Raw genomic sequence first — 42,898 nt, 5'->3', positions numbered from 1 at the left:
GCACACCGTTCCGCATACGAGAGCTGTCGGTACCTGGTTCCCATCGCAACACCTCAACCTGGTGTTGCACTTCGTTTGTGAACTCGGGGCATCCATTCGCGCTACGCTCGCGCTTCTGTCGGGTGCGGTAATGGATCCTGACTTTCGTCAGGATGACGAGGGTTACCGCTGAAGGGTGGGCAAGCCGCTGCTCTCGGCGGTTTTTCGGCAAACAAAAAGGGGCGCCGTATTGCGACGCCCCTTTGTTCGTCCTCCTGACCGAAGTCAGAATCCATCGCCGCAGCGCCCGGAGTCGTGAGCGCCGCGGGTTCGGTTGCCGACTTCCGTCAGCAGGACGAGCGCCTACTCCGCCGCGACGCCGGCGTGCGAGAACATGTCGCTCTCGCTGGCTTCCTCGTTCGCCGCCGGGGTGCCGCGGACCTTCTGGCGCTTGTCGAAGCTGTCCCACACCTCGTTCCAGTTGCCGCGGGTCGCGCCCTTCGAATATTCGGTCGCGCGCTGCTCGAAGAAGTTGGCGTGCTCGACGCCGTTGAGCAGCGGGGTCAGCCACGGCAGCGGGTGCTCGTCGATCATGTAGATCGGCTTCATGCCCAGCTGGCCCAGACGCCAGTCGGCGATGTAGCGGATGTACTTCTTGATCTCCTTGGGCGTCATGCCGTTGACCGGGCCCATCTCGAACGCCAGGTCGATGAACGCATCCTCCAGGCGGATCGTCGTCTGGCACTGGTCGGCGATGTCGTCCTTCACCGCCTTGGTCAGGCAGTCCCGTTCCTTGCAGAAGGCGTGGAACAGCTGGATGATACCTTCGCAGTGCAGGCTCTCGTCGCGCACCGACCACGACACGATCTGCCCCATGCCCTTCATCTTGTTGAAGCGCGGGAAGTTCATCAGCATCGCGAACGACGCGAACAACTGCACGCCTTCGGTGAAGCCGCCGAACATCGCCAGGGTGCGGGCGATGTCCTCGTCGGTGTCGACGCCGAACTGCTGCAGATAGTCGTGCTTGTCCTTCATCTCGGCATAGTCGAGGAAGGCGCCGTATTCGCTCTCGGGCATGCCGATGGTGTCGAGCAGGTGGCTGTAGGCCGCGATGTGGATGGTCTCCATGTTGCTGAACGCCGTCAGCATCATCTTGACCTCGGTCGGCTTGAACACGCGGCCGTACTTCTCGTGGTAGCAATCCTGCACCTCGACGTCGGCCTGGGTGAAGAAGCGGAAGATCTGCGTCAGCAGGTTGCGCTCGTGCTCCGACAGCTTCTGCGCCCAGTCGCGGCAATCCTCGCCCAGCGGCACTTCTTCCGGCAGCCAGTGCACCTGCTGCTGGCGCTTCCAATATTCATAGGCCCAGGGATATTCGAAGGGCTTGTACGTCTTGCGGGCGTCGAGAAGGGACATCGGGAAATCTCCGGAAGTCTTAGAATGCGAAAAAGGCGAGGAGCAGGCCGACGACACCGATCGCGAGGATCATCTTCGCCGTCTTCCGCATCGCCTGCGGATCGGGAACGTTGGTGCGGCCGGCCTTGAGGTCCGCGGCGCGAAGTGCGTCCCCCTTCACCAGCAGCAGCAGCCCGCCGCCAACGGCGACGAGGCTGCCGAGGAGCAGCATCCAGTAGAACAAGGTTACCATTCGCGATGCTCCTTCTGCACGAGCGTTAGATTGCCTTCAGAGGCTTTGAATTGGGGCACAGGAGCATCAGCGCACCGACGAGGCCCAGGATCACAGGCATACGAGTCCGCTCATGCCGCGCTCGCCAGGCGGAAGACGGTGGCGAACAGGGTGAGCACGAAGCCGAGCGCGACGAGCATCACCCCGGCGATCCGGTAGCCATAGACCGCGCCCGCGCTGCCGGCGGTGCGCAGGCGCAGCAGCAGGGTGCCGCCCGTCGCCGCCGCGACGAACGCCACCGCATACATGATCAGCGCCTGCCGGGTCATGCGACCATCCGCGCCGACGTGCGTTCATCGACGGTAACCAACCGAGGAGACCCATCATGGCAGACGTGTCCGCCATCAAGGAACATATGGAAATCATCGGCGCCGACGGCGTCCATATCGGCACCGTCGACAAGGTCGAGGGCGACCGCATCAAGCTGACCAAGAAGGACAGCGGTGCCGAGATCCAGGGTGCCGAAGGCAAGGGTCACACCGGCCACCACCACTTCATCCCCGCCGGCCTCGTTGCCGCGGTCGAGGGCGACAAGGTCCGTCTGTCGGCCAACGCCGACGTCGCGATCACCTTCGAGGAGGAAAAGGGCGGCGAGCCGCTCTGATCCGGACGACGCCGGGCCGGTCCGCAGGCTGCGGGCCGGTGCGGCGGTTCCGAACGTGGCGGTGGCTGCGTGCATTCCATCCCCATCGCGCCGGGACGGCGCCGGCGTTCCCGGAGTATCACTCGGGGAACGCCCACGCCGCTAGGCGGCCGCTACCTTACTGGCAGGCCAGGCACTCGTCGTAGTCGGTGCTCTCGCCGATCTCGAACTTCGGCGCCTCGGGCGTGTTGTCCGCCTCCACGCCGCCGGCGAAGCCCGCGCGCTGGATCGACTTCGACCGCAGATAATAGAGCGACTTGATGCCCAGTTCCCACGCGCGGAAGTGGAGCATCAGCAGGTCCCACTTTTCCACGTCGGCCGGGATGAACAGGTTCAGCGACTGCGCCTGGTCGATGTAGGGCGTGCGGTCGCCGGCGAGTTCGAGCAGCCACCGCTGGTCGATCTCGAAGCTGGTCTTGAAGCACGCCTTCTCGTCCGCCGACAGGAAGTCGAGGTGCTGGACCGAGCCGCCATGCTCCAGGATCGAGTTCCAGACCGCGTCCGAGTCCTTCGACTTTTCGCGCAGCAGTTTCTGGAGGTGCGGGTTCTTGACCGCGGTCGAGCCCGACAGCGTCTTGTGCGTGTACATGTTCGCCGGGATCGGCTCGATGCACGCGGAGGTGCCGCCGCAGATGATCGAGATCGACGCGGTCGGCGCGATCGCCATCTTGCAGGAAAAGCGCTCCATCACGCCCATGTCGGCGGCGTCGGGGCAGGGGCCGCGCTCGACCGCCAGCTGCATCGACGCCTCGTTCACCTGCGCGTTGATGTGCTTGAAGATCTTGAGGTTCCACGACTTGGCCATCGCGCCTTCGAACGGCAGCCCGCGCGCCTGGAGGAAGCTGTGGAAGCCCATCACGCCCAGGCCCACCGAACGCTCGCGCTCGGCCGAATAGCGCGCGCGCGCCATCTCGTCGGGGGCGTTCTTGATATAGTCGGTCAGCACGTTGTCGAGGAAGCGCATCACGTCCTCGATGAAGCGCTTGTCGCCGTTCCACTCGTCCCACGTCTCCAGGTTGAGCGAGGATAGGCAGCACACGGCGGTGCGGTCGTTGCCCAGGTGGTCGCGGCCGGTCGGCAGCGTGATTTCCGAGCACAGGTTCGAGGTCGAGACCTTGAGGCCCAGGTCGCGATGATGCTTGGGCATCGTCGAGTTCACATGGTCGGAAAAGACGATGTAGGGCTCGCCGGTGGCGAGGCGGACCTCGACCAGCTTCTGGAACAGCGCGCGCGCGTCGACCTTGCCGCGCACCGAGCCGTCCTTGGGGCTCTTGAGCTCCCACTCGCTGCCGTCGCGCACCGCTTCCATGAAGGCGTCGGGGATCAGCACGCCGTGGTGCAGGTTGAGCGCCTTGCGGTTGAAGTCGCCCGAAGTCTTCCGGATTTCGAGAAACTCCTCGACCTCGGGGTGTGAGATGTCGAGGTAGCAGGCGGCCGAGCCGCGGCGCAGCGATCCTTGCGAAATCGCGAGCGTTAGCGAGTCCATCACGCGCACGAACGGGATGATGCCGCTGGTCTTGCCGTTGAGGCCGACCGGCTCGCCGATGCCGCGCACCGCGCCCCAATAGGTGCCGATGCCGCCGCCGCGCGACGCCAGCCAGACGTTCTCGTTCCAGGTTTCGACGATGCCTTCCAGGCTGTCGGGGACCGAGTTCAGGTAGCAGGAGATCGGCAGGCCGCGGCCGGTGCCGCCGTTGGACAGCACGGGCGTCGCCGGCATGAACCACAGGCGCGAGATATAGTCGTAGATGCGCTGCGCGTGCCCGGCATCGTCGGCATAGGCGGAGGCGACGCGGACGAACAGGTCCTGGAAGCTCTCGCCGGGCAGCAGATAACGGTCGGTCAGCGTTTCCTTGCCGAACTCCGTCAGCAGCGCGTCGCGCGCGTGGTCGACCTCGACCGGATAGGGCTTGGCGACCGAGCGGCTGTCGCGTGCCGCCGCGGGGGCTTCGAGCGTGGTCGTGGCGTCGCTTGCGCGCGTGTCCTGGCTGTCCCTGAAGTCCATTGCTGCCCTCGTTCCCTGTTCCGTCTGTCCGGGCCGTGGGGCCCGCCGTGGCGTCGTCGAACGCGGCGGCAAGCGGCTTGAATCGCCGCCTGCACCGTCCCAAACGCGGCTTTTCCGCCGCATTTCGCTCAAAACGGGAGCCCCTCGCTGGATACCAGCGATAGCGCCGCTCCCCTGGCGCCACCACAAGACTTGGTGTCGCCGAAACGGAGGAAGCTGGCAAGATGGTTCGTCGCGGTGAAGACGCCGTTCATCCTTTGTTGCGGTTCGCGACGCGTGGATATTCCTAGGCTTCAAGCGAAAACCGCCGCCTCAAAAATTTTTCGCGTCGGTGCTGGCGCCTGCGGACGATGCATCCGGGCATCCTCGGGCACGATCCGGGCGCTGGGACGTTGCGAGGCGATGTTGCGTGAAAATCAGGCGGTCGGGGCGGAGCCACCGGCCCGATCCGTCGCGAATCAGTCCCGTCCCGATTCCGGAGACAGCGGGAGCGACGGGCTGCCGATGCCGCGCCGGCTGACGGCGATCGTCGCCATCTCGTTCGGCACGGCGCTGTTCGTGGTCGACGGTACCATCGCCAACGTCGCGCTGCCGACGATCGCGCGCGATCTGGGCGTGGGCAACGATGCGGTCGTGTCGGTGGTCACGCTTTACCAGCTGGTGCTGGTGATGGGGCTGCTGCCCTTCGCGACGCTGGGCGACCGGATCGGCCATCGGCGGCTCTACCAGATCGGCCAGGTGATCTTCGCGGTCGCATCGGGGGCGGCGCTGCTCGCGAACTCGTTGCCGGTGCTGCTGGCGGTGCGCGCGGCGCAGGCGCTGGGGGCGGGGATGGCGCTCAGCGTCTCCGCGGCGATGCTGCGGGAAATCTATCCCCAGCGCAGCCTGGGCAGCGGCCTGGGCATCAACAGCGTGATCGTCGCGTCGTCCAACGCCCTCGCACCGACGCTCGGCGGGTTCCTGGTGTCGAACCTCGACTGGCGGTGGGTGTTCTGCGCGGCGGTGCCGTGCGCGCTGGTGTCGCTGCTGGTCGGCCGGTCGCTGCCCGAGCCGACGCGGCTGCACGACCGCTTCGACTGGCGCGGCGGGGTGTGGAGCGCGGCGAGTCTGGGGCTGCTGATCGGCGGGCTGGAGGCGGCGGTCCACGACTATACCGTGCCGGGAATCGTCGCTAGCCTGCTGGGCGCCGCGGCGCTGCTGCTGCTGGTTCGGCGCGAGCGGCGGCGCACCCGACCGGTGGTGCCGGTCGACCTGCTCGGCGACCGCGTGCTCGGCCTGTCGGCGCTGGCGGCGGTCGCAGGCTTCGTCGCCTCCGCCGCGCTGATCGTCTCGCTGCCGTTCCGATTCGAGCGCGGCATGGGCTACTCCCCGGACGAGGTCGGGCTGCTGATCATGCCGTTCCCGCTCACCATGCTGGTGGTGGCGCCGCTCGCGGGTTGGCTGTCCGACCGGACGAAGTCGTCGCTGCTGGGCGTCCTCGGGATGGCGCTCGCGACGGCCGGGCTGCTGCTTGTGGCTTTCCTTCCCACGGATGCGGGCTGGATCGCGATCGCCTGGCGGCTGGTGCTGTGCGCCTGCGGGTTCGGGCTGTTCTTCGCGCCCAATTCGCGGCTGATCCTGTGGCGCGCGCCGCGCGATCGCGCCGCGGCGGCCGGCGGCTTGCTGTCGACCTCGCGGCTGCTCGGGCAGACGCTGGGGGCGTCGCTGGTCGGGGTGGTGCTGGCGCTGGGCGCGGGGCTCGGGCCGGCCCCGCTGCTCGCCGCCGCTGCGCTCGCCGTGCTCGCGGGCCTGTGCAGTCTCGTGCGGCTGCGCGCGCACTGACGCTTGCCAGCGGCCGCCGCCCGTCCCACGCTGCGGCGACAGGATGGGGGACGGCGATGCGGGGTTCGGCAGGGACGATGATCGGGGCTGCGCTGTTGGCGCTGGCGGCGCCCGCAACCGCGCAACAGGCGCCGGCGGTCGAGGAGCTGTCGCTGGCGGATGCCGCGGCGGCGCTGAAGGCGGGCGCGAGCAGCGAGGCGCTGACCCGTGCCTATCTCGCCCGGATCGCGGCGATGGACCGCCAGGGGCCGACGCTGCGCAGCGTGATCGCGACCAACCCGGAGGCGCTGGCGCAAGCGCGCGCGCTGGATGCCGAGCGGCGCGCCGGCCAAGTCCGCGGCCCCCTCCACGGCGTGCCGATCCTGATCAAGGACAATGTCGAGACGCGCGAACTGCCGACCACTGCCGGAAGCCTCGCGCTCCGCGACAACCGCACCGGCCGCGACGCGCCGGTGGTGGCGCGGCTGCGGGCGGCGGGCGCGGTGATCCTGGGCAAGACCAACCTGTCGGAATGGGCCAACATCCGGTCGTCGGCGTCGATGAGCGGGTGGAGCGCCGTCGGCGGGCTGGTGCGCAATCCCTATGCGCTCGACCGCACCGCCTGCGGCTCGTCGAGCGGCACCGGCGCGGCGATCGCGGCGAGCTTCGCGGCGGCGGGGGTGGGGACGGAGACCGACGGGTCGGTGGTCTGCCCGTCGGCGATGACCGGGCTGGTCGGGCTGAAGCCGACGATCGGCCTCGTCAGCCGGACGCATATCGTCCCGATCAGCCACAGCCAGGACACCGCCGGCCCGATGGCGCGCAGCGTGCGCGACGCGGCGCTGCTGTTCTCGGCGATGGTCGGCAGCGATCCCGTCGATCCGACCACCCGCGATGCCGACCGCCACCGCGCGGACTATGCCGCGGCGCTCTCCCCCGACGCGTTGCAGGGCGTGCGCGTCGGCGTGATCCGGCCGGAGATGGCGGCGCCGCTTGCCCGGCGCTTCGGCGCGGCGCTGGCGGTGCTGCGCGATGCCGGCGCGACGCTGGTCGACGTCACCCCGCCCAAGGCGGACGGGCCCGGCGAGGCGGAGCTGCTGGTGCTCAAGACCGAGCTCAAGGCCGATCTCGACGCCTATCTCGCCAGCACCCCGCCAACGGTGAAGACCCGTACGCTCGCTCAGGTGATCGCGTTCAACGTCGCCCACGCCGATGACGAGATGCCGTTCTTCGGCCAGGACCTGTTCGAAGCGGCGGTGACGCTGCCCGGGCTCGACGACCCCGCCTATCGGCAGGCGCGCGCGACGTCGCTGCGGCTGGCGGGCGCCGAGGGGATCGACGCGATGCTGGCGGAGGCGAAGGTCGCGCTGCTGGTCGAGCCGAGCTACGGCCTCCCCTGGCTGAGCGACCCGGTGCACGGCGACCATTTCGTGCCGCCCTCTGCGAGCGAGCTGCCCGCGGTCGCCGGCTACCCGCATCTGACGGTGCCGATGGGGCTGGTGCAGGGGCTACCCGCCGGCCTGTCGTTCCTCGGGCCGAAGTACAGCGAAGCGTTGCTGCTCGGCGCCGGCTACGCATTCGAGCAGCGCGGGCGGATGCGGGTGAAGCCCGGCTATGCCGAGACGGTTGCGACGGGCGGGGGACTGGAGGCGGCGCGTTAACGCCAGCGCCGCTCCAGGCTGCGCTGCCACAGCAGCACCAGCGGCACCGCGCCCAGCTCGACGCACAGCCCGATGAGGTGGCCGGTCGAGGGCGCGCCGACGCTCAGCAGCGACCACAGCCGCGCGAGGCCGCCGAGTATCACCATCATCCCCAGCAGGCGGAAGCGGGTGCCCTGGCGCTCGATCGCGGGAATGCAGCTGGCGAAGCCGAACGCCATCCCCAGGAAGATGCCGGACATGTATCGGAAATGGCTGTCGAGGCTGGGTCGCACCGGCATCTTCGCCAGCCATTCGGCGCCGCCCAGGATGCCGGCGGTCGCGGTCGACAGCGGGATCAGGCAGAGCAGCGCCACCACCGCCTGGAGCAGCCGGCGCTCGGCCGCGCGGCTCACGGCAGCGTCGGGTGGATCAGGTCGGAACGCACGCGGATCGCGCGAACCGACATGTGAATCTCGATCAGGAAGCAGATCAGCCCGCCGGTCAGCAGCAGCATCGAGACGATGAAGGCGACGGCGATCACCTGTCCGATCTGCAGGTTCGCAAGTTCCGCCACGAACAGCATCGCGACCACCAGGCAGATCGCGATCGCTGCCATCACGACTAAATAGACCGCGTTGTTGATCGTGCGGATGCGCCCATCGATCAGCCGCAGCTCATGGATGTGGCGCTCGCGCTCGGGGCCGATCGCGCGCAGGTGCAGCGCCTCCAGCTGGCGCGAGCGGTCGACGATTCGCGCCAGCCGCCCCACCATGACGTTGAGGATCGCGCCGAGCCCGGCGAGCAGGAAGACCGGCGCGATCGCGACCTGGATGGTTTCGGCGACGGTGGAGAGAACGGGGGAGAAAGCCACGCGGCCGTTATTCGCGGGCGAGGGAGGTTGCGCAAGCGAATTGGTGGCGGGATAGAACCGACATGCACAGCCCCACCGCCGTCGCCATCCGCCATATCGCGTTCGAGGACCTCGGCAGCTTCGCCGGCCCGCTGGAGGCGGCGGGGTATCGCATCCGCTACGTCGATGCGGCGAGCGAGGGCGTGGCCGCGATCGATCCGCTCGCGCCGGATCTGCTGGTGGTGCTGGGCGGCCCCGTCGGCGTGTACGACGCGGCGCGCTATCCGTTCCTGGCCGACGAGGTGGCGCTGCTGCGGCGACGGCTGGCGGCCGACCTGCCGACGCTGGGCATCTGTCTCGGCGCGCAGCTGATGGCGGCGGCGCTGGACGCGCGGGTCTATGCGTCGGGCGGCAAGGAAATCGGCTGGGCGCCGGTGACGCTTCGCGGGGAGGGCGCCGGTCTGCTCGCCCCCCTCGACGGCGTGCCGGTGCTGCACTGGCACGGCGACACCTTCGAGGTGCCCGCCGGTTGCACGCCGCTGGCGTCGACGGCGCAGACGCCGAACCAGGCGTTCGCGCGGGGCGCGCATATCCTCGCGCTGCAGTTCCACCCGGAGGTGCTGGGCGGCGGGTTCGAGCGCTGGCTGGTCGGCCATGCCGCCGAGCTCGACGCTGCGGGGATCGATCCGCGGGCGCTGCGCGACGATGCCGCGCGCCATGCCGCACCGCTCGAGGCGGCGGCGGGCGCGTGGATGGGGGACTGGCTTCAGCGGATCGCGCGGCGCTGACGCCTCAGATCACGTCCATCTTGCTGTTGTAATGGTGCCAAGCGAAGATCGCTGCGGCACCGCGATGCGGGCGCCAGGCGTCGGCGAGGACGCGGACCAGCTTCTCGTTGGGACGCTCGGCGTGGCCGAGGATGCGGCCGACCTCGATCTGCACCGCCAGGTCGCCCGCCGGCCAGATGTCGGCGCGTCCTTCGGCGAACAGCAGGTAGATCTCTGCCGACCAGCGGCCGATGCCCTTGATCCGGGTAAGCGCGGCGATCGCTTCCTCGTCGTCCTCGGGAAGCGCGGCGAGGTCGAGGCGGCCGCTGCTCACTTCCTCGGCGAGGCTGCGGGCATAGCCGATCTTCTGCCGCGAGAGGCCGGCGGCGCGCAGCGTCTCGTCGCTCGCCGCCGCCAGCAGCGCCGGGTCCTCCACGTCGCCGAGCGCTTCCTCCAGCCGGCGCCACACCGCCGCGGCGGCGTGGACGCTCACCTGCTGGCCGACGATCGTGCGCAGCAGCGTCGCATAGCCCGGCTCGCGGATGCGGGGCGGCGGGTAGCCGACGCGGCCGATCGCGGCGGCGAAGGCGGGCTCGGCGGCGGCGAGCGCATCGAGCGACGTACGCAGCTGCTCGGCGGTCAGGCCCATGCCCGCGCGCCTTGAATTTGCCTGCGGCGGTCGCCAATGCGCTGCCAGCTGTTCTGGAGAAAATGCATGCTCACGCTTACCGTTACCACGCGCGAAGGAGAAGAACGAAGCGTGCCCGCAGAAGTGGGGCTGAGCGTGATGGAGGTGATCCGCGACGCCGGCGTCGACGAACTGCTCGCGCTGTGCGGCGGCTGCTGCAGCTGCGCGACCTGCCACGTCCACGTCGATGCCGAGTTCCTGCCGCTGCTGCCGGCGATGAGCGAGGACGAGGACGAACTGCTCGACAGCACGTCGGACCGCGACCAGCGCTCGCGGCTGTCGTGCCAGATCCCGTTCACCGACGCGCTCGACGGCCTGCGCGTGACGATCGCCGCCGAGGATTGAGGGGGGGCTTTCCATACCCGCCACCCGTCATCCCCGCCACCCCGTCATGCTGACGCAAGTCAGCATCCATTCGCGCTACGCTCGCGACTCCAGCCGGTGCGGCAATGGATCCAGACTTTCGTCAGGATGACGAAGGGGGGACGTCAGGATGACGACGAGGGGTTGCGGTGCAATCCCTTCACGATCCGCCGCGCCAGCCTCGGCCCTTCGTAGACCAGCGCCGAATAGAGCTGGACCAGGCTCGCCCCCGCATCGAGCCGGCGCTGGGCCTCGTCGGGCGAGCCGATCCCGCCGACCGACACCAGCGGCAGCGCGCCGCCGGTGATGGCGCGCGCCTCGGCCAGCTTGGCGCGGGCGAGGTCGGCGAGCGGCGCGCCCGAAAGGCCCCCGGTCTCCCCGGCATTGCCCGAGCGCAGCCCGGCGGGGCGCGAGATGGTGGTGTTGGAGACGACCAGCGCATCGATGCCGCCGTCGATCGCCGCCCGCGCCGCGACTTCCAGCCCGGCGCGGTCGAGATCGGGGGCGACCTTCAGGAACAGCGGCACGCGCTTGCCGCCCGTGTGGCGCGCGGCATCGCAGGCGGCGATCAACTCGCCGAGCGCCGGCTGCGCCTGAAGGTTGCGCAGGCCCGGCGTGTTGGGCGAGCTGATGTTGATCGTCAGATAGTCGGCAAGGGGCGCCGCCTTGGCGACGCCCGCGACATAGTCGGCGATGGCGCTGTCGCCTGCAACCGAGTCCTTGTTGGCGCCGACGTTGATGCCGAGCACGCCGCGCCGCTTGGGCAGCTTGGCAATGCGGTCGAGCGCGGCGTCGAGGCCGCCGTTGTTGAACCCCATGCGGTTGATGACCGCGCGATCCTCGACCAGCCGGAACAACCGCGGCTGCGGATTGCCCGGCTGCGGCCGCGGGGTGAGCGTGCCGACCTCGACCGAGCCGAAGCCGAGCGCGAAGAAGCCGGTGACCGCTTCCGCATCCTTGTCGACCCCGGCGGCGAGCCCGACCGGGTTGGGAAAGCGCACTCCCGCGACCGTCACCGCGTGGCGATCGTCGGGGCCGTCGGCGAACGGCGTCCCGGCCGCGCCCCAGGCGGCGAGCATGCGGATCGTCAGGCGGTGCGCGCGCTCGGCATCGAGGGCGAACAGCAAGGGATGGTAGAAGCGCATCGCGCGGCTATGGCAGCGACGGGGAAGGGGGTCAAAGCAGCGTGATGCAGCGACACGATCACGCCGATCGGAACAATCGTGCCGCGTCCCGCTTCGCAGCTGCAAAAACGGGTTGACCCCGCCGCCCCTCGCCACCATCTGCAAATCAGACCGGAATGATCCGATTGGAGCCATGCGTCTTTCGAGCCTTGCCGATTACGCCGTCGTGATGATGAGCGCGACTGCACGTCACTGCGGTGGCGTGGCGCGGCTCAACGCGACGCGGCTGGCCGAGGAGACGGGGCTGCCGCTGCCGACCGTGCAGAAGCTGGTGAGCCGGCTGTCGGCGGCCGGGCTGATCGAGACCGGGCGCGGGGCGGCGGGCGGCTTCCGGCTGGCGCGGCCGGCGGCGGCGATCTCGCTTGTCGACATCGTCGAGGCGGTGGAGGGGCCGATCGCGCTCACCACCTGCGTCGACGAGGGGCGCGAGTGCAGCGTCGGCAACTGCCGCGTGCGCCCGCACCTGCAGTTGGTCAACGACACGGTCCGCGGGGCGCTCGCAGGAGTGAGCCTCGCAAGTCTGAATGCGGCGCCGGCGGAAGTCTCCGCCCCGCGCCAAGCGAACGAAGCGAAGGTAGAGGCGTAGCATGGCCACCAGGAACGCAGAGGCGCTGGCCGCCGCGAACAAGAAGTACGAGTGGGGCTTCGCCTCCGACGTCGAACAGGAGTTCGCGCCCAAGGGGCTGAGCGAGGAGACCGTTCGCTACATCTCCGCCAAGAAAGGCGAGCCCGAATGGATGCTCGACTGGCGTCTGAAGGCGTTCCGCCTGTGGCAGACGATGGAGGCGCCGGACTGGGCGAAGCTCAACGTCCCGCCGATCGACTATCAGGACGCCTATTATTACGCCGAGCCCAAGGCAAAGGCGACGATCGCCTCGCTGGACGAGCTCGACCCCGAGATCCGCCGCACCTACGAGAAGCTCGGCATCCCGATCGAGGAGCAGAAGGTGCTCGCCGGCGTCGAGGGCGCGCGCAAGGTCGCGGTCGACGCGGTGTTCGACAGCGTCTCGGTCGCCACCACCTTCCGCAAGGAGCTGGAGGCGGCGGGCGTGATCTTCCGCTCGATCTCGGAAGCGATCCGCGAATATCCCGAACTGGTGAAGAAGTGGCTCGGCAAGGTCGTGCCCCAGCGCGACAACTATTTCGCGACGTTGAACTCGGCGGTCTTCTCGGACGGCACCTTCGTCTACATTCCCGAGGGCGTGCGCTGCCCGATGGAGCTGTCGACCTATTTCCGCATCAACGCGGAGAACACCGGCCAGTTCGAACGCACGCTGATCGTCGCCGACAAGGGCGCGTATGTGTCGTACCTGGAGGGCTGCACCGCGCCTATGCGTGACGAGAACCAGCTGCACGCTGCCGTCGTGGAGCTGGTCGCGCTGGACGATGCCGAGATCAAATATTCTACGGTGCAGAACTGGTATCCGGGCGACGAGAACGGCGTCGGCGGCATCTACAATTTCGTCACTAAGCGTGCGCTGTGCCAGGGCAAGAATTCGAAGGTGTCGTGGACGCAGGTCGAGACCGGCTCGGCGATCACTTGGAAATACCCGAGCTGCGTGCTGGCGGGCGAGAACAGCGTCGGCGAATTCTATTCGGTGGCGGTGACCAACAACCGCCAGCAGGCCGACACCGGCACCAAGATGATCCATCTGGGCAAGGGCAGCCGCTCGACGATCGTGTCGAAGGGCATTTCGGCCGGACGCTCGGACAACACCTATCGCGGGCTGGTGCGCGTCGGGCCGACGGCCGAGAACGTGCGCAACTTCACCCAGTGCGACAGCCTGCTGCTGGGCGACCAGTGCGGTGCGCATACGGTGCCGTACATCGAGGTGAAGAACCCCTCCGCGCAGATCGAGCATGAGGCGACCACGTCGAAGATCAGTGAGGACCAGCTGTTCTACGCCATGCAGCGCGGGCTCGACCAGGAAGCGGCGGTGGCGCTGATCGTCAACGGCTTCGCGCGCGAGGTGCTGCAGCAGCTGCCGATGGAGTTCGCGGTCGAGGCGCAGAAGCTGCTGGGCATCAGCCTGGAAGGGAGCGTCGGATGATCGCGCTCCTCGCGCTGCTTCAGGCTGCCGCCATGCCCCAGCTGCCGCCCATGCCGGTGCTGCTGCGTGCGGGGCTGCCCTATTCCGCGTGCTTGCGAAGCGCCCAGCAGGACGCGCCCGACCTGACCCGGGAGCAGGTGCTCGCGCACTGCGCCGACGTGCGCGAGGCGGCAATCGCCAAGATCAATCCCGTGCTCGCCACCAAGCCCGGCTTCGCCTCCGCCGAGCGGCGCACGCAAGTGCTCGACCAGTATTTCGACGGCAAGGCTGCGCTGGAGATGCGCGCCTTGGCCCTTCGTCCCCAGCTCTGACGCCGAGAAGAACATGCTCAAAATCAAAAACCTGCACGCCGAGATCGACGGCAAGCCGATCCTCAAGGGCCTCTCGCTGACCGTCAACGCGGGCGAGGTGCATGCGATCATGGGGCCGAACGGCGCTGGCAAGTCGACGCTCGGCTACGTCCTCGGCGGCCGTCCCGGCTATGAGGTGATCGAGGGTTCGGTGACCTTCGCGGGCGAGGACCTGCTGGAGATGGAGGCGGACGCGCGCGCGGCTGCCGGCCTGTTCCTGGGCTTCCAGTACCCGGTCGAGATTCCCGGCGTCTCCAACGTCCAGTTCCTGCGCGAGGCGCTCAACGCCCAGCGCAAGACGCGCGACGAGAAGCCGCTGTCGGGCGGCGAATTCCTGAAGCTCGCCCGCGCGCAGGCCGATGCGCTGAGCATGGACGCGGAAATGCTCAAGCGTCCGGTCAACGTCGGCTTTTCGGGCGGCGAGAAGAAGCGCAACGAGATGGTGCAGATGGGCATCCTCGATCCCAAGCTCGCGATCCTGGACGAGACCGACAGCGGCCTCGACATCGACGCGCTGCGGATCGTTGGCGACGGTATCAACCGCATTATGCGCGCGCCCGACAAGGCGGTGATCCTGATCACCCACTATCAGCGGCTGCTGGATTACGTGAAGCCGGACGTGGTCCATGTGCTCGCGGACGGGCGGATCGTGCGCACCGGTGGCGCCGAACTCGCGCTCGAGCTGGAGCGTGAGGGCTACGCGCAGGTTGCGGCGTGATGGTTGCTGCCGTCGTGCACCGCCGTACCCCGGCGAAGGCCGGGGTCCAGCATCGGGCCGCTCGCAACTGGGCCCCGGCCTCCGCCGGGGTACGGGAGAACGCCCGTGGCTGACACCCTCGAACTCCCCTCGCCCAAGTCCGAGCGGTGGCGCTGGGCGGACCTGCCGGCGTTGCAGCGCGCGGCCGAGAGCCCGCGCGGGACTGCGCCTGATCTCGACGCCGTGCTGCTGCCGCTTGCCGGTCCGCGGCTGGTGTTCGTCGATGGCGTCTATGATGCGGAGCGCAGCGCGCCAGGGCCGGTGACCGTCGGTCGCCGCGCTTGGACCAGCGAGCATCCGCTCGCCCGCTTCGGCGCGGCCGAGGGATGGGCGCTGGACCTCGGCCGGGAATCGGTGAGCGATCCGATCCAGATCGTGCATCTGGGTTCGGGCGGCGACAATCATCTGCGTGGGTTCATCGCGCTTGCGGCCGATGCCGCGGCGTCGGTGGTCGAGACCTTCGTCGGCACCGGCTGGGCCAATCGCCAGACGCGGATCGAACTCGCGCGCGGTGCCCGGCTGATGCGCTCCGTGCGGCTGATCCAAACCGATGGCTTCGTGTCGATCCGCGACGAGGCCGAGATCGGCGAGGCGGCGAGCTATGCGTCGACCTTCCTGGGCGCCGGCGGCATGGGCAGCCGCATCGACGGCGAACTCGTCGTCAGCGGCACCGATGCGTACGCGGAAATGGGCGGCGCGCTGCTGACCCGCGGCGAGCAGCGGCAGGAGTGCGCGGTCACCGTGCGCCACGCCGCCGAGCGCGGCACCAGCCACCAGACCTGGCGCGCGGTCGCCGCCGACCGTTCGGCCGCGAGCCTCGCCGCGCGCGTCGACGTCGCGCGCGGTGCGCAAAAGACCGACGGTGAGCAGTCGTTGCGCGGCATCCTGCTTCAGCGCACCGCGACGGTGAACCTCAAGCCCGAGCTGGAGATCTTTGCCGACGACGTGAAGTGCGCGCATGGCGCGACGGTTGGCGAACTCGACGACCGCGCGCTCTTCTATCTCCAGAGCCGCGGCGTGCCGCGCCCGCGCGCCAAGGCACTGCTGACCCGCGCATTCGTGGCGGACTCGCTCGACCGCATCGGCCAGGAGGTGGTGCGCGAGGCGTTCGTGGCGGACGCCGATCGCTGGCTGGAAGCCGCCTTGTGAGCGTGCTGGCCGATACCCGCCCGCTCGACGTGGTCGCCGACTTCCCGGCGATCCCGGCGGGCTATGCCTATCTCGACACCGCCGCGACCGCGCAGAAGCCGCGGCCGGTGCTCGACGCGATCGCGCGCGGCTATGGCGAGACCTATGCTACCGTCCACCGCGGCGTCTACCAGCGCTCGGCCGACATGACGCTGGCGTTCGAGGCGGCGCGGCGGCGGGTGGCGGACTTCGTCGGCGCGGGCTCGCCGGACGAGATCGTCTTCACCCGCGGTGCTACCGAGGGGATCAACCTGGTCGCGCAATGCTGGGCGGGAACGCAGCTCAAGGCGGGCGACCGCATCCTGCTGTCGATGCTGGAGCACCACAGCAATATCGTGCCGTGGCAGATGGTCGCCGAGCGCGTGGGCGCGGCGATCGACGTGGTGCCGCTCACCGCAGACGGCCGCATCGACCTCGATGCGATGGAGTGGATGCTGCGGCCGGAGCACAAGCTGGTCGCGCTGGCGCATGTGTCCAACGTGCTGGGGTCGGTGCTCGACGTGCCGCGTGCGGTAAAGCTGGCGCATGGTGTCGGCGCCAAGATTCTGCTCGACGGCTGCCAGGCGGTCGCGCGGCTGCCGGTGGACGTGACGAAGCTCGGCTGCGACTTCTACGTCTTCTCCGGTCACAAGCTCTACGGCCCGACCGGCATCGGCGTGCTGTGGGGCAGGGCGGAACTGCTGGAGGCGATGCCGCCGTACCAGGGCGGCGGTTCGATGATCGACCGGGTGACGTTCGAGCGCACCACCTATGCGCCGCCGCCGGGGCGGTTCGAGGCGGGGACGCCGCACATCGTCGGCGTGCTCGGGCTGCATGCCGCGATCGGTTATGTCGCCGGCATCGGCCTCGACGCGATCCACGCGCATGAGACCGCGCTGGTCGCCGCCGCGCGCGAAGGGCTGGGGCGGATCAACTCGGTGACGCTGTTCGGGCCGGAGGATTCCGCCGGCATCGTCAGCTTCGCGATCGAGGGGGTGCATCCGCACGACATCGGCACCATCTTGGACGAGGAGCGCGTGGCGATCCGCGCCGGCCACCATTGCGCGCAGCCGCTGATGGACCGGCTGGGCGTGCCGGCGACCGCGCGGGCGAGCTTCGGCGTCTATAATTCGGCCGCCGACGTGGAGGCGCTGGTGCGCGGACTGGAACGAGTAAGCAGGATCTTCGGGTAATGGACGAGACACGCAGGATCGCGGTGGAAGAGGTCGACACGGTGGACGCGCCGCGCAAGGCGCGCGTGGACGAGGTGGTCGACGCTCCGGCCGATGCGGGGGCGGAGCCGCGCCGCCGCGACTATCTGGAAGGCTTTCTGGCGCAGAAGCCGGAGCCGGTGTCGGCCGGAGAGCCGGGCGGCGCAATCTACGACGCCGTGATCGCGGCGCTGAAGGAGATCTACGACCCCGAAATCCCGGTCAACATCTACGACCTGGGGCTGATCTATGGCGTCGACGTCACCGCCGACGGCCATGTCGCCGTCACCATGACGCTGACGACGCCGCATTGCCCGGTCGCGGAATCGATGCCGGCCGAGGTCGAACTGCGCGTCGGCGCGGTGCCGGGCGTCGGCACGGCCGAGGTGAACCTGATCTGGGATCCGCCCTGGGACCCGCAGAAGATGTCCGACGAGGCCAAGCTCGAACTGGGCATGTTGTAAGCAAGGAACAATTTGTGGCCACCACCCTCCGCCCCCGTCCTGCCGCGCTCGCGCTGACGCCGTCGGCCGAGCAGCGCATCGCCGACCTCATGGCCAAGGCGCCGGAGGGTTCGGTGGGCGTCAAGCTGTCGACGCCACGCCGCGGCTGTTCGGGGCTCGCCTATTCGGTCGACTATGTGACCGAGGCCAAGCCGTTCGACGAGCGTATCGACACCGCCGGCGGCACGCTGTTCGTGGACGGCGGATCGATCCTGTACCTAGTTGGCTCGACGATGGACTGGGTGGAGGACGACTTCACCGCGGGGTTCGTGTTCAACAACCCGAACGCCAAGGGCGCTTGCGGGTGCGGAGAGAGCTTCACGGTCTAAGGCGGTAGCGCCGCTGCCGAGCAGGGGTGGTTCAACCGCCACCAGCGGCTCGCCGGCCGTGCTTCTGCGCAGGCAGGAGCCCAGAGCCACTACCGGTGCCGCCGGTAACCCTAGGCTCCTGCCTGTGCAGGAGCACGTTGAGTGGCGGACGCGCGCGCCATCCACCCCCGTCATCCTGACGGAAGTCAGGATCAATTGACGCTACCTACTTGAGCCGCGGGTGTTGCGCGTCTGGATGCTGACTTTTGTCAGCATGACGGGCGGGAGAGAAGTTGTGCGCTCCCCTCAATCCAGCCGCTGCAGCCGTTCCGTGACCACCGGCGCGATGCGGGTGACCATCTGCTGCACGCCCTTGGCGTTCGGGTGCACGCGGTCGGCCTGCATCAGCGCGGGATTGCCGATCACGCCGTTCAGCACGAACGGATAGAGCACCGCGTCATATTCCTCGGCCAGTTCCGGGAAGATCCGGTTGAACGCGCCGGCATAGTCGCCGCCCAGGTTGGGCGGCGCCATCATCCCCGTCAGCACGACCGGAATGTTGCGGCGCTTGAGCTCCTCCAGCATCGCCTTCAGATTGTCGCGCGTGGTGGCGGGCGGGATCTGGCGCAGCACGTCGTTGCCGCCCAGGCCCAGCAGCACCAGGTCCGGCGTGCGCTGGAGATTGTCGAGCGAGAAGGCGAGCCGCTGGCGTCCCGCCGCGGTCGTGTCGCCCGATACGCCGGCGTTGACCACGGTCGCGTTGATGCCGGCGTTGCGCAGCGCCGTCTGCAACCCGTCGGGAAGGCTCTGCCCGCGCGCGAGGCCGTAGCCGGCATAGAGGCTGTCGCCGAACGCCAGCACCAGCCGCTCGGGACCATTGGGCACGCTGGGCGAAGGCACGGGCGTCGCCTCGGCGCGGTTCACCGGCACAGTCGCCTGTTCGGGCGGGACGCCGTCTGCGCTCCGGTCGTCGCAGCCGCCGAGCAGCAAGGCTTGGAGAAGCAGCGTCCCCACCCCATAACCGACACTTCCCTTCTCCAACGCGATCCTCCGACATGTCCGAAACCGACCACGGCGATATGGTGATCGTCGCCCGCGATGTCACCTTGACGCTCGGCGATGCCGAAGCGGCGACGCCGATCCTGCGCGGCATCGACCTCTCGGTAGCGCGCGGCACCAGCCTGGCGCTGCTCGGCGCCTCGGGATCGGGCAAGTCGTCGTTGATGGCGGTGTTGTCCGGTCTGGAGCGGGCGACCGGCGGCAGCGTCACCGTCGCGGGCCTCGACTTCGGGGCGCTCGACGAGGATGCGCTCGCCCGCGCCCGGCGCGGTCGCATCGGCATCGTGCTCCAGGCATTCCACCTCCTGCCGACGATGACGGCGCTGGAAAATGTCGCGGTGCCGATGGAGCTCGCCGGTGCCGCCGACGCCTTCGCGCGTGCCGAGGCGGAGCTGACCGCGGTCGGCCTCGGACACCGGCTGCGCCACTATCCCGCCCAACTGTCCGGTGGCGAGCAGCAGCGCGTCGCGATCGCGCGCGCGTTGGCGGGACGGCCGGAGATCGTCTTCGCCGACGAGCCGACCGGCAACCTGGATGCCGCGACCGGCAGCGCGATCATGGATCTGCTGTTCGAGCGGCGGCAGGCGACCGGCGCGACGCTGGTGGTGATCACCCACGATGCGGCGCTGGCCGAGCGCTGCGACCGCATCGTCTCGCTCGCCGATGGTCGGATCGTACGGGACGACACCAAGTGAGCGACTGGCGGCTGGCGTGGCGGCTCGCGCGCCGCGAGCTGCACGGGCGCTTTCGTGGCTTGCGGCTGCTGCTGGTGTGCATGTTCCTGGGCGTCGGTGCGCTCGCGGCGATCGGCAGCCTGTCGGCCGCGATCGACGGCGAGCTGAAGGCGCGTGGTGCCGCGATCCTCGGCGGCGACGTCGAGTTCGCCACCTCCCAGCGTGCCGCCACGTCGCAGGAACGCGCCGCCTTCGCCCGGCTGGGCCGCGTCTCCGAAACGACGTCGATGCAGGCGATGGCGGTGCGCGACGGCGGTGGCGACGGGCCGCAGACGGTGCCGGTGACGCTCAAGGGCGTCGACACTGCCTATCCCCTTTACGGCCAGCTGCGTCTCGCCGACGGCAGCAGCGTACGGCCGAGCGACCCCGCCCGCGTGTGGATCGCGCCGGGGTTGGCCGATCGTCTGGCGGTCGGCGTCGGCGACACGCTGCGGCTCGGCACCGCCCGCTTCGCGATCGCCGGCATCATCGCCGACGAGCCCGACCGACTGGGCGAGGGGTTCACGCTCGGGCCGGTGGCGATCGTCGCCGCGCCGGGCATCGCGCGTACCGGGCTGATCCAGCCGGGCAGCCTCTACGAAACCAAATATCGCGTCGCACTGCCGCCCGGCCGCGTGCCGGATGCGGCGGTCGAAGCGATCCAGCGCGCCTTTCCCGACGGGGGGTGGGAGAGCAAGACGCGCGATCGCGCTTCGCCCGGTGCGGCGCGCTTCCTCGATCGGATGGGGCAGTTCCTGGTGCTGGTCGGGCTCGCCGCGCTGGCGATCGCCGGAATCGGCGTCGGCAACGGCGTCGGCTCCTATCTCGACAGCCGCCGCGGCAGCATCGCCGCACTCAAGGTGCTGGGGGCGACCTCCGGCGGGATCGCGCGCGTGTATCTGCTGCAGGTGGCGGTGGTCGCCGGCATCGGCATCCTGCTCGGGCTGGTCGCCGGCGTCGCCGCGGTGCCGCTGATCCTGTGGATCGCCGGCGACGTGCTGCCGGTCGCACCCGAGTTCGCGATCTATCCGGCGCCGCTCGCGCTCGCCGCCGCCTATGGGCTGCTCACCGCGCTCGCGTTCACCGCGCCGCCGCTGGTGCGCGCGGGCACCGTGCCCGCCGCGGGGCTGCTGCGCGGCAGCCTTGATCTGCGCCGCGCGCCGTGGCGGCGGGTGCTGCCCTGGACGCTGGGCGCAGGCGTACTGGTGGTCGCGATCGCCGTCGCTACCGCCGACCAGCCGGGGTTCACCGCGAGTTTCCTCGCGACGATCGCCGGCACGCTGCTGCTGCTCGCCGGCTTCGGCTGGGGCGTGCGCCGGGTCGCCGCGCGGCTGCCACGTCCGCACCGTCCGCTGCTGCGGCTGGCGCTCACCGGCCTCCACCGCCCGGGCGCGCGGACGGTGACGCTGGTGGTGGCGCTGGGGCTGGGGCTCACGCTGTTCGTGCTGCTGGCGGCCATCCGCACCAGCATCGACGCCAACATCCGCCAGACCATCCCGCAGCGCGCGCCGGCGCTGTTCGCGCTCGACGTGCCGCGCGATCAGGTGCCGGCGTTCCGCCGTACCGTCACCGGCGCCGCACCGCGGGCCGACATCCGCATGGTGCCGTTGCTGCGCGGGACGATCACCGGCTATGGCGACACCCGTGTCGCGGACCTCGAGACGCTGCCCGAGGGCGCCTGGGCGCTGCGCGGCGAGCGCGGGCTCACCTATGCCGAGACGCTTCCCGACAGCAACGAGCTGGTCGGGGGCAGCTGGTGGCCGGCGGGCTATGCCGGGCCGCCGCTGGTCTCACTCGACGTCGACCTCGGCCGCGCGCTGGGGCTGAAGATCGGCGATCCGATCCGCTATTCGCTGCTCGGCGTCGAGCGCGAGGCGCGGGTCGCCTCGTTCCGGCGTATCCACTGGGACACGATGGGGTTCAACTTCGTCATGGTGTTCAGCCCCAACGCCATCGCCGACGTGCCGCACAATCTGGCGGCGACGATCGATCTGCCGACGGGGCAGGAGGGGGCGGTAACCCGTGCGCTGCTGCCGCGCTTCCCCTCGGTCTCGGTGATCGAGGTGCGCGGCGTGATCGGCCAGGTGCGTACGCTGGTGGGGCAGATGGCGACCGCGATCGCCGCGGCGGCTTCGGTCGCGATCCTCGCCGGCATCGCCGTGCTGATCGGCGCGATTGCCGCCGCGCGCGAGGCGCGGACCTACGACGGGGTGATCCTCAAGACGCTGGGCGCCACCCGCGCGCAGGTGTTGGCGGTGCAGGCGCTCGAATATGCGCTGCTCAGCGCCGCGATCGCCGCGCTGGCGCTCGCGCTCGGGCTGGGGGGCGCATGGTATGTGGTGGTGGAGGTGTTCCGCTTCGAATGGCTGCCGGACTATGCCGTGGTCCTGGCGACGCTCGCGGCGGGGGCGGGGGTGACGCTGCTGATCGGGGTGCTCGGCGCCTTGCCGATTCTCGGCACGCGGCCGGCCCGCGCGCTGCGCCAGCTATAGGGCCAGGGATAGGGGATGCATTCCGCGCTAAGTCGCTTATATACCGGCCATTATGAAAGCCGCGCTTTGCTGTTCCGGTCGGGGCCGTCCCCGCGAGTTCGATGTCGACGAGGCGTTGGCCGCTGCGCTCCGCGTGTTCTGGAGCAAGGGCTATGAGGGCACCTCGCTCTCGGACCTGACCGAGGCGATGGGGATCACGCGCCCCAGCCTCTATGCCGCGTTCGGCAACAAGGAATCGTTGTTCCGCAAGGCGCTCGACCTCTACGAGCACGAGAAGCTCAACTATATTCGCGCCGCGCTCGAGGAGCCGACCGCCCGCGCCGTTTCCGAGCGGCTGTTGCGCGGCGCGGTCGAGATCCACGCCAGCACCACCGGACCGCGCGGCTGCCTGGGCGTGATCAGCTCCGTCGCCTGCGGTGCGGATGCCGAGTCGATCCGCGACGAGGTGATCCAGCGCCGCGCATCCTCCAACGCCGCGCTGGTCGCCCGGTTCGAACGCGCGAAGACCGAGGGCGACCTGCCCGCTGCGATCGACGCCGCCGGGCTTACCTCCTACCTCATCGCCATCCTGCAGGGGATCACGGTGCAGGCGGGGATGGGGGCCAGCCGCGAGGCGCTGGACGCGCTGGTCGACACCAGCCTGACGATGTGGCCGAGCGCCTGATCGCAATTCGTCGATAAAAGATACCATCCGGTACAATTAGCGTTTGACGACCCCGCTGCCCTTCTGTACCGCACAGTAGGTATTGAGGGCAACGACAGCGGCGCCGCCGTGGACCTGCCCATTCGCACGGAAGGGGAATGTTCATGGCGTATCTGACGTTCAGCGAGTTGGGCGGCGCTGCAGCTGCCAAGGCGGTTGCCGCACCGACGGTGCCGCAGCCCGATCCGGTGCCTGCCGCGGAGGGCCTCTCGGCGCTCGAATGGTCGGTGGTGGCGATCGCGCGCCGCGAGACGCTGTCGAGCCTCAAGCGTCCCGGCCGGATCGCGATGGCGATGGGGTCGCTGTTCGGCGCCCGCGCACGCACGCCGCTAGCCGATCCGCGGCTGGAGGCGCTGCGCCGGATCGCCGTGCTCGCGTGGCACCGCGGCGACAACCTGCCCACTTCCGAGATCAAGAACTTCCTGGGTGCCGGCTTCACCACCCATCAGTTCGAGACGCTGCTCACCAGCATCGGCCGCGGCCGATTGGCGGGAACGCGCCTTCGCGCCGGCTGAGGCAGGCTGCTCCCGAGCCTCCTCGTCCGTCCCTCGTCCCCGCCTTGGGCGGTCCGTCACCCCCGACGGGCCGCCCTTTTTCTTGCCTGGCTTTGTCCAGGCTGCCGACCGCTTGACACAGCAATACTCCGACATATGGTATACGTTATAAAGACGGAGTATTATTGTCGTATCATTAGGCGGGGACAAGCGAATGGGACGGGGACGCGTAGGCATCGTGGCGGTCGGCAAGGGGCTGGCGCTGGCGGGAGTATCGATCGGCGTTCTCGCCGCAACGCAGGCGAGCGCCCAGGAGACGCTCCCCGATCCGGACGAAGAGGTCGTGTCGTCGGTCGAAACCACCAAGGGCGAGGTGATCGTCACCGGCATCCGCGGCTCCGTCGCCAGTGCGATCGAGAAGAAGCGCAACTCTCGCGAGATCGTCGACTCGGTGGTGGCCGAGGACGTCGGCAAGTTGCCGGACAACAACGTGCCCGAGGCGCTCGCGCGCGTGACCGGCGTCCAGATCGACCGCGTCCACGGCGAGGGATCGAGCGTGACGATCCGCGGTCTCTCCGACGTGCAGACCACCATCAACGGCAACGAAGCGAGCGCGGCGGGGTCGCGGTCGCTCAATCTGGCGGACATTCCTGCCGAACTGCTCAAGTCGGTCGACGTCTACAAGACGCGCAGCGCCAGCCAGACCGAGGGCGGCATCGCCGGCACGGTCAACGTCGAACTGCGCCGGCCGCTGGACATGGAGAAGGGACTGACCGTCGCGGGCAGCTTCCGCGAGACATTCTCCGACATCGGCGACACCAAGAGTCCGTACGGCAGCCTGCTGATCGCGGAGCGCTTCGACACCGGCATCGGCGAGATGGGCTTTCTGCTCAACGGATCGCTCACCCAGAACAACTATCAAGAGAACTGGGTCGCGGCCGAATCGCCGCAACAGATCGGCTTCTTCTCGGGCAGCGCCAGCAATGCGCTGCTGCCGCCAGAGCTGCAGGACACGATCATCCCCTTTGCGGTGACCTACGGCGAGGAAAGCGGATCGCTCAAGCGGCCGTCGCTCAACGTATCGTGGCAGTGGCAGGCGAACGACCGCCTCGATTTCGTGCTGGAAGGTTCGTATCTGGGCGTGCGGGCGACCGAGGTGAGCGATTACCTCAAGATGCAGACGAACACCGATCAGGGTTTCTATTCCGACCTGATCGTCAACGACGACGGTACGATCCGCTCGGTGACGCTGAACAACCCCAACGGCGTTCCCGGCGGTCCGCTCGACATCTACCAGAAGCGCAAGAGCGACACCTACAACGCCAATTTCGAAACGAACTGGCGGGGCGATCGCACGCGAATCAAGTTCGGCACGCAATATAACTGGTCGGATACCAGCGACTACTTCGTTCAGCATCAGTCGCGTTTCGTCGGGGGTAGGGCGACCCACGTCGACTTCAATTCCGACAACGTGCCGGGAGGCGGTCCGTACGTCACCTTCCCGGGGGTCGATGCCGACGATCCCGAAAGCTACAAACTCTATCAGGTCCACGATCAGAACGGCGCGAACAGCGACACGCTGTTCGCGTCGAACCTAGACGTGACGGTCGACACCAGCGAGCGGGGGCTGCTGCGTTCGTTCCAGTTCGGCGCCCGCTATACCAAGCGGACGATGCGCAACCTCTATGGCTATCGCGACGCCTTCTTCTTCACCAATGCAACGGCGCCGACGCTCGGGTCCGTGGGAGCCGCTACCGGGATCGAGCTCGCCACCACAAGACCGGAGATCCGCAACGCGGGGGAAATCCCGACCTGGTATCACTTCGACAACGCCAGCTTCTACCGAAACTTCGACTCTATCCGCGAGTACATCCTCGCCAACGGTGCCGACCTTCAGGGGCGCGACTGGACGACGGCGACGCCGGGTAACAACGATCCCGGACAAACCTACTCGCAGAAGGAGCAGACCTTCGCGGCCTACGGCGAACTCAACTACGGGCTGAACGCTCCATTCCCGATCGACGGCACGCTCGGCCTGCGCTTCGTCAACACCTGGGGCACCAGCAGCAGCACCCAATATTCCTATGGGCGCAACCCGGATGGAAGCTCGGACGGCGTCCTGCGGATGGAGGAGGTCGGCAGCCGCGGTAACTACACCGATATGTTGCCGAGCGCGACGGCGATCGTTCATTTCACGCCCAAGCTCCAGCTGCGCCTGTCCTACACGCACAACGTGCAACGTCCCGGCTTTTACGCCATGCGCAATTTCAAGGAACTGCGCGACGCGATCGCCAGTCCGACGGGCCGGGTCTATGCCGGCAATCCGGACCTGAAACCGGTGCAGGAGAACAACTACGATGCCTCGCTGGAGTATTTCTTCGGCGAGGGCGGGTTGCTGAGCCTCGGCGCATTTCTCAAGAACCAGACCGGCTTCATCTACTACACCAACCAGACGGAGTATGTGGCGGAGATCGGACGCGACGCGCTCGTCTTCAAGGAACGCAACGCCGGTCCCGGCAAGATCTTCGGCATCGAGAGCCAGGCGACCGGCTTCTTCGACTTCCTGCCCGGCTTCGCCCGGCATTTCGGCGCCAGCGTCAACTTCACCTATATCCCGGTGAGCGAGCTGCACCTGTACGAGGACGAGAATACCCCCGACGTGCCGGGCGTCTTCGATGCTCCCTTCACATCGGAATATTCCGGAAACGCGGCGTTGTTCTATGACACGCCCGTGTTCAGTGCGCGGGTCGCGTACAACTACCGTTCGAAGTACAAGGCCTCGGTGAACTACGAATTCCCGGGCTATTCGGTGTACATGCAGGAGACTTCGCGGCTCGACGGGGCGGTCAACTATACGCCGTTCAAGTTCATCACCTTCAGCCTCGAGGGCACCAACCTGCTTCGCGACCGTGCGAATACCTATTTCGGTGCGTTCCAGGCGCTGCCGGTGGGCCTACGCGAGCAGGCGCGAACCATCCAGGCGAGCGCGCGCTTCCGCTTCTGATCGAAGCTGAACGGTCCCGCCCGGTTTGCGACAATCGGCGACACAAAAGCGGTGTCGCTGACACGATTGCGCGACCGGGCGGGCCCAGATTGCTCCTCGACCGAACGATGGTCGGACAAGAGGAGATTTGCCATGAAGAAGATCGCACTGATGATCGCCGGCCTGGGGATCGCCACGGCCGCACTGCCCACCGCCGCCAGCGCGGCTCCCTGGACCAGCGTCAACCAGCGGCAGGCGGTCGTCGAGCAGCGGATCGACCAGGGCATCCGCAGCGGCCGGCTGACCCGGCGCGAGGCGGTGAACCTGCGCAGCGAGTACCGCCAGATCGCCCAGCTCGAAAACCGCTATCGTCGCAGCGGCGGCGGGCTGTCGGTGTCCGAGCGCCGCGACCTCGACACGCGTATCGACCGGCTGATGGCCAAGACGCGCTACCAGAAGCACGATCGCCAGGGGTATCACGGCCCGCGCCGCTGATCCGAAAGACGATCGACACGGACGCCCCGCCGGCATCGGCGGGGCGTCGCTGCGTCAGCGCAGCGGCTTGCCCGAATCCTTCCAGCGATCGAGCACCTGCGACTCCGGAAGGTTCGTCTCGGGCGGCACGGGAGAGGGCGGGGCGGCCTGCGGCGTGGGTGCCGTCGGCGCGGTCGCCGCCGCCGGCGCAGGAGTACCGCCGCCGGTGTCCGGCACCGGCAGCGGATCGAGGGGCGAGGCGACATGGGGGCCCGGTGCCGGCTCGTGGCCGGCGTAGCGGTCGCTGAACGCGTCGGCGGTGCCCCACCAGCCCTTCCATCGATGGAAGAAATGCGCGCCGAACGCGCCGGTCATCACCAGCGATCGGTTCCACGCCGGGGTGACGGCATAGGTGTGATAGTGCGTCGCCAGCCCCGCCGGCGCGAACACCGATCCGCTCAGCGCCAGGGCCGCGACGCGGCGCGCGCGGGCCCAGGGGCCGGGCGCACGCGGGCGCGACAGCGCGCCGTCGCAGGCGAAACTGAACTGGCAGCCGCGCCGCTCCGATCCCTGATAGACCACGCCGCAGACCGTCGCCGGAAACGCCGGGTGTCGCACGCGGTTGAGTACGACCTGCGCCACCGCCCGCTGGCCGTCGTCGGGCTCGGTGGCGGCTTCGTAATAGATGGCGGTGGTCAGGCATTCGAGCGCGCGTGCCTGGTCGAGAACGCTGCCGCGCGCGTGGAACGGCTTGGCCGGCACCACCGATCCGCCGCCCTCTAAGGTCGCGAGCGCCGGGATCGGCAGGTCTGGCAGCGGCGCCGTGCCGGTGGTGCCGGCCTGCGGCGCGGCGAGCGTGCCCGAGAACGCCGGCGCTTCGGCCGGTGTCGTGCTGCGGGCCGGCAGCGTCATCCGGCGCTCGGCGGCGCGCTGCTGCTGGTCGAACGCGATCCGGCCGGCGTGAGCCATGAAGGCGAGCCCCGCGCCGCCTGCGACGAGCAGCGCGAGCCGCCGCCGCCGCGTGCGAAGCGGAGCCCAGCCTCTCACGCGGTCGCGCCGGCGCCGATCACCGCTTGAGCTTCGGCGTGTCGAGGTCGAGCGCGGCGGCGGGGATCACCTCCGCCTGCGGATAGCGCTGGCGCAGCGCGTCGGCGAACTGCTTGGCGTCGCCGACCACGACGATGCTCGCGCCGGCGGGGTCGAGCACCTTCGCTGCGACCTGCTGCACCGCTTGGGCATCCGCACCCTCGATCTCGGCGAGCGCATGGTCGATCGCATCGACCGGCTGGCCGGCGAGGACATAGGCGCCGAGCTTCCCCGCCAGTCCCTCGCGGGTCTCGACGTCGCGGCCGAAGCCGCCGGCGAGCACCGCCTTGCGCGTCGCCAGTTCGGCGGTGGGCACGGGATCGTTGCCGATGCGGCGCAGCTCGGCGACGATCAGGTCGATCACTTCGGGTGCCGACTCGTTCTTGGTCTGCACGGTCGCGCTGAACGCGCCCACGCCGCGGTTCGCGTCGAGCCCGGCGCGGGCGCCATAGGAGAGGCCGCGCTTGATGCGGATTTCCTGGTTGAGCCGCGACGAGAAGCCGCCGCCCAGCACCGTGCTCGCGAGCCGTGCGGCGGGGAAGCGATCGTCGCCCCTTGCCAGCGCCGCGCGCGACACGACCACCGCCGCCTGGCCGCTGCCGGGCAGGTCGACCACGACGACGCGCGGCGTCTTCGGCAGCGCGGCTTCGACGGACTTGGCGGGAGCGCTGGCGGGCGCCTGCCAATCGCCGAACGACTGCTGGGCGAGCGCCTGGCCTTTGGCGGGGGTGACGTCGCCGACCAGGATCAGCGTTGCGCGGTCCGGGCGCCATGCCTCGTCGTGCGCCGCCACGATCTGTTCGCGGGTGGCGGCGCGGTAGCTCGTCTCGGTGCCGACCCGACCGTAGCGGCTGTCGCCGAACACCGTGCGCGCCGCAACCTTGCCGACGATCGAGCCTGGGTCCGACTGCTCGATCTGCAGCGCGTCGATCCACTGGGTGCGGACGCGCTCGATCTCCTGCGGCGCATAGGCCGGGTTGCGCACCACATCGGCCAGCAGGGTCATCGCCGGGGTGAGGCCGTTGCTGCCGACCACCAGCGAGACCGTATCGCCGTCGTCGCCAGCATGGGTGTCGAGCGAGGCGCCGAGCGACTCGATCTCGGCGGCGATCTGCGTCGCGGAGCGGGTGCGCGTGCCCTCGGTCAGTAGCTCGGTCGCGAACTGGCTCGGCTCCGGGCGGCGCCCGGGCTGCGAGAGTTCGCGCGTGTCGACCACCATCGTGGCGGCGACCAGCGGCAGGCCGGGCTTGGCGACGGTGACGACGCGCAGGCCGTTGGCAAGCCGGGTTTCGGTCCGCGGGGGCAGCGTGGCGGCGACGGGGGCGCCGACGGCGGGGAGCGGCGTGCGCTCGGCCTCCGACGCGACCTGATGCACCGGCACGCCCGGCGGGATCGCGAGCGGTCGGGTTTCGACCGTGGCGGGCACGGTGAGACCGGGGTCGGCCGGGGCGCCGTCTTCCTGCGGCAGATACTGGAGCACCGCCACCTGGTTGTCGCCGAGGTAGCGGCGCGCGACGCGCTGGACGGCGGCGGCATCGACCTTGGCGATGGCGGCGAGCTGGCGGTCGGCCGCGCGCGGGTCGCCGTCGACGATCACGCTGTTGGCGAGCGTGAAGGCACGCCCTTCCGCAGTTTCGCGCCGCGAGAGCGCGGCGGCGAGAATCTCGTTCTTGGCCTCGGCCAGTTCGGCGGCGGTGATCGGCGCGTCGCGCAGCCGCGCGACCTCGCGCTTCAGCCCGGCTTCGACCGCGTTGATGTCCTTGCCGCCCGCGGCGATCGCATACGCCGCGAGCACGCCCGTGTCCTTCTTGCCGTCGAGATAGGTCTCGGCCGACTGGGCGAGTTGGTCGCGATAGACGAGCGACTGGTAGAGTCGCGAGCTGCGGCCGCTCGACAGCACCGCGTTCAGCACCGCCAGCGCAGGCTGGTCGGGGTGGGCGTCGGGCGGGATCTGGTAGCTCAGCACCACGGCCGGCAGCGGCGTGTTCTCGGCATGGACGACGTGGCGGGTCGCCGTGGTGCGTGCCGGCTCCTTGACCGCGACGCGCGGGATCGGTCGGTTCGGCTTGGCGACGGGCGCGAAATATTGGTCGACCCAGCGGTCGAGCTGGGCCGGATCGAAGTTGCCGGCGACCACCAGCACGGCGTTGTCCGGGCGATAGTAGGTCGCGTGGAAGGCGCGGATGTCGTCGATCGTCGCCGCGTCCAGGTCCTCGATGCTGCCGATGCCCGGCCGCGCATAGGGATGGCGGGTGTAGGAGATCATCGGCAGGTAGAAGCCGAACAGCTTGCCATAGGGCTGCGCGAACACGCGGCTGCGCAGTTCCTCCTTCACCACGCCGCGCTCGGAGGCGAAGCTCGTCGGCTCGACCACCAGCGTCGCCATGCGGTCGGCCTCGGCGAACAGCAGCTGCTCGAGATGGTTGGCGGGCACCACCTCGAAATAATTGGTGTAGTCGTCGCCGGTGGAGGCGTTGTTGTAGCCGCCCACGTCCTCGGTCAGCCGGTCGAACGCCTCCGACGGCAGGTTGCGCGTCTGCTTGAACATCAGATGTTCGAACATGTGCGCGAAGCCCGATCGGCCGCGCGGATCGTCCTTCGACCCGACGTCGTACCACACCTGAACCGCGACGTTGGCGGTTCCGGTATCGCGGATCGCATACACGCGTAGCCCGTTCGCCAGCGTCCGCTCGGTATAGGCGAGCGGCGCGACCGGTGCAGGGGCCGGCGGGGTGGCGGTCGCTGCGGGCGGCGTCTGCTGCCGGGCGACGGCGGTGGCGGGAACGAGCGCGGTGGCGAGCAGCAGCGCGGCGCGGATCGGGAGCATCGACGAACCTTTGCGGGCGCGGGTCAGCGCTTGGACCGGGTGCGGTTGGCGTAGAGCAGCGCGGCGGTGAGCGCGGCCGAGCCGATCCCCACGCCGATGCTGATCGGCACCGCCGGCCAGTGCTTGCGCCGGTCGACGGCCGTACCCTCGGCAGCCGCCTCGCGGACGCGCTTGGCTTCCTGGCAGGCGGCTTCGACTTCGTTGATCGGGTGGTGGTCGGTCATGATGTCCTCTCCGGGTTCGAACCCCCGCGTCCGGCATAGCGCGTGCGGAAGTCGTTGGCGAACAGGGATAAGCTGCCTGCGGCGATCGCGGCGCGCAGGTCCGCCATCAGCCGCTGGTAGAACCACAGGTTGTGCTCGGTCATCAGCATCGCGCCCAGGATCTCGCCGGCGCGGACGAGATGGTGGAGGTAGGCACGGCTCCAGCCGGTGCAGCTGGGGCAGGGGCATTCGGGATCGAGCGGCCCGGTGTCCTCGGCGAAGCGCGCGTTGCGGATGTTGATCGGGCCGGAGCGGGTAAACGCCTGGCCGGTGCGGCCCGAACGGGTCGGGAGCACGCAGTCGAACATGTCGACGCCGAGCTCGACCGCGCCGACGATGTCGTCGGGCTTGCCGACGCCCATCAGATAGCGGGGCTTGGCGGCATCGAGCTGGCCGGGTGCATAGTCGAGCACGCCGAACATCGCCTCCTGCCCCTCGCCGACCGCGAGGCCGCCTATCGCATAGCCGTCGAAGCCGATGTCCTTCAGCGCATCGGCCGACTCGCGGCGCAGCGACTCGTCGAGCGCACCCTGCTGGATGCCGAACAGCGCCGCGCCCTCGGCATGGGCGCCGCCCGCATCGAAGCCGGCGCGGCTGCGCTTGGCCCAGCGCATCGAGCGTTCCATCGCGCGCGCCTGCACGTCGCGGGTGGCGGTGGTCGGCACCAGTTCGTCGAACGCCATGACGATGTCCGATCCGAGCAGCCGCTGGATCTCCATCGAGCGTTCGGGGCTGAGCAGGTGGCGCGAGCCGTCGAGGTGGCTCTTGAACTCCACCCCGTCCTCGGAGCGCTTGGTGAGGTCGGACAGGCTCATCACCTGATAGCCGCCGCTGTCGGTCAGGATCGGCCGGTCCCAGCCCATGAAGCCGTGGAGGCCGCCCAGCCGATCGACGCGCTCGGCGCCGGGACGCAGCATTAGGTGATAGGTGTTGCCGAGCAGGATGTCGGCGCCGGCAGCGCGCACGTCGGCGGGTTTGACCGCCTTCACGGTGGCGGCGGTGCCGACCGGCATGAAGGCGGGGGTGCGGATCGTGCCGCGGCGCATCGCGATCTCGCCGGTGCGGGCGCGGCCGTCGGTCGCGTGGATGGTGAAGTCAAAACGGGGGGACATGCCCGCCTGATGCCGCCGCACAAGGCCGCTGTCGAGCCGCCATCGCGGATGGAGTCAGTCCGCGCCCGGGGAGCGGCACGCGGTGCGGTGCGTTGGAGCAGGGTCAGGAAGAGGAACGTGCCATGCCCAATCCATCCACGCCCGGCGACGATGTCGCACCCGGCACCCCCGGCACCGGCGAGAATCTGTGCCCCCGCTGCGGCGGCACCGGCCGGATCGACGGCAGCGAATGCCCCGAGTGCGAAGGCACGGGGAAGGTGATCGAGGGGATCGGCGGCGGGTGAGGGCCGGGGCGACTTAAGCCTGCGTCATCCTGACGGACGTCAGGATCCATTGCCGCAGCGCCGGAGATACACGGGCGCTGCGCGAATGGATGCCAGCTTCCGCTGGCATGACGAAGAAGAAGGGCGCCCGTTGCTACGCCAGCCCGATGATCGCGATCTGCCGGCCATAGTCCGGCTCACCGCGATGGGTCGCTCGGCGGTAGCTGAAGAAGCGCTCCGGATCGGCATAGGTGTCGAGCCCCAGCGCCTCGATCCGCCGCACCCCGGCGCTCGCCAGCCGGTGGACGACATAGGCCTCCAGGTCGAACTGGGCGTGGCCCTCGCGGGTGTCGGTGAAGAAGCGCTCGTTGTCGGGATCGTCGCGAGTGAAGCGTTCGACGAAGCCGCGATCCACCTCGTAGCTCGCGCGGGCGATGCAGGGGCCGACCGCGGCGGCGATCCGATCGCGTCGCGCGCCGAGCATCTCCATCGTGGTGAGCACCGAGTCGGTCACGCCGCCGATCGCGCCCTTCCACCCCGCGTGCGCGGCGCCGACCACCCCGGCTTCCCGGTCGGCGAGCAGCACCGGCGCGCAATCGGCGGTGAGGATGCCGAGCGCGAGCCCGGGTCGGTCGGTCACCAGCGCGTCGGCATGCGGGCGCAGCGCCGCTTCGAAGGGCGCGAGCACCGCGACCGCCTCCGCCGAATGGACCTGGTAGAGCGTCACCAGCTGCGCGCCGGGCAACACCGCCTCGGTCGCGCGACGGCGGTTCTCCGCCACCACCTCCGCCGAATCTTCCGAGCCGAGGCCGACGTTCAGCCCCGCATGGATCCCCTGCGACACGCCGCCGCGCCGGCCGAGGAAGCCGTGCGCGATGCCGTCGAGCGCGCTGCTGCGGAACACGTCGGGGTCGGTCACAGGTCCAGGCTCCAGATGCGGTCGTCGTCGATCTGCTCGCCCACGACGAATTCGTAGCGGCCGACCTCCACGAAGCCGTAGCGCGCATAGAAGCGCTGTGCGCGGTGGTTGTCGACGTAGACGCTCAGCACCAGCCGGTCGGCCCCGCCGGCGCGCGTGGTAGCGATCGCCCAGTCCATCAGCGCGGGGGCGACGCCCGCGCCCTGCCACGGGCCGAGTACGTAGAGCTGGTGCAGCTCGATCGTGCGCGCACCCCAGTCGCCGGGAAACAGCACCGGGCCGAGCTTGGCGAAGCCGGCGATCGCGCCGTCGTCCTCGGCGAGCCGGACCTGGTACGCGGGGTCGGAGAGGTGCGAGGGCAGGCCCTGGTCCCCAAACGTCGCATCGAGGAAGGCGGAGAGGTCTGAGGCGCGATAGAGCGTGCCGAACGTGTCGCAGTAGCAGCGCTTCGCCATTTCGGAGAGCGCCGGACCGTCGCCGGGAACCGCGTCGCGCAGGATCATGCGAACCCCGCCGGGATCGGCCAGCCGGGCGCGGTGACGGCGATCGCCTTGAACAGCTCGCCCATTTTGTCGGGTGCGACGAGCCGCTCGCGATCCTGGGCGATCTGGCCGGCGCGCTCGGGGCTGGCGAGCGAGAGCGTCGCCACGCGCGCGTCGATGCCGAGCGCGGACAGCCACAGGCCCTGGTCGACCGGGCCGTGGGCCTGCGCCTCCTCGACCCGCGCAGCCTCCATCAGCGTGCCGAAATCGACGTGCGCGGTAAGGTCGACTTCGCCGGGCGTGTCGAACGGGTTGGCGAAGCCGTGGTCGCGCACCGCCTGCAGCGTGTCGCCGATCGCGGGGCCGGTGTAGCCATAGTCGGTGACGAGGGCGGTGCCGCCCTGCGCCACCAGCCGCCGCGCGAGCTGGCGCATGACCGACGCGGCGGCGGGGGCGGTCTCGAGGATCGATCCGGGTGCCGCATCGCGCAGCGACGGCGGAATGATCGCGTCGAAGCCGGTGGTGCCGGTGATCGGCAGGAACAGCGTGTCCTGGCAGGCGACCAGCCGCTCGCGCCAGCCCTCGGCGGTCTGCACCAGCTGGCGGATCGGCAGCGCATCGAAGAACTCGTTGGCGACCACCAGCAGTGCGCCGTCTTCGGGCACGCCAACCAGATCGACGTGCCATTCGGCGTGCGGCACGCGCTCCTTCTGCGCGGCGCGCAGCACCGGGCTGGTCTCGACGAAATGAACCGACGGGGTGAGCCCGGCGCTCGCCATCGCCCGCAGCGCGTCGGCGGCCAGGGTGCCGCGGCCCGGTCCGAGCTCGACGTAGCGCGCTGGCGGGCGACCGGCACGGTCCCACGCGTCGGCGAGCGCGAGGCCGATCAGCTCGCCGAACATCTGGCTCACTTCCGGCGCAGTGGTGAAATCGCCCTGCGCGCCGATCGGGTCGCGCGTCGCATAATAATGCGCATTGGCCGCGCCCATGAACTGCGACAGCGGGATCGGCCCGCCGAGCGTGATCGCGCGAGCGAGCCGATCGGGAAGCGCGCCTTCGTTCAAGCCACGCTCTCCGTGCCGGCGATCGGTTCGACGCGCTGGCGGCGGCCCTTGGCGGTCACGATCAGGTAGATGCCGCCCGCGATCATCGGCAGCGTCAGCCACTGGCCCATGTGCAGCCCGGTCTGGCGCGCGAACTCCATCAGCTGCTCGTCCGCCTCGCGGAAGAACTCGACGAAGAAGCGGCTGCATCCGTAGCCGAGCAGGAACCACCCGACGAGCTTGCCGGGCTGGTAGCGCGCCTGGGTGCGCCAGAACAGGAACCACAGCAGCAGGCCGAGCGCGATGCCCTCCAGCCCCGCTTCGTAGAGCTGGCTGGGGTGGCGCGCCGGGTCGAGCCCGCCGGCGACGGTGTGCGGGAAGACGATGCCCCACGCCACGTCGGTCGGCTTGCCCCACAGCTCGCCGTTCACGAAGTTGGCGAGGCGGCCGAAGAACAGCCCGAACGGGGCGCAGCAAGCGACGTAGTCGTGGATGCGCAGCCAATTGAGCTTGTGCTTGCGCGCCATCAGCATGATGCCGATCGAGGTGCCGACGACGCCGCCGTGGAACGACATGCCGCCGTCCCACAGCCGCAGGATGCGCCACGGATCGGACCACATGTCCTCGCCGTAGAACAGCACATAGCCGATCCGCCCGCCCAGGATGATGCCGAGCGTCGCATAGAAGACCATGTCGTCGGCGTGGCGCCGCGCCATCGGCGCACCCGGCTGGGCGAGCAGCTTGAGCAGATACCACCAGCCGACCAGGATGCCCGCCAGATAGGCGAGCGAATACCATTTGAGCGTGAAGAAGCCGAGGTCGAGCGCGACGGGGTCGAGCCCCAACTGGTCGAACCGGATATGGCCGCCCGCGGCGGCTAGCGTCGAGAGGATCAAGTCGGGGCTCCGGAAGTCTGTGCGCCGCTGGTACGCCGCCCGCCGCCAAAACCCAAGCGCCGAAGCGGGCGCTGGCGCGGCGCGGACCCGGGCGATAGAGCGCGGTGCATGGCATCGCATCCAGATACGGCAGCGTCGCGAACGGGGGTGAGCCGGCGGAGGCTGCTGGTCGGCGGTGCGGCCGGCGTGGGGCTGGTGGTCGGCTGGGCGCTGTGGCCGCGCGACTATGGCGTCAACCTGACCGCGGCCGAGGGCGAGACGATCCTCGGCCCGTGGATCAAGATCGGCGCCGACGGTCAGGTCACCGTCGCGGTGCCGCAGGCGGAGACCGGGCAGGGGGTGTTCACCGCGCTGCCGCAGATCGTCGCCGACGAACTGGGCGCCGACTGGCGCACGGTCGCGGTCGAACCGGCGCCGATCAACCCGCTCTACGCCAACGATCTCGCGGCATCGGTGCTGTTCGACGCGGCGTTCGGCCCGTTGCCGGACGCGCTGCGCCGTCGCCACGTCCGCGCGGAGGCGCTGATGCTCACGGGTGCGTCGACCTCGGTGCGCGCGTTCGAGAGCGACCTGCGTCAGGCGGGTGCCGCGGCGCGCGTGCTGCTGTGCAAGGCGGCGGCGCGGCGCTGGGGTGGCGACTGGCAGGCGTGCACCACCGTCGACGGCTTCGTCGCGCTGGGCGGGCAGCGCGAGCGCTTCGGCGTGCTCGCCGCCGAGGCCGCGGACGAGACGCTGCCGGGCGGCGAACTGCCGCTGCGCGGCGGCGACGAAAAGCGGCTGACCGGCGAACCGCTGCCGCGGCTCGACTCTCCGGCCAAGGTCGACGGTAGCGCCAATTTCGCCGGCGACATCCGGCTGCTGGGCATGGTGTTCGCGGCAATCCGTCAGGCGCCGATCGGCGACAGCCGGCTGGTCCGCGTCGACCGCGCCGCCGCCGACCGCATTCGCGGCGTCTCCGCGGTGATCGAGAACCCGCGCTGGGTCGCTGCGGTGGCGGAGACCTGGTGGGCGGCCAATCGCGCGCTCGACGCGCTGGCGCCGCGCTTCGAGACGACGAGCGCGCTGGTCGATAGCGACACGATCGAGGCTGCGCTGGATGCCGCGCTCGACGGCGACGGCACCCGCATGGCGCACGTCGGCGACCTCGCCGCCACCTTCAAGGACGCGCAGGTGGTGACCGCCGACTATCGGGTCGGTGCGGCGCTCCATGCCGCGATCGAGCCGACCACCGCCACCGCCGCGTGGCGTGACGGGCGGCTGAGCCTGTGGATGCCGACGCAGGCGCCCGCGCTCGCCCGGGCGTCGGCGGCGCGCGTGCTGGGGATCGGCGAGGATCGCGTCGTGCTGCACCCGACGATCGCCGGCGGCAGCTTCGGCGCGGCGCTCGAGCATCAGGTCGCCGAACAGGCGGCGCTGCTCGCGCAGCGGCTGGAAAAGCCGGTGCAGCTCACCTGGTCGCGCAGCGAGACGTGCCTGCACGACCGCTATCGCCCGCCCGCCGCCGCGCGGATGACCGCGCGGCTGGGAAAGAACGGTGCGGTCGCCGGCTGGCTCGGCAAGATCGCCGCGCCCGAGGTCGGCCGCGAACTGTCGCAGCGGCTGCTCGCCGGCGACACCACGGCGCAGGCGGCGGTGCTGCTGCCACACGGCGGCGACAGCCTCGCGGTGGAGGGCGCGGTGCCGGCCTATGCCATCCCGGCGCTGGCGATCGACCATCATCCCGCCGAGATCGGCGTGCCCGTGGGCTATTGGCGATCGGGCGCGCACAGCTACACCGCCTTCTTCAACGAATGCTTCGTCGACGAGCTCGCGCATGTCGCGGGCATCGAGGCGCATTCGTTCCGTATCGCCATGCTGGGCGACAACCCGCGGCTGGCGCGCTGCCTGTCGACGGTGGCGACGCTCGGCGGCTGGCAGGGCGGCATCCCGGGAAGCGGGCAGGGGCTCGCCTGCCACCAGATGCGCGGATCCTACATCGCCGTGCTCGCCGAGGCACGGGTGGGCGCGGACCAGCGCGTCCGGGTCGACCGGCTGGTCGCGGCGGTCGACTGCGGGCGGCAGATCAACCCGGAACTGGTGCTGCAGCAGATCGAGGGCGGGCTGATGTTCGGCATGGCCGCGGCGATCGGCGCCTCGACGGGCTTCACCGACAATCTCGCCGACGTGCGGAGCTTCGGCGCGATGCGGCTTCCGACGCTCGCCGACACGCCCGAGGTGATGGTGGAGGTGATCCGCAGCGACGAGGAACCGGGCGGGGTGAGCGAGCTCGCCGTGCCGCCGGTCGCCCCCGCGATCGCCAACGCGATCATGGCCGCAACCGGCGTTCGCCTTCGCCGGCTTCCGCTGCTACCGGGCGAAGAATGACGCGGCCCCCCGACCATCCTCCGATTCCGACGCCGCGCGTCGGCGTGCTGCTGATCAACCTCGGCACCCCCGATGCGCCCGAGCCGGCCGCGGTGAAGCGCTACCTGGGCGAGTTCCTGTCCGACCGCCGGGTGGTCGAGTTGCCGCCGATCGCGTGGCAGCCGATCCTGCGCGGGATCATCCTGACGACGCGGCCCAAGAAGTCGGCGCACGCCTATAGCCAGGTGTGGACGGAGGCGGGATCGCCGCTTGCCGCGGTTACGCGCGCGCAGGCCGAAGGTCTGAAGGGGGCGTTCGGGCCCGAGGTGCTGGTCAACTGGGGGATGCGTTACGGCAATCCGGCGATCGGCGACCGGCTGCGCGCGATGAAGGCGGCCGGCTGCGAGCGCATCCTGCTCGCGCCGCTCTACCCGCAATATTGCGCAGCAACGACCGCCACCGCCAACGACAAGGCGTTCGCGGCGCTCGCCGCAATGCGCTGGCAACCGGCGATCCGGACGCTGCCACCCTACTACGACGATCCCGCCTATATCGGCGCGCTGGCCGAGACCGTCCGCGAGGATCTGGCGAAGCTGCCGTTCGTCCCCGACGCGGTGGTGGCGAGTTTCCACGGCATGCCGCAGCGGACGCTGGAGCTCGGCGATCCCTACCACTGCCACTGCCAGAAGACCGGGCGGCTGCTGTCGGAGGCGTTGGGAATCGAGCTGGTGGTGGCGTTCCAGTCCCGCTTCGGCCGCGCGAAGTGGCTGGGGCCCGCGACCGACGAGACGCTGGAGGCGTTGGCGAAGGCCGGCAAGCGCCGCGTGGCGATCGTCGCGCCGGGCTTTTCGGCGGATTGCGTCGAGACGCTGGAGGAACTGGCGATCCGCGGACGCGAGAGTTTCGAGGCCGCCGGCGGCACCGACTTCGCCTATCTCCCCTGCCTCAATGCAGAGCAGGCAGGACTGGCAATGCTGCGCAGCATCGTCTTGCGGGAGCTTGCAGGCTGGGTGCCTGCCGAATAGCCTGCGGGTGGGGAGCGAGCGGTCGAGGACGACCGCCAAGCGCATGGAGAGGAACGACAATGGCACGGGTAGCAATCGTAACCGGCGGCACGCGCGGCATCGGCGAGGCGATCAGCCTCGCGCTCAAGGATGCCGGCATGACGGTCGCCGCCAACTATGCCGGCAATGAGGAAAAGGCGAAGGCGTTCACCGAGCGCACCGGCATCCCGGCGTTCCGCTGGGACGTGGGCGATTTCGAGGCCACCCAGAAGGGCGTGGCCGAGGTCGAGGCGGCGTTGGGGCCGGTCGACGCGGTGATCAACAACGCCGGCATCACCCGCGACGGCACGATCCTGAAGATGTCCTACGAGATGTGGGAAGACGTGATCCGCACCAACCTGGGCGGCTGCTTCAACATGGCGAAGGCGGTGTTCCCGGGGATGCGCGAGCGCAAGTGGGGCCGGATCGTCAACATCGGCTCGATCAACGGCCAGGCCGGCCAATACGGCCAGGTCAACTATGCCGCCGCCAAGTCCGGCATCCACGGCTTCACCAAGGCGCTGGCGCAGGAGGGTGCGCGCTTCGGCGTGACGGTCAACGCCATCGCGCCTGGCTATATCGATACCGAGATGGTCGCGGCGGTGCCTGCCGACGTGCTGGAGAAGATCGTCGCCAAGATCCCGGTCGGCCGGCTGGGCCAGGCGAGCGAGATCGCCCGCGGCGTCGCCTTCCTCTGTTCGGAAGAAGCCGGCTTCGTCACCGGATCGACGCTGTCGATCAACGGCGGCCAGCACATGTACTGAGGCCGGAGCGCCTCGACGAAAAAAAGGGCCGGTCCATCGCTGGACCGGCCCCGGGCTCCCGATACGCAACAGGGGAGCTGGATCTTAGCGGCAGCGGCGCGGGCTGTCCGAGCGGTCGATCGCGCGGCCTGCGACCGCACCCACCGCGCCGCCGAGCACCGTACCGAGCAGCCGGTCGCCGCGACCCGCGACCTGGTTGCCGAGCAGACCGCCCGCGACCGCGCCGATCACCGTGCCACCGTCGCCATTGTCGCAGCGGCGATAGTTGCGGCTGTTGTAGTGGCGGCGGTCGTAGCCGCGATAATCCCGATAGCCGCGGTCGCGACGGTCGTAGCCACGATCGTAGTTGCGGTAGCCGCGATCATAATGACGATCGCCATAATATCCGCGGCTCTGCGCGGCGGCCGGAGCGGCCGGGACCAGCGCGGTGAGACCCATGGCGAGGGCAGCGCCGGCGAGAGAAAGCTTCTTGAACATCGATCGTCTCCCAACTCGTATTCTTGCCTCAGCGGCGGGATTGCCCGTCGTCGATGAAGCCTTTCTGCCCGAGTCGCCTTGAGCCGACCCTGAATGCGCCCGTTATCCGCCGTTCAGGTGCGCCGGGGGTGTCGCGAACCGCGAACGGCCCCTAGGAGCGGCGAATGCGTATCGTTTCCGTGGTGCTCCTGACGCTGGCTCTGGTGCCGAGCTGGACGGGCACCGTCCCCCGGCAGGTCCTGGGCAAGCACGCCGATGTCGCGGCGACGCCGGTGCCGCTGCGGGCAGGAGATCCAGCGAACCGGCGGCTGGGCGCACTGACCTATTTGGGCGGCGTGCGGCTCACGAGCCGCGACCCCGCATTCGGCGGCTTTTCGGCGATGCGCGTCGAGGGTGACCGTGTCACGCTGCTCAGCGACTATGGCTCGGTCGTGCGGTTCCGCATCGACGGGAAGTGGCGCGTGTCGGCGCCCGAGTTCCTGACGCTTCCCGGCGGTCCGGGGACCGGCTGGGAGAAGCGCGACCGCGACAGCGAATCGCTGGCGGTCGATCCGGCGACCGGGCAGCTGTGGGTCGGGTTCGAACGTGCCAACGCGATCTGGCGCTATTCCGCGGACTTCGCGCGCGTCGAGCGGCATGTCGTGCCGAAGGCGATGGCCAAATGGCCAAGCGCGAAGGGAGCCGAGGCGATGGTGCGGCTGCGCTCAGGCGCGTTCCTGGTGTTCAGCGAAGGGGCGGGCAAGGGCCGACCGGGCAGGGGCCTCGATGCGATTCGCTTCGAAGGCGACGCGACCGAGCATCCCGACCGCGGCTTCCATTTCCGCTATCTGCCGCCGTCCGGCACTTCGCCGACGGACGTGGTCGAGCTGGCCGACGGGCGGCTGATCGTGCTGCACCGCGCCGCCTCGCTGGGCGAAGGGTTCACCGCGATCGTCTCGCTGGTGGATGCGCGGGCGATTCGCCCCGGCGCGCTGGTCGAGGGGCGCCAGATCGCCCGGCTGGCGGGCGAGGTGATCCACGACAATTACGAGGCGCTGGCCGTCACGTACGAAAACGACGCGCCCATCCTGTGGATCGCGTCGGACGACAATCAGATGTGGTTCGAGCAGTCGCTGCTCTTGAAGTTCCGGCTGGACCTTCCGCCCGAAGGCGGAAGGTAACCGGGCAATCAGGCTGCCTGCGTTGCCGCGGCGGCCTTCTTGGCGATCTCGCGCTTCAGGCGACGGACGCGCAGCGACAGGTCGGCGTCCTTGGTCTTCAGCAGCCAGTTGTCGAGGCCGCCGACGTGCTCGACCGAGCGCAGGCCGTGCGTCGAGACGCGCAGCTTCACGCCACGCTCCAGCGTGTCCGACAGCAGCGTCACGTTCTGCAGGTTGGGCAGGAAGGTACGCTTGGTCTTGTTGTTGGCGTGGGAAACGTTGTTGCCCACCTGCCGGCCCTTGCCGGTCAGCTCGCAAATGCGCGACATGCTTTGGTTCCTGGTTACGGCAATGGTCGGGACAAACGCCCCGGGAAAGTCGGCGCTACTAGCGAGCGAGCCGCGCTTCGTCAACCGCGTCGGGCCGGGCCGCCGCTGCCGTACGTGCAACCCCCCGCCGCTTGCGGGCGTTATTCCGCCAGCGAATCCTTTTTGGCAACCGGGGAAATCACATGCGCGCACTCCTTTTCATCGTCGGCCTGGCCGTCCTCGTCCTGATCGGCGCGATGATGCTCGGCCTGGTCAGCATCGACATGGTCCGCCCCGGCGCCGTGCAGACGCCGAAGTTCGAGGCGGACGTCGGCCGCGTCGACGTGGGCACGGAGAACCGCACCGTGCAGGTCCCGACGATCGACATCGAGCGCGCCGACAATACCCAGACGGCGCAGTAACGATCTCGGCCCCGCGCGCTGGCATCGGCCGGCGGCGCGGGGCATGAGGCCGCGATGGCCTTTCCGCTTCCCGAACCGATGCGCCTCGCGCTCGACGCCGCGCGCGGTGCGGCGGCGGCGGGCGAGGTGCCGGTCGGCGCGGTGCTGCTCCACCACGGGCGCGTGCTGGCCATCGCCGGCAATGCTCCGCGCGAACTCTGCGACCCGACGGCGCATGCCGAGATGCGCGTGATTCGCGAGGCCGCGGCAGTGCTGGGGCGCGAGCGGCTGGAGGATTGCGACCTGTGGGTGACGCTGGAGCCCTGCGCGATGTGCGCCGGGGCGATCGCCCATGCCCGCATCGCCCGGCTCTATTATGCCGCACCCGATCCGAAGGGCGGGGCGGTGGAGCATGGGCCGCGATTCTTCGCGCAACCGACCTGCCACCATCGCCCGGAAATCTACTCCGGTATCGGCGAGCGCGAGGGCGCGGCGTTGTTGCGAAATTTCTTCGCGGGGCGGCGGTGAGGGGGATGCCTCTTCGTCATCCTGACGAAGGTCAGGATGTGGATTCACATTCGAAGTGCAACAGTTGGAACGCCTCGGCGGGGGTACGGAAGCCGAGGCACTTTCTGGGGGTGTTGTTGTAGGCGCGCGCGAC

Annotated in this window: 45 protein-coding genes; 26 read left to right on the top strand and 19 right to left on the bottom strand. The window is 69.6% G+C overall.

Annotation, left to right across the window (positions count from 1 at the left end; genetic code table 11):
* Positions 1–342: 342 nt before the first annotated feature.
* The 3 genes from ACBY01_RS14140 to ACBY01_RS14130 form a co-directional block, all read right to left on the bottom strand.
* Positions 343–1,395: a ribonucleotide-diphosphate reductase subunit beta gene (locus tag ACBY01_RS14140; RefSeq protein WP_416461563.1), complete on the bottom strand. Its 1,053-nt coding sequence runs from the start codon at positions 1,393–1,395 to the stop codon at positions 343–345.
* 19 nt (positions 1,396–1,414) lie between these two features.
* The gene (locus ACBY01_RS14135; RefSeq protein WP_416461562.1) at positions 1,415–1,627 is read right to left on the bottom strand and encodes a hypothetical protein; all 213 of its coding nucleotides are present in this window, start codon (positions 1,625–1,627) and stop codon (positions 1,415–1,417) included.
* Positions 1,628–1,737: 110 nt separating this feature from the next.
* Positions 1,738–1,935: a hypothetical protein gene (locus ACBY01_RS14130; protein WP_416461561.1), complete on the bottom strand. Its 198-nt coding sequence runs from the start codon at positions 1,933–1,935 to the stop codon at positions 1,738–1,740.
* Between the two features lie 56 nt (positions 1,936–1,991).
* Here ACBY01_RS14130 and ACBY01_RS14125 point away from each other — a divergent pair, with 56 nt between their 5' ends.
* Positions 1,992–2,270, top strand: coding sequence for a DUF2171 domain-containing protein (locus tag ACBY01_RS14125; RefSeq protein ID WP_416461559.1), 279 nt, complete (start codon positions 1,992–1,994; stop codon positions 2,268–2,270).
* A 157-nt stretch (positions 2,271–2,427) separates the two neighbouring features.
* Here ACBY01_RS14125 and ACBY01_RS14120 read toward each other — a convergent pair whose 3' ends face one another.
* Complete coding sequence (locus ACBY01_RS14120) at positions 2,428–4,314, bottom strand: ribonucleoside-diphosphate reductase subunit alpha (RefSeq protein ID WP_416461558.1); 1,887 nt, start codon at positions 4,312–4,314, stop codon at positions 2,428–2,430.
* A gap of 504 nt (positions 4,315–4,818) precedes the next feature.
* Here ACBY01_RS14120 and ACBY01_RS14115 point away from each other — a divergent pair.
* Positions 4,819–6,135 (top strand): MFS transporter, encoded by a 1,317-nt coding sequence (locus ACBY01_RS14115; RefSeq protein ID WP_416461557.1) that lies wholly within the window; start codon positions 4,819–4,821, stop codon positions 6,133–6,135.
* A 56-nt stretch (positions 6,136–6,191) separates the two neighbouring features.
* Positions 6,192–7,775: an amidase gene (locus ACBY01_RS14110; protein ID WP_416461556.1), complete on the top strand. Its 1,584-nt coding sequence runs from the start codon at positions 6,192–6,194 to the stop codon at positions 7,773–7,775.
* Here ACBY01_RS14110 and ACBY01_RS14105 read toward each other — a convergent pair.
* Together ACBY01_RS14105 and ACBY01_RS14100 are read right to left on the bottom strand one after the other, a co-directional pair.
* The gene (locus ACBY01_RS14105; RefSeq protein WP_416461555.1) at positions 7,772–8,167 is read right to left on the bottom strand and encodes a DUF4345 domain-containing protein; all 396 of its coding nucleotides are present in this window, start codon (positions 8,165–8,167) and stop codon (positions 7,772–7,774) included. The two genes, ACBY01_RS14110 and ACBY01_RS14105, sit on opposite strands and share 4 nt — an antisense overlap.
* Positions 8,164–8,625, bottom strand: coding sequence for a DUF2721 domain-containing protein (locus ACBY01_RS14100; protein ID WP_416461554.1), 462 nt, complete (start codon positions 8,623–8,625; stop codon positions 8,164–8,166). The genes ACBY01_RS14105 and ACBY01_RS14100 overlap by 4 nt, the downstream gene beginning before the upstream one ends.
* A gap of 62 nt (positions 8,626–8,687) precedes the next feature.
* On the opposite strand from ACBY01_RS14100, the gene ACBY01_RS14095 reads away from it, so the two are divergent.
* On the top strand, positions 8,688–9,392 hold the full coding sequence (locus tag ACBY01_RS14095; protein ID WP_416461552.1) for a glutamine amidotransferase: 705 nt from the start codon (positions 8,688–8,690) through the stop codon (positions 9,390–9,392).
* 4 nt (positions 9,393–9,396) lie between these two features.
* Here the strand turns inward: ACBY01_RS14095 and ACBY01_RS14090 are convergent, their stop codons facing one another.
* Complete coding sequence (locus ACBY01_RS14090; RefSeq protein WP_416461551.1) at positions 9,397–10,020, bottom strand: DNA-3-methyladenine glycosylase family protein; 624 nt, start codon at positions 10,018–10,020, stop codon at positions 9,397–9,399.
* Between the two features lie 66 nt (positions 10,021–10,086).
* Here ACBY01_RS14090 and ACBY01_RS14085 point away from each other — a divergent pair, with 66 nt between their 5' ends.
* On the top strand, positions 10,087–10,404 hold the full coding sequence (locus tag ACBY01_RS14085; protein ID WP_416461550.1) for a 2Fe-2S iron-sulfur cluster-binding protein: 318 nt from the start codon (positions 10,087–10,089) through the stop codon (positions 10,402–10,404).
* A 143-nt stretch (positions 10,405–10,547) separates the two neighbouring features.
* Here the strand turns inward: ACBY01_RS14085 and ACBY01_RS14080 are convergent, their stop codons facing one another.
* Positions 10,548–11,567 carry a quinone-dependent dihydroorotate dehydrogenase gene (locus tag ACBY01_RS14080; RefSeq protein WP_416461549.1) on the bottom strand — a complete coding sequence of 340 codons (1,020 nt, stop codon included), beginning with the start codon at positions 11,565–11,567 and terminating at the stop codon, positions 10,548–10,550.
* A 172-nt stretch (positions 11,568–11,739) separates the two neighbouring features.
* On the opposite strand from ACBY01_RS14080, the gene ACBY01_RS14075 reads away from it, so the two are divergent.
* The 8 genes from ACBY01_RS14075 (at position 11,740) to ACBY01_RS14040 (ending at position 17,974) form a co-directional block, all read left to right on the top strand.
* Entirely contained in the window at positions 11,740–12,192 is a 453-nt protein-coding gene (locus tag ACBY01_RS14075) for an SUF system Fe-S cluster assembly regulator (protein ID WP_416461548.1), read from the top strand.
* Position 12,193: 1 nt separating this feature from the next.
* Entirely contained in the window at positions 12,194–13,657 is a 1,464-nt protein-coding gene (sufB, locus tag ACBY01_RS14070) for a Fe-S cluster assembly protein SufB (protein WP_416461547.1), read from the top strand.
* On the top strand, positions 13,654–13,968 hold the full coding sequence (locus ACBY01_RS14065) for a hypothetical protein (protein ID WP_416461546.1): 315 nt from the start codon (positions 13,654–13,656) through the stop codon (positions 13,966–13,968). Before sufB ends, ACBY01_RS14065 begins: the two co-directional genes overlap by 4 nt.
* A 13-nt stretch (positions 13,969–13,981) precedes the next feature.
* Positions 13,982–14,725, top strand: a complete 744-nt coding sequence (gene sufC, locus ACBY01_RS14060; protein ID WP_416461545.1) for a Fe-S cluster assembly ATPase SufC — start codon at positions 13,982–13,984, stop codon at positions 14,723–14,725.
* A 105-nt stretch (positions 14,726–14,830) separates the two neighbouring features.
* Positions 14,831–15,913, top strand: coding sequence for a SufD family Fe-S cluster assembly protein (locus ACBY01_RS14055; protein WP_416461544.1), 1,083 nt, complete (start codon positions 14,831–14,833; stop codon positions 15,911–15,913).
* Entirely contained in the window at positions 15,910–17,124 is a 1,215-nt protein-coding gene (locus ACBY01_RS14050; protein WP_416461543.1) for an aminotransferase class V-fold PLP-dependent enzyme, read from the top strand. The genes ACBY01_RS14055 and ACBY01_RS14050 overlap by 4 nt, the downstream gene beginning before the upstream one ends.
* Positions 17,124–17,606, top strand: coding sequence for an SUF system Fe-S cluster assembly protein (locus ACBY01_RS14045; protein ID WP_416461542.1), 483 nt, complete (start codon positions 17,124–17,126; stop codon positions 17,604–17,606). Before ACBY01_RS14050 ends, ACBY01_RS14045 begins: the two co-directional genes overlap by 1 nt.
* 14 nt (positions 17,607–17,620) lie before the next feature.
* The gene (locus ACBY01_RS14040) at positions 17,621–17,974 is read left to right on the top strand and encodes a HesB/IscA family protein (protein WP_416461541.1); all 354 of its coding nucleotides are present in this window, start codon (positions 17,621–17,623) and stop codon (positions 17,972–17,974) included.
* A 285-nt stretch (positions 17,975–18,259) separates the two neighbouring features.
* Here ACBY01_RS14040 and ACBY01_RS14035 read toward each other — a convergent pair whose 3' ends face one another.
* Positions 18,260–18,994: an arylesterase gene (locus tag ACBY01_RS14035; RefSeq protein ID WP_416461540.1), complete on the bottom strand. Its 735-nt coding sequence runs from the start codon at positions 18,992–18,994 to the stop codon at positions 18,260–18,262.
* Positions 18,995–19,008: 14 nt separating this feature from the next.
* On the opposite strand from ACBY01_RS14035, the gene ACBY01_RS14030 reads away from it, so the two are divergent.
* From ACBY01_RS14030 to ACBY01_RS14005, 6 genes are all read left to right on the top strand, one after another.
* Entirely contained in the window at positions 19,009–19,707 is a 699-nt protein-coding gene (locus tag ACBY01_RS14030; RefSeq protein WP_416461539.1) for an ABC transporter ATP-binding protein, read from the top strand.
* Positions 19,704–22,217 (top strand): ABC transporter permease, encoded by a 2,514-nt coding sequence (locus ACBY01_RS14025; protein ID WP_416461538.1) that lies wholly within the window; start codon positions 19,704–19,706, stop codon positions 22,215–22,217. Before ACBY01_RS14030 ends, ACBY01_RS14025 begins: the two co-directional genes overlap by 4 nt.
* A gap of 52 nt (positions 22,218–22,269) precedes the next feature.
* Positions 22,270–22,881: a TetR/AcrR family transcriptional regulator gene (locus tag ACBY01_RS14020; protein ID WP_416461537.1), complete on the top strand. Its 612-nt coding sequence runs from the start codon at positions 22,270–22,272 to the stop codon at positions 22,879–22,881.
* Between the two features lie 143 nt (positions 22,882–23,024).
* Positions 23,025–23,435 carry a hypothetical protein gene (locus ACBY01_RS14015; RefSeq protein ID WP_416461536.1) on the top strand — a complete coding sequence of 137 codons (411 nt, stop codon included), beginning with the start codon at positions 23,025–23,027 and terminating at the stop codon, positions 23,433–23,435.
* Positions 23,436–23,628: 193 nt separating this feature from the next.
* Positions 23,629–26,418 carry a TonB-dependent receptor gene (locus tag ACBY01_RS14010; RefSeq protein ID WP_416461535.1) on the top strand — a complete coding sequence of 930 codons (2,790 nt, stop codon included), beginning with the start codon at positions 23,629–23,631 and terminating at the stop codon, positions 26,416–26,418.
* Positions 26,419–26,550: 132 nt separating this feature from the next.
* Positions 26,551–26,892, top strand: a complete 342-nt coding sequence (locus ACBY01_RS14005) for a hypothetical protein (protein ID WP_416461534.1) — start codon at positions 26,551–26,553, stop codon at positions 26,890–26,892.
* 54 nt (positions 26,893–26,946) lie between these two features.
* Here ACBY01_RS14005 and ACBY01_RS14000 read toward each other — a convergent pair whose 3' ends face one another.
* The 4 genes from ACBY01_RS14000 to tgt are packed head-to-tail and all read right to left on the bottom strand — an operon-like array spanning position 26,947 to position 32,159.
* Complete coding sequence (locus ACBY01_RS14000; RefSeq protein WP_416461532.1) at positions 26,947–27,918, bottom strand: cell wall hydrolase; 972 nt, start codon at positions 27,916–27,918, stop codon at positions 26,947–26,949.
* Between the two features lie 19 nt (positions 27,919–27,937).
* A complete protein-coding gene (locus ACBY01_RS13995) occupies positions 27,938–30,784 on the bottom strand; it encodes a M16 family metallopeptidase (RefSeq protein WP_416461531.1) in 2,847 nt (948 codons plus the stop codon).
* A gap of 23 nt (positions 30,785–30,807) precedes the next feature.
* Positions 30,808–31,008 (bottom strand): hypothetical protein, encoded by a 201-nt coding sequence (locus tag ACBY01_RS13990; RefSeq protein WP_416461530.1) that lies wholly within the window; start codon positions 31,006–31,008, stop codon positions 30,808–30,810.
* On the bottom strand, positions 31,005–32,159 hold the full coding sequence (tgt, locus tag ACBY01_RS13985) for a tRNA guanosine(34) transglycosylase Tgt (protein WP_416461529.1): 1,155 nt from the start codon (positions 32,157–32,159) through the stop codon (positions 31,005–31,007). Before tgt ends, ACBY01_RS13990 begins: the two co-directional genes overlap by 4 nt.
* Positions 32,160–32,281: 122 nt before the next feature.
* On the opposite strand from tgt, the gene ACBY01_RS13980 reads away from it, so the two are divergent.
* Positions 32,282–32,443, top strand: a complete 162-nt coding sequence (locus ACBY01_RS13980; RefSeq protein ID WP_416461528.1) for a hypothetical protein — start codon at positions 32,282–32,284, stop codon at positions 32,441–32,443.
* Positions 32,444–32,576: 133 nt separating this feature from the next.
* On the opposite strand, the gene pgeF is transcribed toward ACBY01_RS13980, so the two are convergent.
* From pgeF to lgt, 4 genes are read right to left on the bottom strand one after another with little or no spacing between them, the layout of a single operon-like run.
* Positions 32,577–33,341 (bottom strand): peptidoglycan editing factor PgeF, encoded by a 765-nt coding sequence (gene pgeF / locus ACBY01_RS13975; RefSeq protein WP_416461527.1) that lies wholly within the window; start codon positions 33,339–33,341, stop codon positions 32,577–32,579.
* Complete coding sequence (locus ACBY01_RS13970) at positions 33,338–33,844, bottom strand: GNAT family N-acetyltransferase (RefSeq protein ID WP_416461526.1); 507 nt, start codon at positions 33,842–33,844, stop codon at positions 33,338–33,340. The genes pgeF and ACBY01_RS13970 overlap by 4 nt, the downstream gene beginning before the upstream one ends.
* The gene (locus tag ACBY01_RS13965) at positions 33,841–34,887 is read right to left on the bottom strand and encodes a class I SAM-dependent methyltransferase (RefSeq protein WP_416461525.1); all 1,047 of its coding nucleotides are present in this window, start codon (positions 34,885–34,887) and stop codon (positions 33,841–33,843) included. The genes ACBY01_RS13970 and ACBY01_RS13965 overlap by 4 nt, the downstream gene beginning before the upstream one ends.
* The gene (gene lgt, locus ACBY01_RS13960; RefSeq protein WP_416461524.1) at positions 34,884–35,762 is read right to left on the bottom strand and encodes a prolipoprotein diacylglyceryl transferase; all 879 of its coding nucleotides are present in this window, start codon (positions 35,760–35,762) and stop codon (positions 34,884–34,886) included. Before lgt ends, ACBY01_RS13965 begins: the two co-directional genes overlap by 4 nt.
* Before the next feature lie 108 nt (positions 35,763–35,870).
* Between lgt and ACBY01_RS13955 the strand changes: the two genes are divergently transcribed.
* The 3 genes from ACBY01_RS13955 to phbB are packed head-to-tail and all read left to right on the top strand — an operon-like array spanning position 35,871 to position 39,912.
* The gene (locus tag ACBY01_RS13955) at positions 35,871–38,126 is read left to right on the top strand and encodes a xanthine dehydrogenase family protein molybdopterin-binding subunit (RefSeq protein WP_416461523.1); all 2,256 of its coding nucleotides are present in this window, start codon (positions 35,871–35,873) and stop codon (positions 38,124–38,126) included.
* Positions 38,123–39,130 carry a ferrochelatase gene (gene hemH, locus ACBY01_RS13950; RefSeq protein WP_416461522.1) on the top strand — a complete coding sequence of 336 codons (1,008 nt, stop codon included), beginning with the start codon at positions 38,123–38,125 and terminating at the stop codon, positions 39,128–39,130. Before ACBY01_RS13955 ends, hemH begins: the two co-directional genes overlap by 4 nt.
* Positions 39,131–39,189: 59 nt before the next feature.
* Positions 39,190–39,912 carry an acetoacetyl-CoA reductase gene (phbB, locus tag ACBY01_RS13945; protein WP_416461520.1) on the top strand — a complete coding sequence of 241 codons (723 nt, stop codon included), beginning with the start codon at positions 39,190–39,192 and terminating at the stop codon, positions 39,910–39,912.
* Between the two features lie 84 nt (positions 39,913–39,996).
* Here phbB and ACBY01_RS13940 read toward each other — a convergent pair whose 3' ends face one another.
* A complete protein-coding gene (locus ACBY01_RS13940; RefSeq protein WP_416461519.1) occupies positions 39,997–40,389 on the bottom strand; it encodes a glycine zipper 2TM domain-containing protein in 393 nt (130 codons plus the stop codon).
* A 164-nt stretch (positions 40,390–40,553) separates the two neighbouring features.
* On the opposite strand from ACBY01_RS13940, the gene ACBY01_RS13935 reads away from it, so the two are divergent.
* Positions 40,554–41,549, top strand: a complete 996-nt coding sequence (locus ACBY01_RS13935; RefSeq protein ID WP_416461517.1) for an esterase-like activity of phytase family protein — start codon at positions 40,554–40,556, stop codon at positions 41,547–41,549.
* An 8-nt stretch (positions 41,550–41,557) separates the two neighbouring features.
* On the opposite strand, the gene rpmB is transcribed toward ACBY01_RS13935, so the two are convergent.
* Positions 41,558–41,857: a 50S ribosomal protein L28 gene (gene rpmB, locus ACBY01_RS13930; RefSeq protein ID WP_416461516.1), complete on the bottom strand. Its 300-nt coding sequence runs from the start codon at positions 41,855–41,857 to the stop codon at positions 41,558–41,560.
* A gap of 182 nt (positions 41,858–42,039) precedes the next feature.
* Between rpmB and ACBY01_RS13925 the strand changes: the two genes are divergently transcribed.
* Both ACBY01_RS13925 and ACBY01_RS13920 read left to right on the top strand, forming a co-directional pair.
* The gene (locus tag ACBY01_RS13925) at positions 42,040–42,258 is read left to right on the top strand and encodes a hypothetical protein (RefSeq protein ID WP_416461515.1); all 219 of its coding nucleotides are present in this window, start codon (positions 42,040–42,042) and stop codon (positions 42,256–42,258) included.
* A gap of 78 nt (positions 42,259–42,336) precedes the next feature.
* Entirely contained in the window at positions 42,337–42,765 is a 429-nt protein-coding gene (locus tag ACBY01_RS13920; RefSeq protein WP_416461564.1) for a nucleoside deaminase, read from the top strand.
* Positions 42,766–42,898: the final 133 nt, after the last annotated feature.

Origin of the sequence: Sphingomonas mangrovi (genome assembly GCF_047975845.1) — a bacterium.
Lineage (GTDB): Bacteria > Pseudomonadota > Alphaproteobacteria > Sphingomonadales > Sphingomonadaceae > Sphingomonas.
Note: the sequence above shows the minus strand (reverse complement) of the source record. Positions and strands in the feature narration are given on the sequence as shown.

Bases quoted from the DNA above. Each gene is read 5' to 3' on its own strand.
- ACBY01_RS14140 (WP_416461563.1), bottom strand. From the start codon at position 1,395: ATGTCCCTTCTCGACGCCCGCAAGACGTACAAGCCCTTCGAATATCCC.
- ACBY01_RS14135 (WP_416461562.1), bottom strand. From the start codon at position 1,627: ATGGTAACCTTGTTCTACTGGATGCTGCTCCTCGGCAGCCTCGTCGCC.
- ACBY01_RS14130 (WP_416461561.1), bottom strand. From the start codon at position 1,935: ATGACCCGGCAGGCGCTGATCATGTATGCGGTGGCGTTCGTCGCGGCG.
- ACBY01_RS14125 (WP_416461559.1), top strand. From the start codon at position 1,992: ATGGCAGACGTGTCCGCCATCAAGGAACATATGGAAATCATCGGCGCC.
- ACBY01_RS14120 (WP_416461558.1), bottom strand. From the start codon at position 4,314: ATGGACTTCAGGGACAGCCAGGACACGCGCGCAAGCGACGCCACGACC.
- ACBY01_RS14115 (WP_416461557.1), top strand. From the start codon at position 4,819: ATGCCGCGCCGGCTGACGGCGATCGTCGCCATCTCGTTCGGCACGGCG.
- ACBY01_RS14110 (WP_416461556.1), top strand. From the start codon at position 6,192: ATGCGGGGTTCGGCAGGGACGATGATCGGGGCTGCGCTGTTGGCGCTG.
- ACBY01_RS14095 (WP_416461552.1), top strand. From the start codon at position 8,688: ATGCACAGCCCCACCGCCGTCGCCATCCGCCATATCGCGTTCGAGGAC.
- ACBY01_RS14090 (WP_416461551.1), bottom strand. From the start codon at position 10,020: ATGGGCCTGACCGCCGAGCAGCTGCGTACGTCGCTCGATGCGCTCGCC.
- ACBY01_RS14085 (WP_416461550.1), top strand. From the start codon at position 10,087: ATGCTCACGCTTACCGTTACCACGCGCGAAGGAGAAGAACGAAGCGTG.
- ACBY01_RS14080 (WP_416461549.1), bottom strand. From the start codon at position 11,567: ATGCGCTTCTACCATCCCTTGCTGTTCGCCCTCGATGCCGAGCGCGCG.
- ACBY01_RS14075 (WP_416461548.1), top strand. From the start codon at position 11,740: ATGCGTCTTTCGAGCCTTGCCGATTACGCCGTCGTGATGATGAGCGCG.
- sufB (WP_416461547.1), top strand. From the start codon at position 12,194: ATGGCCACCAGGAACGCAGAGGCGCTGGCCGCCGCGAACAAGAAGTAC.
- ACBY01_RS14065 (WP_416461546.1), top strand. From the start codon at position 13,654: ATGATCGCGCTCCTCGCGCTGCTTCAGGCTGCCGCCATGCCCCAGCTG.
- sufC (WP_416461545.1), top strand. From the start codon at position 13,982: ATGCTCAAAATCAAAAACCTGCACGCCGAGATCGACGGCAAGCCGATC.
- ACBY01_RS14045 (WP_416461542.1), top strand. From the start codon at position 17,124: ATGGACGAGACACGCAGGATCGCGGTGGAAGAGGTCGACACGGTGGAC.
- ACBY01_RS14030 (WP_416461539.1), top strand. From the start codon at position 19,009: ATGTCCGAAACCGACCACGGCGATATGGTGATCGTCGCCCGCGATGTC.
- ACBY01_RS14020 (WP_416461537.1), top strand. From the start codon at position 22,270: ATGAAAGCCGCGCTTTGCTGTTCCGGTCGGGGCCGTCCCCGCGAGTTC.
- ACBY01_RS14015 (WP_416461536.1), top strand. From the start codon at position 23,025: ATGGCGTATCTGACGTTCAGCGAGTTGGGCGGCGCTGCAGCTGCCAAG.
- ACBY01_RS14010 (WP_416461535.1), top strand. From the start codon at position 23,629: ATGGGACGGGGACGCGTAGGCATCGTGGCGGTCGGCAAGGGGCTGGCG.
- ACBY01_RS14005 (WP_416461534.1), top strand. From the start codon at position 26,551: ATGAAGAAGATCGCACTGATGATCGCCGGCCTGGGGATCGCCACGGCC.
- ACBY01_RS13995 (WP_416461531.1), bottom strand. From the start codon at position 30,784: ATGCTCCCGATCCGCGCCGCGCTGCTGCTCGCCACCGCGCTCGTTCCC.
- ACBY01_RS13990 (WP_416461530.1), bottom strand. From the start codon at position 31,008: ATGACCGACCACCACCCGATCAACGAAGTCGAAGCCGCCTGCCAGGAA.
- tgt (WP_416461529.1), bottom strand. From the start codon at position 32,159: ATGTCCCCCCGTTTTGACTTCACCATCCACGCGACCGACGGCCGCGCC.
- ACBY01_RS13980 (WP_416461528.1), top strand. From the start codon at position 32,282: ATGCCCAATCCATCCACGCCCGGCGACGATGTCGCACCCGGCACCCCC.
- ACBY01_RS13970 (WP_416461526.1), bottom strand. From the start codon at position 33,844: ATGATCCTGCGCGACGCGGTTCCCGGCGACGGTCCGGCGCTCTCCGAA.
- ACBY01_RS13955 (WP_416461523.1), top strand. From the start codon at position 35,871: ATGGCATCGCATCCAGATACGGCAGCGTCGCGAACGGGGGTGAGCCGG.
- hemH (WP_416461522.1), top strand. From the start codon at position 38,123: ATGACGCGGCCCCCCGACCATCCTCCGATTCCGACGCCGCGCGTCGGC.
- phbB (WP_416461520.1), top strand. From the start codon at position 39,190: ATGGCACGGGTAGCAATCGTAACCGGCGGCACGCGCGGCATCGGCGAG.
- ACBY01_RS13940 (WP_416461519.1), bottom strand. From the start codon at position 40,389: ATGTTCAAGAAGCTTTCTCTCGCCGGCGCTGCCCTCGCCATGGGTCTC.
- ACBY01_RS13935 (WP_416461517.1), top strand. From the start codon at position 40,554: ATGCGTATCGTTTCCGTGGTGCTCCTGACGCTGGCTCTGGTGCCGAGC.
- rpmB (WP_416461516.1), bottom strand. From the start codon at position 41,857: ATGTCGCGCATTTGCGAGCTGACCGGCAAGGGCCGGCAGGTGGGCAAC.
- ACBY01_RS13925 (WP_416461515.1), top strand. From the start codon at position 42,040: ATGCGCGCACTCCTTTTCATCGTCGGCCTGGCCGTCCTCGTCCTGATC.
- ACBY01_RS13920 (WP_416461564.1), top strand. From the start codon at position 42,337: ATGCGCCTCGCGCTCGACGCCGCGCGCGGTGCGGCGGCGGCGGGCGAG.